Annotated in this window: 45 protein-coding genes and 2 pseudogenes (2 of these 47 running past the window's edge); 22 read left to right on the top strand and 25 right to left on the bottom strand. The window is 38.3% G+C overall.

Annotated elements, in window-relative coordinates; genetic code table 11:
• The 7 genes from A6E03_RS12665 to A6E03_RS12695 all read right to left on the bottom strand — a co-directional run.
• Positions 1–714 carry the 5' portion of a dicarboxylate/amino acid:cation symporter gene (locus A6E03_RS12665; RefSeq protein ID WP_141677276.1) on the bottom strand. Its footprint begins 537 nt before the window's first position, so only the first 714 of its 1,251 coding nucleotides appear in the window; its start codon is at positions 712–714; the stop codon falls past the left edge of the window.
• A 316-nt stretch (positions 715–1,030) separates the two neighbouring features.
• On the bottom strand, positions 1,031–1,837 hold the full coding sequence (gene trpA, locus A6E03_RS12670) for a tryptophan synthase subunit alpha (protein WP_065600983.1): 807 nt from the start codon (positions 1,835–1,837) through the stop codon (positions 1,031–1,033).
• Positions 1,837–3,027 carry a tryptophan synthase subunit beta gene (gene trpB, locus A6E03_RS12675; RefSeq protein WP_065591645.1) on the bottom strand — a complete coding sequence of 397 codons (1,191 nt, stop codon included), beginning with the start codon at positions 3,025–3,027 and terminating at the stop codon, positions 1,837–1,839. Before trpB ends, trpA begins: the two co-directional genes overlap by 1 nt.
• Positions 3,028–3,037: 10 nt before the next feature.
• Positions 3,038–4,450, bottom strand: a complete 1,413-nt coding sequence (trpCF, locus tag A6E03_RS12680; protein ID WP_065600984.1) for a bifunctional indole-3-glycerol-phosphate synthase TrpC/phosphoribosylanthranilate isomerase TrpF — start codon at positions 4,448–4,450, stop codon at positions 3,038–3,040.
• Positions 4,451–4,454: 4 nt separating this feature from the next.
• Positions 4,455–5,462 carry an anthranilate phosphoribosyltransferase gene (gene trpD, locus A6E03_RS12685; protein WP_065591647.1) on the bottom strand — a complete coding sequence of 336 codons (1,008 nt, stop codon included), beginning with the start codon at positions 5,460–5,462 and terminating at the stop codon, positions 4,455–4,457.
• 10 nt (positions 5,463–5,472) lie between these two features.
• Positions 5,473–6,081 carry an aminodeoxychorismate/anthranilate synthase component II gene (locus A6E03_RS12690; RefSeq protein ID WP_065600985.1) on the bottom strand — a complete coding sequence of 203 codons (609 nt, stop codon included), beginning with the start codon at positions 6,079–6,081 and terminating at the stop codon, positions 5,473–5,475.
• The gene (locus A6E03_RS12695; protein WP_083201861.1) at positions 6,081–7,667 is read right to left on the bottom strand and encodes an anthranilate synthase component 1; all 1,587 of its coding nucleotides are present in this window, start codon (positions 7,665–7,667) and stop codon (positions 6,081–6,083) included. The genes A6E03_RS12690 and A6E03_RS12695 overlap by 1 nt, the downstream gene beginning before the upstream one ends.
• A 404-nt stretch (positions 7,668–8,071) precedes the next feature.
• Here A6E03_RS12695 and A6E03_RS12700 point away from each other — a divergent pair, with 404 nt between their 5' ends.
• Together A6E03_RS12700 and A6E03_RS12705 are read left to right on the top strand one after the other, a co-directional pair.
• Complete coding sequence (locus tag A6E03_RS12700; protein ID WP_065591650.1) at positions 8,072–8,917, top strand: PHP domain-containing protein; 846 nt, start codon at positions 8,072–8,074, stop codon at positions 8,915–8,917.
• Between the two features lie 49 nt (positions 8,918–8,966).
• On the top strand, positions 8,967–9,587 hold the full coding sequence (locus tag A6E03_RS12705; protein WP_065591651.1) for an L-threonylcarbamoyladenylate synthase: 621 nt from the start codon (positions 8,967–8,969) through the stop codon (positions 9,585–9,587).
• A gap of 57 nt (positions 9,588–9,644) precedes the next feature.
• On the opposite strand, the gene A6E03_RS12710 is transcribed toward A6E03_RS12705, so the two are convergent.
• The 4 genes and pseudogenes from A6E03_RS12710 to A6E03_RS12725 all read right to left on the bottom strand — a co-directional run bounded on the left by A6E03_RS12710 (position 9,645) and on the right by A6E03_RS12725 (position 17,078).
• Positions 9,645–12,086 (bottom strand): hybrid sensor histidine kinase/response regulator, encoded by a 2,442-nt coding sequence (locus tag A6E03_RS12710; RefSeq protein ID WP_065600986.1) that lies wholly within the window; start codon positions 12,084–12,086, stop codon positions 9,645–9,647.
• Between the two features lie 11 nt (positions 12,087–12,097).
• A pseudogene (locus A6E03_RS12715) lies at positions 12,098–13,258 on the bottom strand (acyl-homoserine-lactone synthase); the annotation flags it as partial.
• Positions 13,259–13,427: 169 nt separating this feature from the next.
• Positions 13,428–15,884, bottom strand: a complete 2,457-nt coding sequence (locus tag A6E03_RS12720) for a response regulator (protein ID WP_065600988.1) — start codon at positions 15,882–15,884, stop codon at positions 13,428–13,430.
• A 9-nt stretch (positions 15,885–15,893) separates the two neighbouring features.
• Positions 15,894–17,078, bottom strand: a complete 1,185-nt coding sequence (locus tag A6E03_RS12725) for an acyl-homoserine-lactone synthase (protein WP_065600989.1) — start codon at positions 17,076–17,078, stop codon at positions 15,894–15,896.
• 286 nt (positions 17,079–17,364) lie between these two features.
• Between A6E03_RS12725 and rluB the strand changes: the two genes are divergently transcribed.
• Positions 17,365–18,435 (top strand): 23S rRNA pseudouridine(2605) synthase RluB, encoded by a 1,071-nt coding sequence (gene rluB, locus A6E03_RS12730; protein ID WP_065591656.1) that lies wholly within the window; start codon positions 17,365–17,367, stop codon positions 18,433–18,435.
• Positions 18,436–18,530: 95 nt separating this feature from the next.
• On the opposite strand, the gene A6E03_RS12735 is transcribed toward rluB, so the two are convergent.
• A complete protein-coding gene (locus A6E03_RS12735; RefSeq protein WP_065591657.1) occupies positions 18,531–19,271 on the bottom strand; it encodes a YciK family oxidoreductase in 741 nt (246 codons plus the stop codon).
• 162 nt (positions 19,272–19,433) lie between these two features.
• Between A6E03_RS12735 and sohB the strand changes: the two genes are divergently transcribed.
• Positions 19,434–20,495, top strand: coding sequence for a protease SohB (gene sohB, locus A6E03_RS12740; RefSeq protein ID WP_065600990.1), 1,062 nt, complete (start codon positions 19,434–19,436; stop codon positions 20,493–20,495).
• Between the two features lie 67 nt (positions 20,496–20,562).
• Here the strand turns inward: sohB and A6E03_RS12745 are convergent, their stop codons facing one another.
• Entirely contained in the window at positions 20,563–20,808 is a 246-nt protein-coding gene (locus tag A6E03_RS12745; RefSeq protein WP_065591659.1) for a YciN family protein, read from the bottom strand.
• Between the two features lie 398 nt (positions 20,809–21,206).
• Here A6E03_RS12745 and topA point away from each other — a divergent pair, with 398 nt between their 5' ends.
• From topA to A6E03_RS12765, 4 genes are all read left to right on the top strand, one after another.
• Positions 21,207–23,846 (top strand): type I DNA topoisomerase, encoded by a 2,640-nt coding sequence (gene topA / locus A6E03_RS12750; protein WP_065591660.1) that lies wholly within the window; start codon positions 21,207–21,209, stop codon positions 23,844–23,846.
• A gap of 199 nt (positions 23,847–24,045) precedes the next feature.
• Complete coding sequence (locus A6E03_RS12755; protein WP_065591823.1) at positions 24,046–25,464, top strand: DASS family sodium-coupled anion symporter; 1,419 nt, start codon at positions 24,046–24,048, stop codon at positions 25,462–25,464.
• 3 nt (positions 25,465–25,467) lie between these two features.
• The gene (locus A6E03_RS12760; RefSeq protein WP_065591661.1) at positions 25,468–26,808 is read left to right on the top strand and encodes a sensor histidine kinase; all 1,341 of its coding nucleotides are present in this window, start codon (positions 25,468–25,470) and stop codon (positions 26,806–26,808) included.
• The gene (locus tag A6E03_RS12765; protein WP_065591662.1) at positions 26,795–27,268 is read left to right on the top strand and encodes a response regulator; all 474 of its coding nucleotides are present in this window, start codon (positions 26,795–26,797) and stop codon (positions 27,266–27,268) included. Before A6E03_RS12760 ends, A6E03_RS12765 begins: the two co-directional genes overlap by 14 nt.
• 64 nt (positions 27,269–27,332) lie before the next feature.
• Here the strand turns inward: A6E03_RS12765 and A6E03_RS12770 are convergent, their stop codons facing one another.
• Positions 27,333–28,322 carry a 2-hydroxyacid dehydrogenase gene (locus A6E03_RS12770; RefSeq protein ID WP_065591663.1) on the bottom strand — a complete coding sequence of 330 codons (990 nt, stop codon included), beginning with the start codon at positions 28,320–28,322 and terminating at the stop codon, positions 27,333–27,335.
• Between the two features lie 250 nt (positions 28,323–28,572).
• Between A6E03_RS12770 and A6E03_RS12775 the strand changes: the two genes are divergently transcribed.
• The 3 genes from A6E03_RS12775 (at position 28,573) to A6E03_RS12785 (ending at position 35,853) form a co-directional block, all read left to right on the top strand.
• Complete coding sequence (locus tag A6E03_RS12775) at positions 28,573–30,276, top strand: phospho-sugar mutase (protein ID WP_065600991.1); 1,704 nt, start codon at positions 28,573–28,575, stop codon at positions 30,274–30,276.
• Positions 30,277–30,813: 537 nt separating this feature from the next.
• Entirely contained in the window at positions 30,814–33,258 is a 2,445-nt protein-coding gene (locus tag A6E03_RS12780; protein ID WP_065600992.1) for a GH92 family glycosyl hydrolase, read from the top strand.
• Positions 33,259–33,312: 54 nt separating this feature from the next.
• Positions 33,313–35,853: a GH92 family glycosyl hydrolase gene (locus A6E03_RS12785; RefSeq protein ID WP_065600993.1), complete on the top strand. Its 2,541-nt coding sequence runs from the start codon at positions 33,313–33,315 to the stop codon at positions 35,851–35,853.
• An 82-nt stretch (positions 35,854–35,935) separates the two neighbouring features.
• On the opposite strand, the gene dcuC is transcribed toward A6E03_RS12785, so the two are convergent.
• Together dcuC and A6E03_RS12795 are read right to left on the bottom strand one after the other, a co-directional pair.
• Positions 35,936–37,315, bottom strand: a complete 1,380-nt coding sequence (gene dcuC / locus A6E03_RS12790; protein ID WP_065600994.1) for a C4-dicarboxylate transporter DcuC — start codon at positions 37,313–37,315, stop codon at positions 35,936–35,938.
• Between the two features lie 252 nt (positions 37,316–37,567).
• Positions 37,568–38,203, bottom strand: a complete 636-nt coding sequence (locus A6E03_RS12795) for a LysE family translocator (protein ID WP_065600995.1) — start codon at positions 38,201–38,203, stop codon at positions 37,568–37,570.
• A 206-nt stretch (positions 38,204–38,409) separates the two neighbouring features.
• Between A6E03_RS12795 and A6E03_RS12800 the strand changes: the two genes are divergently transcribed.
• The 3 genes from A6E03_RS12800 to A6E03_RS12810 all read left to right on the top strand — a co-directional run bounded on the left by A6E03_RS12800 (position 38,410) and on the right by A6E03_RS12810 (position 40,347).
• Positions 38,410–39,243 (top strand): AraC family transcriptional regulator, encoded by an 834-nt coding sequence (locus A6E03_RS12800; RefSeq protein ID WP_176703480.1) that lies wholly within the window; start codon positions 38,410–38,412, stop codon positions 39,241–39,243.
• Between the two features lie 73 nt (positions 39,244–39,316).
• Positions 39,317–40,030: an AzlC family ABC transporter permease gene (locus A6E03_RS12805; RefSeq protein ID WP_065600997.1), complete on the top strand. Its 714-nt coding sequence runs from the start codon at positions 39,317–39,319 to the stop codon at positions 40,028–40,030.
• Entirely contained in the window at positions 40,027–40,347 is a 321-nt protein-coding gene (locus tag A6E03_RS12810; protein WP_065591670.1) for an AzlD domain-containing protein, read from the top strand. The genes A6E03_RS12805 and A6E03_RS12810 overlap by 4 nt, the downstream gene beginning before the upstream one ends.
• Before the next feature lie 20 nt (positions 40,348–40,367).
• On the opposite strand, the gene A6E03_RS12815 is transcribed toward A6E03_RS12810, so the two are convergent.
• Positions 40,368–40,982, bottom strand: a complete 615-nt coding sequence (locus A6E03_RS12815) for a fumarylacetoacetate hydrolase family protein (RefSeq protein ID WP_065591671.1) — start codon at positions 40,980–40,982, stop codon at positions 40,368–40,370.
• Positions 40,983–41,186: 204 nt separating this feature from the next.
• Between A6E03_RS12815 and A6E03_RS12820 the strand changes: the two genes are divergently transcribed.
• Positions 41,187–42,017: an AraC family transcriptional regulator gene (locus tag A6E03_RS12820; protein ID WP_065600998.1), complete on the top strand. Its 831-nt coding sequence runs from the start codon at positions 41,187–41,189 to the stop codon at positions 42,015–42,017.
• Between the two features lie 249 nt (positions 42,018–42,266).
• Here the strand turns inward: A6E03_RS12820 and A6E03_RS12825 are convergent, their stop codons facing one another.
• Both A6E03_RS12825 and A6E03_RS12830 read right to left on the bottom strand, forming a co-directional pair.
• A complete protein-coding gene (locus A6E03_RS12825; protein WP_065600999.1) occupies positions 42,267–43,076 on the bottom strand; it encodes a GNAT family N-acetyltransferase in 810 nt (269 codons plus the stop codon).
• A gap of 226 nt (positions 43,077–43,302) precedes the next feature.
• Positions 43,303–44,559 (bottom strand): adenylosuccinate synthetase, encoded by a 1,257-nt coding sequence (locus A6E03_RS12830; RefSeq protein WP_065591674.1) that lies wholly within the window; start codon positions 44,557–44,559, stop codon positions 43,303–43,305.
• A 135-nt stretch (positions 44,560–44,694) separates the two neighbouring features.
• Here A6E03_RS12830 and A6E03_RS12835 point away from each other — a divergent pair, with 135 nt between their 5' ends.
• From A6E03_RS12835 to A6E03_RS12845, 3 genes are all read left to right on the top strand, one after another.
• Positions 44,695–45,585 carry a LysR family transcriptional regulator gene (locus tag A6E03_RS12835; protein WP_065591675.1) on the top strand — a complete coding sequence of 297 codons (891 nt, stop codon included), beginning with the start codon at positions 44,695–44,697 and terminating at the stop codon, positions 45,583–45,585.
• A 275-nt stretch (positions 45,586–45,860) separates the two neighbouring features.
• Positions 45,861–47,255, top strand: a complete 1,395-nt coding sequence (locus A6E03_RS12840; RefSeq protein ID WP_017020592.1) for a glutamate decarboxylase — start codon at positions 45,861–45,863, stop codon at positions 47,253–47,255.
• A 99-nt stretch (positions 47,256–47,354) separates the two neighbouring features.
• Positions 47,355–49,232, top strand: coding sequence for an aspartate:alanine exchanger family transporter (locus A6E03_RS12845; RefSeq protein ID WP_065601000.1), 1,878 nt, complete (start codon positions 47,355–47,357; stop codon positions 49,230–49,232).
• Positions 49,233–49,281: 49 nt separating this feature from the next.
• Here the strand turns inward: A6E03_RS12845 and A6E03_RS12850 are convergent, their stop codons facing one another.
• Positions 49,282–49,485, bottom strand: a complete 204-nt coding sequence (locus A6E03_RS12850) for a hypothetical protein (RefSeq protein ID WP_060990697.1) — start codon at positions 49,483–49,485, stop codon at positions 49,282–49,284.
• 184 nt (positions 49,486–49,669) lie between these two features.
• Here A6E03_RS12850 and A6E03_RS12855 point away from each other — a divergent pair, with 184 nt between their 5' ends.
• Positions 49,670–51,589 (top strand): alpha/beta fold hydrolase, encoded by a 1,920-nt coding sequence (locus A6E03_RS12855; RefSeq protein WP_255310637.1) that lies wholly within the window; start codon positions 49,670–49,672, stop codon positions 51,587–51,589.
• A gap of 36 nt (positions 51,590–51,625) precedes the next feature.
• On the opposite strand, the pseudogene A6E03_RS20495 reads toward A6E03_RS12855, so the two are convergent.
• Positions 51,626–51,763, bottom strand: a pseudogene (locus tag A6E03_RS20495) (LysR family transcriptional regulator); the annotation flags it as partial.
• A gap of 40 nt (positions 51,764–51,803) precedes the next feature.
• Here A6E03_RS20495 and A6E03_RS12860 point away from each other — a divergent pair.
• Entirely contained in the window at positions 51,804–52,109 is a 306-nt protein-coding gene (locus tag A6E03_RS12860; RefSeq protein WP_065591680.1) for a monooxygenase, read from the top strand.
• 133 nt (positions 52,110–52,242) lie between these two features.
• Here the strand turns inward: A6E03_RS12860 and A6E03_RS12865 are convergent, their stop codons facing one another.
• From A6E03_RS12865 to A6E03_RS12875, 3 genes are all read right to left on the bottom strand, one after another.
• Positions 52,243–53,196: a DUF2860 domain-containing protein gene (locus tag A6E03_RS12865; RefSeq protein ID WP_065591681.1), complete on the bottom strand. Its 954-nt coding sequence runs from the start codon at positions 53,194–53,196 to the stop codon at positions 52,243–52,245.
• A 138-nt stretch (positions 53,197–53,334) separates the two neighbouring features.
• Positions 53,335–54,144, bottom strand: a complete 810-nt coding sequence (locus A6E03_RS12870; protein ID WP_255310638.1) for an AraC family transcriptional regulator — start codon at positions 54,142–54,144, stop codon at positions 53,335–53,337.
• A 13-nt stretch (positions 54,145–54,157) separates the two neighbouring features.
• A complete protein-coding gene (locus A6E03_RS12875) occupies positions 54,158–54,760 on the bottom strand; it encodes a LysE family translocator (protein WP_065591682.1) in 603 nt (200 codons plus the stop codon).
• Positions 54,761–54,910: 150 nt separating this feature from the next.
• On the opposite strand from A6E03_RS12875, the gene blaALI reads away from it, so the two are divergent.
• Entirely contained in the window at positions 54,911–55,651 is a 741-nt protein-coding gene (blaALI, locus tag A6E03_RS12880; RefSeq protein ID WP_172794759.1) for an ALI family subclass B1 metallo-beta-lactamase, read from the top strand.
• A gap of 65 nt (positions 55,652–55,716) precedes the next feature.
• On the opposite strand, the gene A6E03_RS12885 is transcribed toward blaALI, so the two are convergent.
• Complete coding sequence (locus A6E03_RS12885; protein WP_255310639.1) at positions 55,717–56,343, bottom strand: DUF1993 domain-containing protein; 627 nt, start codon at positions 56,341–56,343, stop codon at positions 55,717–55,719.
• Positions 56,344–56,841: 498 nt separating this feature from the next.
• Between A6E03_RS12885 and brnQ the strand changes: the two genes are divergently transcribed.
• Positions 56,842–57,671 carry the 5' portion of a branched-chain amino acid transport system II carrier protein gene (gene brnQ / locus A6E03_RS12890; protein ID WP_065601059.1) on the top strand. Its footprint extends 475 nt past the window's final position, so the window shows 830 of its 1,305 coding nt (coding positions 1–830); the start codon lies at positions 56,842–56,844; its stop codon lies beyond the right edge, outside the window.

Below are 57,671 nucleotides of genomic sequence, written 5' to 3' on the forward strand. Positions count from 1 at the left end.
AGCAATAAAACCAAAAATTAGAATAGCTGCGATATAAACAATGAATAATTTAAACACCACCATTAGTGCGCCAAACCCAAACGTACCCACAGCTTCTGCCATTAAACCAAAGACACCTATTGGAGCAATGATCATTACTTTGTTAATCATCCACACCATGACATCTACAATAGCATTTACTGCATTGAGCATTGGTTCGCGGCGTTTCTTTTCTAATTTAGAAAGACCAATACCAAAAAATAAGCAGAAAACGAGAATTTGCAAAATGTTTGCTTCATTTAGTGATTGAAAAACGTTGGTTGGGATCATGCCTGTGATGGTTGCCCAAAACGTTGGAAGCTCCCCTTTTGCTGCATAAGCAGAAGAGAACATGCCTTCAACACCGGAAACATCAATTCCCTTACCAGGTTCGAAAACCTCGCCCATAAATAGAGCTAATGCAACAGCCAGTGCAGAAGTGATTCCGAAATAACTTAATGTTGTAAAACCCACTTTACCTGCATTACTGCTATTACCTAGCCCAGCAGCACCAGAGATTAAAGCAACAGCAACCAATGGGATCACTAACATTTTTATTAGGTTAATGAAAATCGTACCTAATGGAGCAAACATAGCGGCAGATTGGCCCATTGTTGCACCAACCATGGTACCTACGATCATGGCTATAACGACTTGAACGCCAATATTGTTGAGAAGTCCTTTTTTCTGTAACAATTTATTTACCTCTATTCTATTTTTTAAACAAGGTGCAACTTGTACACCTTGTTAAAAATGTATTTATTAGTTAAATATCTTGGAGGGTGTTGTACACTTAAAATTTACATCTAGCAACACTGTTGCACAATGGGTTTAAAGTTATGCGGTTTTTGTAGGTTGTTTGTTTCTTTTTTGTGCGCATTTACATGTTTAATTACGACCGTGGCTTGCTCAGTCTAATTAATATTTAACGTATTAAAATTGCAAAGGACAATTGGAAGAAAAAAAAAGAGCCTACAGAAGGCTCTTTTGGGATGGGGTAAGATGTTAGATGTTATTTTTGTGTTGCAGCTTTCATCGATGAAGTAAACGTTGAAAGAGCCTCAAGTAAAGCGGCTGGATTATGTTGATGTTGCTCAATGATTTTTACGGTTGCAGAGCCTGAAATTGCCCCCGCAGCACCAGCTTTAATCGCTTCTTCTACCTGAGATGGTTCTGAAATACCAAAGCCTAAGATAGCAGGTGGTGCATCAAATTGGTTTAAGCGCTCTAATAGTTGAGCAACTGGCATGCCTGCTTTGGTTTCTGCACCGGTAACACCAGCACGAGAAAGAAGGTAAGTGTAGCCGCCGCCTAATTTAGCAACGGTTTCTAACGTTTCATTTGATGCAGATGGTGGAGCTATAAAGATAGGGTGAACATTATGCTTGAGTGCACTTGCTCTAAATTCTTCAGACTCATTGGTTGGTACATCTGCAATCAAAACAGAATCCACACCGGCTTGTTGGCATTTAGCGTAGAAAGTATCAATGCCATTTGCGAACACAAGGTTAGCGTAAACCAATAGACCAATTGGGGTATCAGGGTATTTAGCTCGGATCCTTGCGATTAAATCAAAACATACGACAGGCGTTGTTTTACTGTTTAATGCACGGATGTTTGCACCTTGAATTGTTGGACCATCCGCTAAGGGATCAGAAAATGGGAGCCCTAATTCAAGTGCATCTGCACCTGATTCAATTAAGGTTTCCATGATCTGGTAAGACAGCTCAGGATTTGGATCGCCAATGGTTACAAAAGGAACAAAGGCACCTTGGTTTTTGTCTGCTAATTTAGCAAAGAGGTCTTGATAACGATCCATTAGATTTCTCCCTTTTCTTTTAAAATGTCATGAACAGTGAAGATGTCTTTGTCACCACGGCCTGATAGGTTAACAACTAACAACTGTTCTTTTTCTGGCTCAGCATGCGCTAGTTGAAGTGCATAAGCCAGAGCGTGAGACGATTCTAATGCAGGAATAATACCTTCGCCTTTTGCTAAGATTTGGAATGCTTCTAGTGCTTCATCATCGGTCACTGACCCATATTCAGCACGGCCAATGGCATTCAAATGCGCGTGTTGTGGACCAACCGATGGGAAATCAAGCCCAGCAGAGACAGAGTAAGATTCTTCAATTTGACCATGTTCATCTTGCATCAATGGCGCTTTCATACCAAAGAAGATACCCGTTTTACCATGCTTAAGTGGCGCGCCATGTTGGTCGGTATCAATGCCTTTACCTGCTGGTTCGACACCAATCAATCTTACATTTTCTTCTTCAATGAAATCCGCAAACATACCAATGGCGTTTGAACCACCACCAACACAAGCAATAACCGCGTCAGGCAGACGGCCTTCACGAGCAAGGATCTGCATTTTTGTTTCTTCGCCAATCATACGTTGGAAATCACGAACAATGGTTGGGAATGGGTGAGGGCCAGCTGCTGTCCCTAATAGGTAATGCGCAGTTTCATAAGTTGCAGACCAGTCACGTAGTGCTTCATTACAGGCGTCTTTTAGCGTTGATGAACCTGAATGAACAGGGATCACTGTCGCCCCCATTAATTCCATGCGGAATACATTCGGGCTTTGACGTTCAATATCTTTAGCGCCCATGTAAACACGACATTTTAAGCCAAGTAGAGCACAAGCAAGAGCAGTCGCAACGCCGTGTTGGCCAGCCCCCGTTTCAGCGATGATCTCTTTTTTACCCATACGTAAAGCGAGCAGCGCTTGACCTAATACTTGGTTAGTTTTGTGAGCGCCACCGTGCAGTAAATCTTCACGCTTTAGGTACAGTTTAGTTTTAGTACCCTTGGTTAGGTTACGACAAAGCGTAAGTGCAGTAGGACGACCTGCGTATTCTTGCAGTAACGTCATAAACTCAGCGCGGAAATCTTCATCTGCTTGAGCATCAATAAAGGCTTGCTCAAGTTGGTCCAATGCAGGTACTAAAATTTGTGGAACGTATTGACCACCATATTCACCGAAGTAGGCATCTAATTTTGCCATGATATTTTCCTTAATAATCTCGTAATGCGCTAAATACGGCGCGTAATTTTTTGTGATCTTTTTTACCTGGTTCCGATTCGACACCAGAGTTGAAATCTAATCCGTAACAACCAAGTTGTGCTGCTTGTTTGGTATTTTCTAGTGATAAACCACCGGCGAGCATAATGTTGTTATGTGGTAGTTTATCCCAATCAAAACTAACGCCAGTCCCGCCGGTTTGAGTGCCTACTTTACAATCTACCAACACTTTATCAGCAAGACTTTGAGGAAGGGAAATGCTTTGTGCGTCATCTGACACAGAAATAACATTCCACACTTGGCAACCACTTGGTAGCTGTTGTTTTAGCTCGGCAATGTATTCTTCACTTTCAGAGCCATGCAATTGAACCACCGCAAGAGATAGTTCATTCGCTCGTTGTGCAACAGTAGACACTGTATCGTTTTGGAAAACGCCTACATAATTCAACGTGGTTGCTTGAGTGATGGCTTTTGCTGTCTCTAATGAAACAAAACGCGGTGATTTTTCAACAAAGATTAATCCACCATACACAGCACCAGAGTCATAAACTGCTTTTGCATCTTCTACAGACGTTAAGCCGCATACTTTGTTTTCACCTAGAATCACTTTTCGTGCTGCTAGTTCTAGGTTTTCTTCTGCCATTAATGAGCTGCCAATTAAAAAGCCTGTTGCGTGTTTTGCTAGATCTTTTACTTGCTGATGGTTATAGATACCAGACTCAGAAATAATGGTTGTGCCTTTTGGCAGTAGCGGTGCAAGCTCTTTAGTGCGGTTCAAATCAGTGGATAAATCACGTAGATTACGGTTGTTAATGCCGATCACTTGCGCTTCTAATGCGACCGCTCGGTGTAACTCTTCTTCATTACTGACTTCAGTGAGTACACCCATGCCAAATGAATGAGCAACTTCTGCAAGCTCTTTGTATTCTTCATCGTTAAGCACTGAAAGCATGAGTAGAATTGCATCTGCACCGTAATGGCGAGCTAAATAGACTTGGTATGCATCAATCATAAAATCTTTGCACAGAATAGGCTGATTAACTTGGTCACGAATAATGGGTAAGAAATCAAAACTGCCTTGGAAATACTTTTCGTCCGTTAACACAGAAATAGCACTGGCGTGTTTGTTGTAGACTGAAGCAATGTAGTTAAGATCAAAATCTTGTCGGATTAATCCTTTTGATGGCGATGCTTTTTTACATTCCAGAATAAACTCAGTTTTGCCTGTTTTTAACGCTTGGTAAAAACTGCGATCAGAGCTAGTTAGGCCATTCTTAAAGGTATCAAGAGGCTGTGTTTCTTTACGCTCATTTATCCAAATAGCTTTATCTTTGACAATTTTTACAAGCACTTCAGCCATTTGGGTATTTTCTACTGAGATGTGCTCAGACAATTGTTGTGTCATCTTTCTATCCTCGTGCAGCCAGTTGTTGAACTAGCTCAAATGCTTTACCTGAGTTCATCGCATCAATGGCTTTTTGTGCATTGGCTTTTAAATCTTCATGACCAAACAGACGCATTAATAGTGAAACATTAACTGCAATAGCGCCCAGCTGAGCGTCAGTACCCTTACCTGTCAGAATATCAGTAATAATCGCTCTGTTTTCTTCTGGCTCTCCGCCTTTAATTGATTCAAGCGGATGCGTGTCTAAACCAAAATCTTCAGGCGTTAATGTGTACTCTTTGATCTCGCCATCAATAATTTCTGCAACGGTGGTTGGGCCGTGAATGGCAACCTCATCTAAACCAGAACCAAAGACAACCGCTGCGCGTTTCATTCCCATATTCACCATGGTTTCTGCGATAGGGCGAACCAGAGACTCATCGTATACGCCCATTAATTCAATGTTTGGACGAGCAGGGTTGATTAAAGGACCAAGAATATTAAAGATGGTGCGTGTTTTCATGGTTTGACGAATTGGCATCGCGTGTCGAACACCACCGTGATAGTGAGGCGCAAATAAGAAAGCAACGCCTAAATCATCAACCGCTTTTCGTGTGTCTTCTGCTGACATGGCTAAATTAATACCAAATGAATCTAATAAGTCAGAAGATCCTGATTTACTTGATACACCACGGTTGCCGTGTTTTGCGATTTTTAATCCACAGGCTGCTGCCACAAAGGCTGCTGTGGTGGATATATTTATCGTATTTGAACCATCACCACCGGTACCAACAATGTCTGCGAAATCATAATCAGGGCGAGGAAATTCATTGGCATTATCAAGCAGTGCTTTAGCTGCGCCTGCAATTTCGTTAGGCGTTTCGCCTTTTATTTTCAAACAGGTTAGGGCTGCGGTAAGTAGAATAGGATCTAACTCACCTTTAATTATTGCATCAAAAAGGACTTGGCTTTCCGCTTCTGAAAGAGAAATTTGGTCGTATAATTTAGTAAAAATGGCTTCAATTTGAGTCATGCGAATATCCTTATTCTTTATTATCTGAACGGCTTGAATCTAAATTTAAAGCCCAGTTTAATGTATTAATTAGTAGCTCAGCGCCTTGCGTCGTTAAAATGGATTCAGGGTGAAATTGGAACCCACACACTTTGTCTTCTTCTTGGATCACCGCCATGACTAAATCATCAACGGTTGCGGTAATGGTTAATTTATCGGTTACCTTTGTTGCCACCAAAGAGTGGTAACGTGCAATAGAAAGTGGATTTGGTAACCCATCAAAAATAGCGTGTTGGTTATGGCTCATCATTGCAGATTTACCATGAACGATTTCACCAGCACCTGCAACTGTCCCATCATACGCTTCTACAATCGCTTGATGACCAAGACAAATCCCAATCATAGGTACTTTGCCTTTTAAGCGTTTAATGACTTCAGGCATACAGCCTGCCTCGGATGGCGCGCCTGGTCCTGGAGATAGTACAACTACCGGATTTTCTAGTTTATTTACCGCCTCTTCAAAAGCCACGGCTGACAAACTATTTCGATAAATAGTGACTGGGTAACCAAGGGAGCGAAATTGATCAACCAAGTTATAAGTAAAGGAGTCGAAATTATCGAGTAATACAATATGAGCCATTAGTTTTTCTCCTTAGTGCTTACTGGTTGAGCTAAGTGTGCTTTTTGAATTGCAGAGATCACTGCTTGGGCTTTACCACGAGTTTCATCGGCTTCCGCTTGTGGGTCAGAGTCATACACCACGCCAGCTCCGGCTTGAACTTGAGCGATACCGTCTTCAACATAGGCTGAACGAATAACAATACAAGTATCCATGTTGCCATCGCCTGTTAAATAACCAACAGCGCCACCATAAGTGCCTCGGCGTGTTTTTTCTACGTCACGAATGAGCTGCATAGCACGGATCTTTGGAGCGCCCGTTAATGTCCCCATATTCATACATGCTTGGTAAGCATGAAGGGCATCAAGATCCCCTCGAAGTTGACCAACAACACGAGAAACCAGATGCATAACATGGCTGTAGCGGTCGACTTTTAATAAATCAGCCACATAGCGAGTGCCTGCTTCTGAAATACGAGCCACATCATTACGAGCCAAATCAACTAGCATCATGTGTTCTGCGTTTTCTTTGGTATCACAACGCAGTTCTAATTCAATGCGGCTGTCTAAATCATGGTTGATAGAACCATCGTTGTTTTTACCACGTTGACGTGTTCCTGCGATTGGGTAAATCTCAACTTGGTTTGTTTCTTTGCCGTATTTCAATGCAGATTCAGGCGATGCACCAAACAGGGTGAAATCGCGATCTTGCAGATAAAACATATAAGGACTTGGGTTACCAATTTTCAGTTCACGATAAGCCGCTAATGGCGCGGGACAAGGAAGAGTGAATCGACGAGAAGGTACAACTTGGAAAATATCGCCTTTAATAACAAATTCTTTTAAATCTAATACGGTTTGACAGAAATCTTCATCTGACACACTTGGGATCGCGTCACAACGTTCTAGTGTTGGGGCCGCAGGAACCGTATGTGGCTCTGAGCAAAATTCTTTTATTTCTAGAAGTCGAGCAGAAACACTGGTTTTGATAGTCTCATCAGCATTAAACAGTGAGCCCTGAAGTACCGAAGACTCGGTTTGGTGATCGATGACCAAAAGTGATTCCGCCACATAAAACACATAGTCAGGACACTTATTGGTTGTTTCTGCATTACCAAGGTTCTCGAAATTCGCCACTAAATCATAGGCAAATAAACCGCCTAAAAATAATGCATTAGAGGGCAGCCCGGTTAAATCAAATTGATGCTGGATAATACGCAGTGCATCAAAAGAAGAAAGCTCACGTAAGCGACTGTCTTCATCCAGATCTTGTTTTATGTCAGGGAAGTATAGTGTTAGGTTTGTCGGAGATGATTGAGTAATGAGAGACGCTGGGAGAGAATGAGACAGCGAGAGTAATAAATGCTCTCCATTAAGAGTTAATGCTTCTAAAACCACTTCTTTATTAAAACAATGAATTCGTACTGCAGCATCAATGAGCATTAAGCTTTTTAAATTTTGTTTTGAATCTACTTCAGCGGATTCAAGCAATAAGCTCATTGCTTGATTTGCGCATAATGTTGAATACAGTTCCGTAGGATCAGAAACATATGGCACATCAAGACATAGTAACTCTAATTGACCATCTTTTGAGTATGATGACTGCATTACAGCCTCCCTGCTAATACGTTGAATTGGTGTTACATTTTTATTAGTTTTCATAGTCGCATATTTCACTTTTGTTGCCACTCTTTTCTTAAAACTTGTGAGGGCTGAATGACTGACTGTTTAGATTTTCATCTATTATTAGTTTTACTGATTGGTTGTGCTTAAGGCATAAAAAAACCCGCAAAAGGGCGGGTAAGGTTTTTATGTCGAAATTAATTAAGCATAAAAACACTACCCGAAGTAGTGCCACCAACGTTTAGTCATCACGCTAGTTTTTAAGAATGCTTGTTGTTTGCTAAGCTGTGACATAAAGTACCTACTATTAAAACCAATAATATATTGGTGAGAAAGTGTTTAACTGCGTACCAGTAAACTAGTACGCGAGGTGAAAGTCAAGAATAATTATGAAAATAGACCTACATAGTCACACAACTGCGTCAGATGGACGCATGTCACCTACTGAATTAGTAGAAAGAGCCGTAAGTTTTGATGTAAAAGTCTTAGCAATTACCGATCATGATACGGTCGCTGGCTTAGTGGAAGCACATCAAGCGATTAAAGAGAAAGCATTACCAGTGCATTTAATTGATGGTATTGAAATTTCTACATTATGGAGTAACAAGGATATTCATGTTGTAGGCCTTAATGTTGATGTTAATCATCCTGAATTAATTGCATTGATAGAGCAACAAGCAGAGCGTAGAGATTCTCGTGCAAGAAAAATGGCAGAGCGTCTTGAAAAAGCAGGTTACGCAGGGGCGCTAGAAGGTGCAGTAGCTTTGGCAAATGGCGGGTCATTAACACGAGCACATTTTGGCAAGTGGTTAGTCGATCAAGGTCATGCAAAAACGATGCAAGCAGTGTTTAAAAAGTTTTTAACACGCAATAACATAGGCTATGTCCCACCGGATTGGTGTTCTATTGAAGAGGCGGTTAACGTCATTCATAATGCAGGTGGAATCGCAGTATTAGCTCACCCAGGTAGGTATAATTTAACGGCAAAATGGATAAAACGTTTATTAGCGGCTTTTGCTGAAGCGAAAGGTGATGCAATGGAAGTTGCATTACCGCAACAAGGTGTGCAAGAACGTAGAGTGCTTGCAGATTATGCGACTCATTACGAGTTACAAGCCTCACAAGGTTCTGATTTTCATTATCCGTCACCTTGGACAGAGCTTGGAAGAAATTTATGGCTGCCTGAAGGGCCAATTCCTGTATGGCAAGAATGGAATTTACCTACCTTTGAGTAAGTTCTAGATTATAATTAATATAACAATGACCTGCTAAGCAGGAGGAATGATGAGCCAGTTTTTTTATGTACATCCTGAGAACCCACAAGCTCGCTTAATTAGTCAATCTGTTGCGATTATTCGTGATGGAGGGGTCGTTATCTACCCAACTGATTCAGGCTACGCGCTCGGTTGCCAGTTAGAAAATAAACAAGCACTAGAGCGAATTTGTCAGATCCGTCGTTTAGACGATAAACATAACTTTACTTTGTTGTGTCGTGATCTTTCTGAATTATCGATTTATGCCCGTGTAGATAACAGTGTTTTTCGCTTATTAAAAAATAATACACCAGGGGCGTACACGTTTATCTTTAAAGGGACAAAAGAGGTCCCTCGTCGTTTAATGAACCCAAAACGTAAGACGATAGGTATGCGTGTGCCAGATAACAAAATTGCCCTCGCTCTTTTGGAAGAGTTGGGTGAGCCATTAATGTCTACAACATTGATTTTACCAGGTAATGAAGTGGCGGAGTCTGATCCAGAAGCTATCCGTGATCAACTTGAACATGCCGTGGATTTGATTATGAATGGTGGGTATTTAGGTGAACAACCAACAACCGTTGTTGATTTTAGTGATGACGAGATAACTGTTTTACGTGTTGGTGCTGGTGATCCTACCCCGTTTCAATAATGTAACTCTAAAAGAAGCTTATACCGATTTAAAATAGCCAGCAGTGACTGGCTATTTTTATAACCACTGATCTAAGGATTCTAAAAGTTTTAGTTTAGAGATAGGCTTGGTTAAATATCCATCCATAATCGCGGTTATTTCCATTACTTCATCGTCACCTGATTCACCAGTTAAAGCGATAATAGGAATTGACGGATGAGTGTGTTTTATTTGTTTTGCCGCATCGATACCATTCATTACCGGCATTCTAGAATCCATAAAAATAAGATCTACATCGTTATTATTCATGACTTCAATCGCTTTAGCGCCATTTTCTGCTTGAAGAATGTGAATATTATTTCTACTTATAAATGTTTGAATTAACATTCGTTGTACTTTTTTGTCATCAACAATTAGCACGGTTTTATGTATTAAATTAATTTTCTCGACATCATTATCAAGACGAGTGATTGTTTCATTATTAACCGTATGGTTTAGCTCATCTTTGATCGTTGGGAAACTTAATACAAATTCAGTGAAATCCCCATGTTTTGAATAGCAAGAAATATGGCCATTAAAGGAATTCATTACTCTTAAACAATAAGAGAGGCCTAATCCACTTCCTCCGTCCTTATCATGAGTGAAAAAGTCATCAAAAATATTTGGTAATATATTAGGGTCTATGCCTGGACCGGTATCTCTAAATATTAGAGTATTGTAAGTATTCCCTTTATTTAATTTGATAGATATTGTGCAATCAGGATGGTCAAAGTAATGGATAGCATTGCGTATTAAATTAAAAAGAATAAATCCAAATAAAGTATCATTTACCTTGATAACAAAATCTTGTTCGAGATCTATCTTAATTCGTTTTCTGATACTATCAGATTCGAAAGCGTATTCATTTATGAACTGTTGTGTTAATGATGAAACTGAATAGTTATTTAAATGTTCATGACCAATATTTGAATTTCTTGCTTCGCTTAAAATAATATCAATAAGTTGGGCTCCACGCTGTATTGCTAGTTTCCCTTGTTTCAATTCAATATCAATGTCTTTTCCATTTGCATGACTGCCAATGCGTTCAAAATGATATTGTAATTGTGATAGAGGGTTTCTCATTTCGTGAGCAATTGAATTAGCAAGCGCTTGAGATTGTTTTACTTTTCTTTCGCTTTCAATATAACCCTGTACTTTTGTTAGTACCCATTGGATTGCTGTAATTTCTTCATTTGAAAAAGTTGAGCCATTACGTTTCTCTGGTGATAAAAATAGGTGGGAAATTAACTTGTTTTTACCAAAGATAGGTAGAATTAATGCTGTTTTTTTCGAATCCATCTCTTTTTGAACTGCATGTAAATCGGATTTGTTTAATTCAGGGGCATAATGAATTTGATAATCTAATTCATCTTTAACTAGCGCCGAATTTGATTGGTTCAAATGAGGTATGAATATATTGTAGTTAGCGTGTTTCCCTACCAATAATAACTCTTCTTGTGGAGTATCTAGTAACGAAGCTAATGTAGACATGGCCTCATTACTAGAGTATTTAAACTCATCCGCTATAGCGTATATTTTTTCTACGGGTGTTTTTTTATCTCGATAGATTAATAAGCTAGAAACTAATTTTGTTTTATTTAATGTTTTATCCCAAAATACACCAGTAATGATTATAGTTAATGATGAGATGTAAAGTAAGTTATTATCATTATGAGTATAAAGAATAATGACAGGAAACAAGTAAATCATCATGTTTGATGTATAGGAAGTTAACCAATAAGAAATATAACGAAAGCTGTATAAGCGATGGTAAAGTAAAGTATACCCCATAAGAACGGCTTCTGTAACTGAAAGCACAGGAGGGACCCAAGCAAAAGAAAAATCATGCCATATCATAGGTATAATTATTTGAGATATGATTGTTGAAGACATGAATATTAGGATGCCAATCAATAAATAGACGGATTTTACCTTATTGAGCTTTAGTTTACTTTTTCTTAACTTTAGAAAGTTAACAATAATTAAACTAATAAAAACAAATGCGTTAATAAAGAAAATTGATGCAAATGGTCCAAAGTGAATAGTGAAATTGCCTTTTTCTACAATGGTTACACCGGTAACTGTTAAATTAGGAGTTAAGTTTATAGACAGGGCGAAAATACTTTCGATATAAAACAACACCATCTGCCAAGGTTCTATTTTTTTATTTTTTCTAGTAGATGTAAGACGGCAAGAAAATAAAAAGGCAAATGCAAAGGCAAAATAAGAAGCTAAATTTGCGGTTATTGCCATAACAATAGCGATATCTTCACTAAAATAAAGCAATAAATTAGATTGGAAATAAAAGTTAGTTAAGATCCAAATTATAATAAAAAAAGTATAACCGATATAAGGATAGTAAATTTTAGGATCAACTTCCATTCGATCTTTAAATAAAGACCGAATGAAGAAGGCTACCCATAGTAAAATGAATGCAGAGATAAATAGCAATAAATTATCTTTAGGTAAGCCAATTAACATTTATATTAAACTCATTGTTGTTGTTGTTGTCTTCTTCTTTGAATGATTTTAACATTATAAAATTTAAAATCATATTGGTTGAAAACATTACTTGTATGCTTTGTGAAACAAATGCCCTTATATGTGATTAACCCCGATTTATTGATATCTTGCGAACTAGTAAAAAGGAAGGGTGAACAGTTACGATTAGTTTGGTTCATTGCTTGGTAAAAAAGTACCATTGCAGGTTGCTCTATAATGGAAAAAATGTAATGTCGGCCCGATTGGTAAAGAGCATTGGCTAACCCTTTTTGAGCTAAATACATATAGTAATTCATTTTTGAGCTCGGGCCATTAACGGTAAAACGGATCACACCACAAGCGTCTGCTTTGTTAGGGATAGATGCATATATGCTATCTTCAATGGCTATACTTGACATAGGGAAGTTATTATTAGGATGGCAACCTAGTTTTTCTTTAAAAACAGGAAAAATATTTCTTAAAGCATTGATTGAAATTTCATTTTTCCATTGGTTACTTTGGAAGAAGTCATCAAAAAAAAGCCAATTTTTTTTATCTTGATAAGGTTCAATTAATGCAGAAGAAATAATCGTAGGATAGGGACTGTTTTCATTAAATTGATACAAAATGAAATGCTCTCCTTTTGAAGAGAGATCTAAAATGTTTAACATTTCATACCATTTATGTTTTTTAATGAAGGTTGCGATATTAATGAGAACAATTGCATCAGAAAGAAAGAGAGGATGTTGGCTAAATTCTGTATGAAATAAGCGGTTATCAGTAGATATATCGGTAACTATTTCGTAGTGGTATTGCCCATTTATTAATGTTGATGATTGGTTTTTATGTGTTTGTAGTGAGCATAGCTTATCTGAATTGAGAGAGCGCTGAATGGTTCGGTATATTTCTAATTCAGTCCAACACGCTAGTAGACAACCAAACAATTGATGAGCTAATTTTTCAATTAAGAAATAATGTGAAGGGAGTGTTGTACTGGGTTGCTTTGCTATAATATCTAGCGCTTCTTTTGTTGAAAATAAATACGCAAGGTTACCTGTGTTTGGTTCATTCAATTTGGTTAAAATAGAGCGTTTTCTATTTTCAATAATATCTTGTAGAAGCGTAGGTTTGTCATTCTTTTGACAGTAGATATGTAGCATTTTTATAAAAGTATGACGGTGGTTTTTTTTGTGCTACTTGGCAGCTAGAAAATAATGAAAGTGATTTTGATAGTTGATTTAAGTTCTTCATGTTTTATTTCCTTAATAAAGAGTAAATACATACTGAGTAATATTCAGCCTCTCTATTATATGGAAAACTGCCCATATGTAATGAAATTTATTAAATTTTCCATAACCATTGATCTAAATTTTGCAGAAGATGCAATTTAGAAATAGGTTTCTTGAGATAGCTATCCATAACAATAGATATCTTTTCTATTTCATTCTGATCAGCTTCACCAGTTAAAGCTATTATAGGAATGAATGGATGGCTTTTTTTTATTATTTTGGCTGATTCTACCCCATTCATGATTGGCATGTGAGAATCCATAAAAATAAGATCTACATCATTATTATTCACCATATCGACTGCTTGAAAACCATTCTCTGCATGCAAAGTATTAATTCTATTATTAGATATGAAATTTTGAATTAACATCCGTTGTAATTTTTTGTCATCCACAATAAGAACTGTCTTGACAGTATTATTTATATTTTCATTATTGTCTTGTGTGTCTTGTGTGTCTTGATTTTTTGACGGTGGGAGAACACTATCAATAACATTTGGTTTTTTAGGAAAGCTCAAAACAAATTCAGTGAATTCATTTTCTTTAGAATAACATGAAATATTACCACCAAAAGAATGCATTACTCTTAGGCAATAAGATAAACCTAAACCACTGCCACCTTTTTTATTGTAAGTGAAAAATTCGTTAAAAATGTTTGGTAATATATTAGCGTTAATACCAGGGCCTGTGTCTCTAAAAACAAGCGTGTTGAATACATTACCTTTAAATAAATGTATAGATATTTCACTCTGATATTTATCAAAGTAGTGAATAGCATTACGCAATAAGTTGAAAATAATAAAACCAAAAAGAGTATCGTTAACATTTATGATAAAATCGTCTTGTAGATCTACTTTAATTTTATGTTTAATTGTGTCTGATTCAAAAATATATTCATCAATGAATTGAGTTGTTAATACTGAAATAGAATAGTTCTGGAATAAACTTTGATTAATTTTAGACCCTTTACTTTCACTTAGAATAATATCGATAAGCTGAGCTCCGCGTTGAATTGCTAACTGACCTTGCTGTAATTCATTATTGATATTCGCTTTACTTGAGTAAGTCTTTATACGCTCAAAGTGATACTGGAGTTGTGATAGAGGATTTCGCATTTCATGAGCTATAGAGTTAGCTAATGCTTGTGATTGATTTACTTTTTGTTCACTTTCTATATAGCCCTGAACTTTAGTTAAAACAAATTGAATAGCTGTAATTTCTTCATTTGAAAAAGTAGTACCATTGCGTTTTTTAGATGAAATAAGTAGGTGAGAGATAAGCTTGTTTTTTCCAAAAATAGGTAAAATTAGGGCTGTTTTTTTTGAATCCATTTCTTTTTGGACTTGATGCAGTTCTGATTGAACTTGCTCTGGAGCATAATGAATTTGATAATCGAGTTCATCTTTTACCAATGCTGAATTGGAACGATTTAGATGTGGAATGAAAATATTGTAATTGCTGTTGCCACCAACTAATAAAAGGTCTTCTGGTGGGGTATCGAGTAATGTAGCAAGTTTCTTGATAGCATCATGACTAGAGTACTTAAACTCTTCTGCTATCTCAAATATTTGTTCAACAGGTGTTTTTTTGTTTTTATATATCAATAGACTTGAAATAGATTTTGATTTTTTAAGAGTACGCTTCCATAGTAAACCAATAACAATCCCAGACCCTATCAATATCAAGTTAAAGGTTATGTTTGCATTATAAATCATAATAATAGGTATTAAATAAATAATTATATTTATGCTATATGATAATACCCAATAGAAGATATATTTTAGAGTATAAAGGCGATGGTATACTAAAGTGTAACCCATTAAAAAAGCTTCAGTTAATGATAATGTAGGAGCTAACCATGTGTAAGAAAAATCGGCCCAGATCAGAGGGAGAATTATCTGAGATACGATTGTTGATAGCATATAGATTAAAATGCCAAATAATAAGTACACTGATTTTTCTTTGTTTAATCTAATTGAGCTTCGTCTTAATTTGAAAAAATTAAATATAGTAAGAATGATAAAAAGAAAGGCGTTAAGGAAAAACAAAGGAGCTAAAGGGCCGAATTGAATAGTAAATACACTTGGAGCAATAATATCTACGCCACTAATGGTTTTATTTGGAATAATATTGAGTAAAAATGCTAGTAGAGTAGCAAAGATGGTTAGCCACAGTTGCCATGGAGAGAGTTTTTTTTCTGGGCGATTTGATGCAAGGTAGCAAGAAAATAAAAAAGCAAAGGCAAAAGCGAGATAGGCGGTCATATTGGCAATAATCGCCATATGTATAGCTATATTTTCATCAAACCTAATTAATAAAGAAGACTGGAAATAGGCATTGCTTAATATCCATAGAGCAATAAAAATAGCATATAAAACGTATGAAAAATAAATATTAGCACTAAACTTTGTCCGTTCCTTGTAATGAAAACGGACAAAGAAGCCAACCCAAAGCAAAACCATAGCACTGGTTAGTAACAATAAATAGACCTTAGGTAAAGCTGGATGCATTTATAAAACTCAACTGTTTCGTAATAGTTTTCTTAATTCAATAATCTTAACATTGTACGCTTTAAAGTTATATTGATTAAAAGCAATTACTGCATTATTGAGAAGCCAGAGACCTTTATACGTGATCACTCCATTTTTATTGATGTCTTGCGAACTAGTAAATAGATAGGGTGATAACAATGGCGAATCTATGTTCATCGATTGGTAAAACAAAACCATTGCGGGTTTTTCTATAATGGTAAAAACGATTTCGCGACCACTATTTTTTAAGGCATTGGCTAACCCTTTTTGTGCCAAATATAAATGATAATTAGCTTTTGATTTTTCGCCGCTGACGGTAAGTCTAATTGCCTCACATGCTTTATCTTTATTTAACATCGAATGTAAAAAGCAACTTTCCATGTAATTTGATGGCTTATTGATTAATGTGTTTATATCTAATGTGGTTTCCATTTTTGTTATGTTTTTTAAGTTAGATACTGAGTGCGCCTGGTAAATGGGAGGCCATTTTGAATTTTGAAAGAAATCGTTAAAAAATAACCATTCATTAGACATGGAAATGGAATTAATTAATGCAGAAGAGATAATTTTTGGATAAGTATGTTGTTCTCCAAATTGATACAAAATAAAATGCTCTCCTTTTGAGGATATATCAAGAAGGGTTAACATTTCATACCATTTGTGTTCTTTAATAAACGTTTCTATATTAATTAATACAATAGCATCAGAAAGAAGGAGTGGATGAGAACAAAACCCAGTGAAAAATAGGCGTTTATCTAAAGCAATATCAGGGATGATTTCATAGTGATAATGCTCGTTGATTATATGAGAATCATAAGTTTGAGGGATATCAGCTAGAGATAGGTTTTTATAAAGAGCGGAATGTTGAATTATCCGATATATCTCTAATTCAGTCCAGAATGACAATAAACATCCAAATATTTGTTGCGCTAATTGTTCAATAAAAAAGTAATGTGAAGGCAGGTTTGAACTAGGTTCTTTTCCTATGATTCTTTGTGCTATATCAGTTGAAAACACATCGGCTAAATTTCCGGTGTGTGCATGGTTTAATTGGCTTAATATGGTTTGTTTTCGGTCTTCTATAATTTCTTGTATTAGGTTGTGATTACCAGTCTCTTTACAATATAAATCGAAAGCTTCTATAAAATGGTCACCCTGTTTTTTTTTGTCCATCCTCCTTTTCTAGATTAATAGACAGTGTATTAAATAAACGGTTGAGATTTTGCATTTTGTTTTCCTTTTAGTGATAAAATTTCGTTGTATGTATCCTTTTTTCATCATACGTAAAATTGTTTGTTAGCATATTTTTTTGCTTAATTTTTTACCATTCGTCACAACCTTATTGTATAATCACCGGCTATAGAGTTTTAAAGTGATTGAGAATGATAGAGGACTCCATCTAGATTCTTGATTCATAAAGTTAATTGACGCCTGTGAAGGCGACATAATAAGGTAAAAAATGAGCGAAAAATTACAGAAAGTATTAGCACGAGCTGGTTTAGGTTCTCGTCGTGAACTAGAAACGATGATTCAGTCTAATCGTGTTAGTGTTGATGGTCAGATTGCAAAGTTAGGTGATCGCCTAGAAAATGTTGATGCGAGAATTCGTATTGACGGCCATGTTGTATCGGTAAAAGAATCAGCTGAAGTTATCTGTCGTGTTCTTGCTTACCATAAACCAGAAGGTGAATTGTGTACTCGTCACGATCCTGAAGGTCGTCGTACTGTTTTTGACCGTTTACCAAAAATTAAAGATTCTCGCTGGGTTTCTGTTGGTCGTCTAGATGCAAACACCGCGGGTTTATTATTGTTTACTACTGATGGTGAGCTAGCAAACCGTCTAATGCACCCAAGCCGTAAAGTTGAACGTGAATATATGTGTCGTATATTCGGTGACATTAATGACAAAATGGTTAAAAACCTTGTTTCAGGTGTAAAACTGGAAGATGGTGAAGCTCGTTTTGAAGACGTGATGTATGCTGGCGGCGAAGGTATGAATCATACTTTCTACGTTGTAATCAATGAAGGTCGTAACCGCGAAGTTCGTCGTTTATGGGATTCTCAAGGCGTAACAGTAAGCCGTCTTAAACGTGTTCGTTACGGTGATATTTTCCTAGAGAAAGCATTGCCACGCGGCGGTTGGATGGAACTTGAGCTTAAAGAAGTAAACTACTTACGTGAAATGGTTGAATTACCACACGAAAAAGAAAGTTTATTAGATGTAGATAAAGAATCACGTAAGCGTGCTAAATCTAAATCTCAAAAAATTCGTCGTGCTGTTAAGCGTCATGATGAGCGTACAACTGATGATCGAGCTCCAGCTCCAGCAGGCCGTCGTGGTCGTAATAACAAAAAACCAGTAGGTAGCTCACTGCCATCAGCGAAGCGTAATACTACAGGTGATGCTAAGCCAGCGAGTAATAAACCGAGTGGAAAAGGTAAAAAGCCTTCTGCTAATGGTGTAAAACCGATCAGAACTAAGTTCTCTCCAAATGGTAAAGCACCAAAATCAGCACCAAGACAACGTTAAGTTCAATAGCTGATCCTAAGTAAGAAAATAGACAAATTAAAAAGGGTTGAAGCCGCATGGCTTCAACCCTTTTTTTATTCTTCGGATATTATCGTTTATTTTGGTTGAGCATCGATGCATTGGCCATTAACGTCAGCACTTTCAGGGGCCATTAGGTAAACATATAAAGGCATTAAATCTTTCGGTGTTTTTAGTAAGCTGATGTCTTCTGCAGGGAAGGCTTGTGCGCGCATACGAGTATGAGTGCCACCTGGATTAATCGCATTAACTTTAACGTGAGTCCCTTCCATTTCATGAGCTAATGTTTGCATCATACCTTCTGTTGCAAACTTAGAAATAGCATAAGCACCCCAAAAAGCACGACCTTTATGACCAACGGTTGATGTAGTGAAAATGATGCGAGAATCATCAGATTTCTGTAAAACGGGTAATAAGGCTTGAGTCATTAAGAATTGTGCTTTGACATTGATTTGCATGACTTCATCAAAAATAGCTTCTTCAAATTGTTCAAAGGGGCTGAGAATTCCTAAAAGGCCAGCGTTATGTAATAACCCATCAAGTTTACCAAATTGACTTTGAATTGTTTCTGCCATATCAACATAGTGCTGCTTTGTTGCCCCTTTTAGATCCAGTGGAATAATCGCTGGAGTAGGGTAGCCTGCGGTTTCAATTTCATCATAAACGGCTTCTAATTTAGCGACAGTTCTACCTAATAAAATAACTGTCGCACCCTGTTCTGCATAACTTAATGCCGCTTGTTTACCAATGCCGTCACCAGCACCTGTAACTAGAATAATTTTGTTGTTTAATGCGTCAGCTGAAACCTTATAGTCCACTCTGTAATCCTTGTATTTCAACGTTCACCATAAAATGATACTGCTTATTTCGCAGTATATTGATGTAAAAACACGCGCTTAGTGCGAATTTTTATCATAAGGTGAATTAACTTAGGGTTAAGTTAGGTACAATACACGAAACATACTTAAGAGGGTATTACATTGGAATTTTTGTTTGATTACGGTCTCTTTTTAGCAAAGATCGCAACAGTGGTTGTTTCTATTATCGCCATTTTGGTTATTGCTAAAGCGGTTGGTGGGAAATCAGCGGGTGCAAAAGGTGAGTTAGAAATATCTAATTTAACTGAGCAGTATAAAGATACGGTGGCTGAATTGGAGCATCATTTATTTGATGATTCAGAATTAAAAGCACGAGCAAAAGCTGAGAAAAAAGCACATAAAGAAGCCGATAAAGCAAAACAGAAAGAAGTTAAGAAAGCGGCTAAATCTGGTGAGTTAGAACTGAAACGCGACGCTCGTTTATTTGTTTTAGATTTTAAAGGCAGTATTGACGCAAAAGAAGTCGCCGGTCTTCGTGAAGAAGTTTCTGCAATTTTAGCTATCGCCGTTGAAGGAGATGAAGTTCTTCTTCGCCTTGAAAGTGGCGGCGGCATGGTTCACGGCTATGGCCTTGCTTCGTCACAATTAGATCGCCTACGAGATGCCAATATTAAGCTAACGGTTTCAGTTGATAAGGTAGCGGCTTCAGGTGGTTATATGATGGCGTGTATTGGCGAGAAAATCATAGCAGCACCGTTTGCAATTGTCGGCTCTATTGGCGTTGTAGCGCAAGTACCAAACTTCAGTAAGCTTTTGAAAAAGAATGATATTGAATTTGAACAACTGACGGCTGGTGAATATAAACGTACGTTAACCATGTTTGGTGAAAACAGCGATAAAGCACGCGAAAAATTCCAATTAGAATTGGAAGAAACTCACGTATTATTTAAAGATTTTATCCATGAACACCGTGCAGAATTAGACCTTGAAAAAGTGGCTACTGGTGAGCATTGGTTTGGCAAGCAAGCGCTAGAATTAGGCTTGATTGATGCAATACAAACATCAGACGATTATGTAACTCAAGCATGTAAACATCGTGAAGTATTAGCGATTCATTACGTACAAAAGAAAAAATTGAGTGATAAAATTGCAGGTGTTGCAGGACAGTCAGCTGAAAATGTATTTATGCGTTTAATCAGTAAAGGGCAGCGTCCAATTGTTTAATTGATGCGTCTTTCAATAACTAAAAGGCTGATTAATTCAGCCTTTTTTTGTTTGTAATTAGCGAAAATTACTTAACACTAAACTCTTTTGATAATTGATGAGCAAGGTGTTTAAACATATTAAATACCGCCGTTGTTTTCTCGGTAGGCAAGCCTTCTTCAGATAAAAAGTATTCCCCTTTAAAGACTAATACTTCATCTTTTTCTTCTACACTTGTTGTACGCATGCCTTCCGCATAGTTCTCATGATCTTGAATGATTTGATTGGCGATTAACAGTAAATCAGCCTCTGAAATGGATTTTTTATCGCTCATACAGCACTCATTTTTTACTCTATAAAAGAGGGATTTTAAGCATAAAGAATTAAAAATACAATTGATGTAAATCATGATGACTAAAATAAAAACTCAAGAAAAAATAGAGGTTTTATTGTGAGAAAGCGCAAGTTATGGAACTAACTTTTTGAGCTATTAAATTATAAATGTTAATAGATCCGACCAAAATTATCAGGGTTGAAAATGTATTTAGTCGAAATTACATCTATTTAACAATTGCCCAAAGTGCGACCATTTAGAAGCAATTGCAAAAAAAGAGGTTGACGTGATGCGATACACCCTCAATAGTAATATAGAGATAAAAGTTCAATTTATAGCTGCGGATATCATTTTTTCGACAGTTTTGTATTTCAGCACGAGGACGTCAGTGAGACATTATGGGTAAATCTCTAGTTATCGTGGAGTCACCAGCCAAAGCAAAAACAATTAATAAATACCTTGGCAAAGACTTCATCGTAAAATCCAGTGTAGGTCACGTACGTGATTTGCCTATGGGTTCGACAAGCACCGGAAAAAAAGCGACTGCTGCGTCAACCAAAGGTATGAGTGTTGAAGATAAAGCACGCATTAAACAAGAAAGAGACAAAAAAAACCTAATCAATAAAATGGGGATTGACCCATATAATGATTGGGCAGCTAACTACCAAATCTTACCGGGTAAGGAAAAAGTAGTAGCAGAATTACAAAAACTGGCTGAAAACGCAGATACCATCTATCTCGCAACCGATTTAGACCGTGAAGGGGAAGCTATTGCGTGGCACCTTCGCGAGATCATCGGTGGTGATGATTCACGCTATAAACGAGTCGTTTTTAACGAAATTACAAAAAATGCAATTCAGCAAGCGTTTGAAACTCCGGGCGAACTAAGTATGCCGGGTGTGAATGCACAACAAGCGCGTCGTTTCTTAGACCGTGTGGTTGGCTTCATGGCTTCTCCGCTGTTGTGGAAAAAAGTGGCACGTGGTTTGTCTGCTGGTCGTGTTCAATCCGTTGCTGTTAAAGTTTTGGTTGAGCGTGAGCGTGAAATCAATGCATTTATCCCTGAAGAGTTCTGGGATATCCATGCAAATACGTTAACTGCGGGTAAAGAAAACTTTCGTCTGCAAGTTGCACAACGTAATGGTTCGGTATTTAAACCATTAAATGAAGTTGATACGTTAGCAGCCGTGAGCATTCTTGAAAAAGCAGAATACGAAGTATGTAAGCGTGAAGACCGCCCAACAAAAAGTAAGCCATCTGCACCATTTATTACATCAACACTGCAACAAGCGGCGAGTACTCGCTTAGGTTACGGTGTGAAAAAGACCATGATGCTAGCTCAGCGCCTCTATGAGGGTGGTTACATCACTTACATGCGTACTGACTCAACAAACTTGAGTAAAGAAGCTGTAGAGACGTTACGTGAGTTTATTGGTTCGGAGTATGGTGATAGTTATTTACCAGCCGCTCCAATTATTTACGGAAGCAAAGAAGGTGCACAAGAGGCTCACGAAGCGATTCGTCCTTCAAGCGTTGAAGTGAAAGTTGACGACCTGCAAGGTATGGAAGCGGACGCTCATAAGCTGTACAACCTAATTTGGAATCAATTTGTGGCTTGTCAAATGACACCAGCACAATACGATTCAACCACATTGAGCGTAAAAGCCGATGAATTCACCCTAAAAGCGAAAGGTCGTATCCTTAAGTTTGATGGTTGGACTCGTGTACAACGTCCAATGGGTAAAAATGAAGATCAATTACTTCCAGCAGTTCAACTTGGCGATAAGCTAAAATTAGAGCAGCTTGATCCAAAGCAACACTTTACTAAGCCACCAGCACGTTTCACAGAAGCGGCATTGGTTAAAGAACTTGAGAAGAAAGGCATTGGTCGCCCATCGACTTATGCATCCATCATCTCAACGATTCAAGATCGTGGTTATGTTCGTGTTGAAAGTCGTCGTTTCTATGCTGAGAAAATGGGTGAGATCGTAACTGATCGTCTAAATCAATCGTTTGATGATTTGATGGATTATGATTTTACTGCTCGTATGGAAGGCAATTTGGATAAGATTGCTGAAGGCAGCAAAGATTGGAAAGAAGTGCTAAATGCGTTCTTCCAAGACTTCACTGACGATATCGCAAAAGCTGAGCTTGATGAATCAGAAGGCGGCATGTCACCAAATAATATCGTAGAAACTGATATTAAATGTCCGACGTGTGAGCGTAATATGGGTATTCGTACTGCATCAACTGGGGTATTCCTTGGTTGTTCAGGTTACGCATTACCGCCAAAAGAGCGCTGTAAGAAAACGATTAACTTAGGTAATGAAGAGGGCATTATTAATGTTCTTGAAGAAGACGTAGAAACGGCCGCATTACGCGCCAAAAAACGTTGCCCTAAGTGTGAAACAGCAATGGACCCTTACCTAATCGATCAAGATCGTAAACTGCACGTTTGTGGTAATAACCCGAACTGTGATGGTTACATTGTTGAGAAAGGTGAGTTCCAACTTAAAGGCTATGATGGACCCATTGTTGAGTGTGACAAATGTGGTTCTGATATGGAGCTTAAGAACGGTCGCTTTGGTAAATACATGGATTGTACGAGTGAGACGTGTAAAAACACACGTAAGATCCTAAGAAATGGCGATGTAGCGCCACCAAAAGAAGATCCAGTACACCTTCCTGAATTGGAATGTGAAAAATCTGACGCGTACTTTGTATTACGTGATGGTGCATCTGGTTTATTCTTAGCAGCAAGCACGTTCCCTAAATCGCGTGAAACACGAGCGCCATTAGTGGAAGAGTTAGTTCGCTTTAAAGATCGTTTGTCACCTAAGTTTTTATACTTAACAGAAGCACCAACACACGATCCAGATGGAAAACCAGCGGTAATTCGTTTTAGTCGTAAGACTAAAGAAAATTACGTTCGTACAGAAACTGATGGAAAGCCATCAGGTTGGACTGGTTTATATCTTGATGGGAAATGGACTGTTACTGATAAGCGTAAAAAGCCAAAAGCTGAGAAAGAGTCTTAATAATTAAGGCATTACAATCAGAACACAATAGATAAGAGCTGCAGAAATGTGGCTCTTTTTTTATGATACTACCGTCACAAAAATTCATATTTATTATTATTTTGAAATAATGATTGATCTGACACGTTATACCGAATAATTGATTAAGGAGATACTTACGTTTATCACCATTTATTGTACTATGGAAGTCGGTAGCGTTATGCGTCAATACATGAAGTATTTAATCCCAACAATTATCCCACTCATCATTCTTTTGATGCCTCTGTCTGCGTTTCCTTTTGAAGGCATGACGATCATTCAACAACGTGTTATTGCTATTTTTCTATTAGCTGCACTATGTTGGGTATTTGAGCCTATCCCTATTTATGCGACATCGGTTGTTATCATTGTTTTAGAGTTACTAATGGTGTCCGACAAAGGTTTCTTCTTATTTAAGATGAATCAGGATTCTGCCCATTTTGGAGAACTACTTAACTACAGCGACATTATGGCGACGTTTGCCAGCCCAATCATTATGCTGTTCTTAGGTGGTTTTTTCTTGGCAATGGCAGCAACAAAATATCGGTTGGACGTTAACTTAGCGAGAGTATTATTGAAGCCATTCGGTACGGATCCCAAATTCGTAATGCTTGGTTTAATGCTAATCACGGGCATTTTCTCTATGTTTATGTCCAATACAGCAACTACCGCGATGATGTTATCTATCTTAACGCCTGTCATTGCGGTATTTGGACCTAAAGATCCAGGTCGAGTTGCATTTGCCCTATGTATTCCTATTGCGGCAAACATTGGTGGTATTGGTACTCCTATCGGAACCCCACCTAATGCCATTGCGCTGAAATACTTAGTGGGTGATAACCTAATTACTTTCGGTGAGTGGATGGTGTTCGGTGTACCGTTTGTTATTGTGATGATGGCACTGGCTTGGTTCTTAATTGTTTACTTATATCCAGCAAAACAGACATCAATGAACTTAGACATTAAAGGTAAGTTCTTAAAAACACCAAAAGCGATCACGGTTTATATTACGTTTGCAGGTACGATCTTATTGTGGTTAATGGGATCAAGTCATGGCATGAACTCATATACCGTCGCTCTTATTCCTGTTGCTGTTTTCTCTATTACAGGGATTATTAACAAAGAAGATCTTAAGAAAATATCATGGGATGTTTTATGGTTAGTGTCCGGTGGTATTGCGCTTGGCCTTGCTTTAGATAAGACAGGTCTTGCGAAACTAGTAGTACATAGCATTCCATTTGATGCTTACTCTCCTTATGTGGTTTTATTTGGCGCCGCCTTCTTATGTTTGATCATGGCGAACTTCATGTCACATACAGCCACTGCCAACTTATTGATGCCGATCATGGCAGCGCTAGGTACTTCGATGACGTCATTGACCCCACTGGGTGGTGAGCTAACCTTAATATTGATTGTTACGTTTGCTGCATCTTTAGGTATGTCATTACCAATCAGTACACCACCGAATGCATTAGCACACGCAACAGGAAATGTAGAGAGTAGCCAAATGGCGAAAACCGGTGTGATTTTAGGCGTTATAGGGGTATTGCTCAGCTTTGTAATGGTATGGATCCTTCATACTGTCGGCCATATTGGATAGCTTATGAATAGCGACAAATTACAGCGTTTAATTGATGCCTATTTTAGCCAACCAGAGCGGAGAGTTGTAATTCCTGCGGGTGAAACCGTGTTGGTTCAAGGTGAAAATAATGAACGGCTCTATTATGTTTGTTCTGGCGAGTTAGAAGGTTTCTATCAAGAAGAAGAAAATGCACATTCAGTAAAGGTATTTAGTGCGTCGAAAGGCGCATTTATAGGCGTACACAGTTTATTTTCAGAAACATTTATTGCTTCTTCAACGGTGATCAGTAAAACAGACAGTGAACTAGGTTGGATAGATACCAATACGGTTGCGATTGACGCTGAATGCTATGGACCATTAAGTGCGCAGTTTACCCCTGTGATTGTAAATGAGTTATCTCGAAGACAACGACGAGCGACAACAGAAGCGATAGAAAAAGAAAACGCGTTACAAAAATTATATACCGCAGAACAAATGACAACACTAGGTCAGCTTGCAGCAGGGATAGCTCATGAGCTTAATAATGCTGTTGGGGTACTAAACAGTAAAACAAATCGTCTACAGACGATCATCTTAGAGTTACTGGAAGAGATCCACCCAGAAGCGAGTAGTTTTGTTGATCAAGGACTTATGTATGGACAAAATATCAGTTCATCAGAAGTGCGAAGGCGTGGAAGAGAATTAGAAACGACCTATGGTATGGAAAGGGATATGGCGAGAGAACTTGCTCGTGCTGTACCTGAGGGTGAGCTTTCTCATTATTGGCTAAAAAGTCCAGAGCAGGCGATACGTTATTGGAATATAGGCCGTGACTTGCATGACATGAAATTGGCAGCAAGACATTCGATTGGTATTGTTCGCTCTGTAAAGCAATTAGGCAGAACAGATATAGATACAGATGAACTATTGGATGTAAATGACAGCATTAATAAAGCGTTAATCTTACTTCAAAGTGATTTGCGCAGGGTATCGGTACATTTAAGCCCAGCAGCAATGCCAATGGTTAAAGCATCAGCAACAGAGTTGGTTCAAATTTGGGCCAATATAATTAAAAATGCCAGTGATGCGATGGAAAAGGTTCAAGAGCCTGAGATAGAAATATCGACCAGAGTATCAAATCGTTTTGTTTTAGTGACTATTGCAAATAATGGCCCTGAAATAGACGAAGCAACAAGACGCAAAATATTTCAACCAAACTTTACGACCAAAAAAGGCGGGCTTTCTTTTGGTTTAGGGCTTGGTTTAGCCATCGTAAAACGGATTATTACTGGATACGGTGGTTCTATTGCAGTAAAAAGCAATCAAGAAAAAACTATTTTTAGAATTAAATTGCCAGTGGAGGACGGTCATGGAAAAGCTTAATCTGATTTGTGTAGACGATCAAAGGGAAGTGCTGAGTGCCGTTTTACAAGATCTTGCGCCACTAAAAACATGGATAAACATTGAAGAATGTGAATCGGCAGGCGAAGCCCTAGATTTAATGGATGAGCTCGATAGTGAAGGCGGGTATATTGCACTCGTATTATCTGATCATGTTATGCCTGGTAAGAGTGGGGTAGAGTTATTGACTGAGGTTTCTCATGACTACCGTTTTTTACGAACCAAAAAGGTACTATTAACAGGACAGGCAACTCATCAAGACACGATTACGGCAATTAATAGAGCTCGTATTGAAAGTTATATTGAAAAGCCATGGAATGCAGATGAATTAAGAGCATTAGTTACTCGTTTAGTGACTGAGTTTGTATTTGATAAGGGACTTGAATATACCGATTACCAAGAGCATCTTGATCAGCAGGTGGTACTGAATCGATTACGATAGTGTATTCTGATGTTAAACGAAGATGCCCTCATATTCAGCGAGTATGAGGGCATTATTTTTAAGCTTAAATTAGCTCGTTACCAGAAATATTGCCGTTGATAAAGGCGTCAATACTTCCTAATGTGGTGGCAGCAATATTCTCTAACGCTTCGTCTGTTAAGAAAGCTTGATGCCCAGTGAAGAGTACGTTGTGACACGCGGATAAGCGGCGAAATACATCATCGGTAATAATGTCATTTGATTTATCTTGGAAGAACAATTCTTTCTCATGATCATAAACATCTAATCCAAGAGCGCCAATCTTACCTGCTTTTAAAGCTTCAATAGCATTCGCTGAATTTAATAATCCACCACGGCTAGTGTTGATTATCATCACACCATCTTTCATTTTTTCAAATGAATCAGTATCTAATAAGTGTTTATTTTCTGATGTTAATGGGCAGTGCAATGTGATCACATCTGAGTGGGTAAAAATATCATCTAACGTTGTGTATTTAACCCCTAAATCAATCGCAACTTGGCTTGGGTATGGGTCATAACAAAGGATTTCCATGCCTAATCCTTTCAGAATACGCATCGTTGCCAGGCCAATTTTTCCAGAGCCAATCACGCCTGCCGTCTTACCAAAAAAGTTAAATCCAGTTAAGCCTTCTAGAGAGAAGTTAGCATCACGCGTGCGTTGATACGCTTTATGAAAACGACGATTCAAACACATCATCAGTCCAACGGCATGTTCAGCGATTGCTTCTGGTGAATAAGCAGGGACACGAACCACTTGTAACCCTAGTTCTTTTGCAGCGTTTAAGTCAACACGATCAAAACCGGCACAGCGCATTGCAATCAGCTTTGTCCCTTGCTCTGCAAGTTGCTTTAAAACGGGAGCAGATAAATCATCATTAACAAAAGCACAAACAACATCGGAACCATTCGCGATTGGTGCCGTACTTTCTGTAAGTTGAAAGTTGAAATATTGGCACTCAAATTGAAATTTATTATTGATACGGCTAAAAGAGGATTCATCATAAGATTTGGTACTGAACATGGCGATTTTCATATAATATCCTTACAAATAAATAGGTTATATTAATATTGATCTATTATTACTTTATCACTTATAGCGTTAAAAATAAGAGAAAAAATCATCGAATTAATAGTTTAGTTTTATGTGGTTAATAGTATTTACGTATAAGAACTATAATTTGGTCATAGTTAGCTATTTTTTCCTGAGTTTAGCGATTGTGTTCATTTAATTGATAATGAATATCATTTAGACTTAAGACATATTCAGTAATGAGGTTTTTATTATGATGCAGCAAATCAATAATTGGTTAAGCAGAGATCCTGAAGAAAAAACAAGAGAAGAACTTCAGTCGCTCGTTGATATTAATGATATCGAAGAATTAAATGATCGTTTTTCTTCTCGCCTCCAATTTGGTACGGCTGGGCTACGAGGCATGGTTGGTGCAGGGCCAAATAGAATGAACAGGTTAGTAATTCAAGAGACAGCGACAGGGCTAGGTCATTATTTAATTGAACACATAATTGATGCAGGCCAAAGAGGTGTAGTCATTGGTTATGATGGTCGTACCGACTCTCTGCAGTTTGCTCATGATACCGCGAGTGTTCTAACTGCACTTGGCATTAACGTCTTTTTAACAACCAAAGTTGCAGCAACTCCGATTGTCGCTTATGGCATAAAGAAATTTAATGCAGCAGGGGCTGTCGTTGTTACTGCCAGTCACAATCCTCCTGAATATAATGGTTTTAAAGTATATTGGGAAAATGGGGCACAGATTATTCCACCGCATGATTCTGGTATTGCTCATCAAATAGATATTGCAGCCACCAAGTCAATTCCATGGATGTCACTTAGTGATGCTGAAGCCAAAGGGTTATTAGTATGGCTAGATGATAAATACTATCAAAGCTACCGTAATACAATGAACAATAACCCATTGCTTTCAAATCACACTGATCCATCAGCGATCTCAATCGCCTATACCGCGATGCATGGTGTTGGTGCTGACATGGCTGAAACCTTATTACATGATGCAGGATTTATCCATGTTGCTAGTGTGGCAGAGCAAAGAGAGCCGGATGGTACTTTTCCTACCGTAAATTTCCCTAACCCTGAAGAAAAAGGGGCAATGGATATGGTTATTGCGTTAGCCGATTCGGTTAATGCAGAGTTAGCGTGTGCGAATGATCCTGATGCTGACCGATTTGCTCTTGCCGCCAGAAAAGCGGATGGTAATTATCAAATGCTCACCGGTGATCAAGTGGGCATTTTATTTGGTCATTATCTATTAAATCATACAGACGCAAGCAAACAACTTGTGGGAAACACGATTGTCTCGTCACGTTTATTAAAGAAAATTGCTGAGGCAAAAGGCGCAGAGTATTTCCAAACATTAACGGGCTTTAAATGGTTAACCAACGTAGCCATGCAAAAACAGAATGAAGAAAAACAATTTCTTTTCGCTTATGAAGAAGCGCTTGGTTACACCGTTGGTAGTGAAGTGTGGGATAAAGATGGTTTATCAGCGTTAGTTGCTTTTGCTCAGTTAGCAGCAGAGCTTTCAACTCAAGGCAAGAGTGTTTGGGATGAACTAGAGTTGATTTATCGCACTCATGGTTTATATGTCAATGCACAACAAAGCATTGCATTAGCCCCTAATTCACCACCAATTGGCGATAAATTAAGAGCAAATCCGCCAACTCAGATTGCTGGTGTAAATATTTGTGCAACGGAAGACTTGAAAGCCTCATTACGTTATTTATCTAATGGCTCTACAGAATCCATCGATCTACCGGCGAGTGATGTGTTGATTTATCACCTAGAAGATGAGTCTCGTATTATCGTTCGTCCATCAGGAACTGAGCCAAAACTGAAATGTTATTATGAGATGGTGACAGAAATAAATCCAATAGATGATTATGTTGCAGCACAAGAAAAAGCAAATGCAGCAATGGAGTCTCTAATTAAAGAACATCAGAAAAGCTTGTAATACAGTAACAACGTTTAGCTAATTATGTTAATGGCCTCAATATTAAATTGAGGCCATTTTATATGAAGAGGAATAATATTTAATAAAAAATAGATTTAATCTATGAACTAAAATCACACTTTTTATATGCGTAAATTAAATATTTGTTATTAAATATCTATTGCTGTGACTTATATATCTATTTCATTTGTTGTTTAGATCAATATTACGCAACATATCACAAATTACTTTTTATGATTCAATAATCCAGTAAATGGTTTAAATGTCAACTTACTGAAGATGTAATAAATACTTATTATTCTTGTGGTTATCAACTGGTGTATTAAATAAAAACGAATGCTTTCATAGCAAGGCGATACTTATTTTTATTTAAATAAACCATAGAAATGTGATTATTAAGCATATTGGGTACATCTAAATAGATTGTGCAGATTTGAACATGAAGGCGTGTTTTATATTCTGACCTAATTGCTAAATATCAATAAAAAACAAAGATTAATATATCTATGTTTTCCATTATTAGTAATAAGGAACAATATGAAATATCAACTTTCTTTCTTAGCATTTGCTGTCGCTTTTGGACTGACTGGTTGTGGTGATGAAACAGTTAATCATATATCAACCTCTAATCCTGATGTTCCAGCAATCACTGCCCCTGCTATATCAGGCTTTGCTAAATATATAAACCCATTTATTGGCACTGGCGCGGATGGACACACTTTCCCTGGCGCTGTATATCCTTCTGGTATGGTTCAATTATCGCCTGATACAGAAATGGACGGTTGGGGTTCTGCAGCTGGTTATTTTGATCATGGTAAATTAGTTGATATTCCTGTGTATGGATTTTCTCATACTCATTTATCAGGAACGGGTATTACGGATTTAGGTGATATTCTTATTCTGCCATTTATAAATAAATCGAATGCCACTTACAATACGTTTGATAAGAAAAATGAAATCGCTCAAGCAGGCTATTATGCAGTAGAACTGAATAATGGTGAAATTAAAGCCGAGTTAACAACATCTCCTCGTGTTGGTTATCATCGCTATACCTTTAAAAAAGGATCGACACCTTATATTAAGCTTGATCTTGACCATACCTTAAATAAGTCGTGGGGTAATCGTACCACGATTGGTGATATTGAAATTGTAGATGAATATACAATTAGAGGTAAACGCAGTTCTGATGGTTGGGCGAATAATCAGCATATATATTTTTATGCCAAGTTTAGTCAACCAATTATAAAAGCAACAGCCATGATTGACGATGTTGAAACGGATATAGCACTTAATAATGAGGGAGCGATTGAGGCTGTTCATACCATTGCGTATTTAGAATTTGCAGAATCAAACAAACCCGTTGAAATGAAAGTAGCACTATCACCAGTGAGTGCCGAAGGGGCTGAAGGAAATTTAAATGCTGAAGTTCCGCATTGGGATTTTTCTAAAGTACGCAATACCTCTTTGAATGCTTGGAACCAAGAGCTTAATAAAATTAAAATTGAAGGCGGCACCGAAGAGCAGCGTGAAATCTTTTATACTTCCCTATATCACGCCTCAATCGCCCCTATGATTTTCCAAGATGTTGATGGTAAATATCGTGCAATGCGAACTCAAGATATTAAAGATGCAGGGGATACACCTAATTATTCTATCTATTCAATGTGGGATACATTCCGTGCATTCCATCCACTGCAGACCATCATTAATCCACAGCGAGCAGAAGAATACGCGAATGACTTAATTCGTAAATATGAAGATGGTGGCATTCTTCCTAAATGGGAGCTTCATGGTCATTACACTGGGACGATGATTGGTTTTCCTGCGATTTCTATTATTGCAGACGCAATGGTAAAAGGCCTTAATATTGATCCTGAAAAAGCAAAAGAAGCCGCAGAATTTACAGCCCGTTACCAGGAGAAGCAACAATTTATTGATGCTGGTTGGACAGAAGATCAGAACTTAGGTGCAGCTAATGTAGTGCAAGTTAAAGTGTATGAAGAAAATGGGTTTGTGCATCATGGTTACTGGAACTCAGCATCTTATACGTTAGAGTTTGCTTATGGTGATTGGGCAATGTCTGAAATTGCACGAATGAGTGGGGATACTGCACTTCAAAATAAGTTCATAGTTCGTGCTGGTAATTGGAAAAATCATTGGGATGCTGAAACTGGATTCTTACGCCCGAAAAATCATCCGGACAGCACTCGTCCGGAAAAACCAGCGTCAGAGTTCAATCATCCGATTGCAAACTGTGAGACTGTTGAGGAGGTGAAAACCTGTGAATTTGAACCGTTTGATCCTTACTACGTAGACGAATTCGCCTTTACTGAAGGTAATGCATGGCAATGGAAGTTCCAGCCGATGCATGACTTTGAAGGGCTAAAAGAGGCTATCTATCAAGCAGATGTAGCAAAAGGGAAAGAGACCTCACCAGAGAAAGCGTTCCGTGAAGATTTAGATGAGTTATTTACGGCAAGTTCTTCTAATACTGGTGAAGAGTTACCAGATTTAACGGGGTATGTTGGTCAATATATGCATGGTAATGAACCATCACACCATATTCCTTACTTATACAACATGACTGATGAGCCTTGGAAAGCTCAAGAGTACTTAGACCGTATCATGAGTGAAATGTACTCAGCTACGCCAACTGGCATTGTTGGTAATGAAGATGTTGGTCAAATGTCTTCTTGGTACATCATGTCGGCGATGGGGTTCTACCAAGTGACTCCAGCAGACCCAACTTACAGCATTGGTCGTCCACTGTTTGATAAGACTACATTAGCGGTGGAAGGTGGTGAGTTTACTATTACCGCAGATAACAACAGTCCGCATAATAAATTTGTTAAATCGGTCACGATTAACGGCCAACCACTGACAGATTTTTCATTCGAACACAGTGATATTAAAGCTGGTGGCAACTTACATTTTGTAATGACTGGCGACAAAAACCAAGCAATGAAAGCGGATCTAAATTAACTCAATTAGGCACTGTTTATTCAGTGCCTATTACTTTAAAGAATAAGGATTTTCATGAAATTTAAACGATCTTTTTTAGCATTCGCTGTTGCTTTTGGTCTTATTGGTTGCACAGAAGAAACCGTAAATAATATTTATACAGAGAATAATGATTCTGATAGTTCGGTAACGACGCCATTTCCCGAACTTGAAGGCAATGTTGCTTACATTAATCCTTTTATTGGTACAGGATTTAATGGGCATACTTTCCCAGGGGCAGTGGTACCAGAAGGGATGGTACAACTCTCTCCAGATACAGAATTAATTGGGTGGCACTCGGCTTCAGGGTATCACTATGATAAAGATACCTTATTTGGTTTTTCTCATACTCACATTAGTGGCGCAGGAATGGGAGGGCTTGGTGATATTCAATTCCTTCCATTTACAGAAGATAATGAAAAATACATCGACCAATCAGATGATTACCGTAAGGCAAAATTTGTTAAGTTAGATAAGACAACAGAGATAGCAGAGGCTGGGTATTATTCTGTTGAAATCGCCGATAATGGCATAAAAGCAGAGCTTACCGCTTCAGAGCGAGTCGGCTTCCATCGCTACACCTACCCAAAAGGTAAACCAATGAAGCTTAAGATAGATTTAAACTCTATCTTAAATTCTGATTGGGGCTCAACGTCTCTACGTAATCAATTGCAGGTAAGTGACGACGGCTACACGATTACGGGTGAAAAAGATTCGGCGAACTTTTCTGGTTGGGCGAAGAATCAAAAAGTGTTTTTCCATGCCACTTTCGATAAGAAAATTAAAGCCGTTTATCTATTATCTGGTGGCGTTAAAGTAAATGGTTTGATTGCAGAACACCGCTCTGAGCTGATTTACAACGATGAAGGCGTTGCGATTAAGCGCACGAAAGCCGATGTAACTGCTTATATAGAATTTGAATCTGGTGATAGCCAAGAGTTAAATGCACAGGTGGCTATTTCTGGCGTGAGTGCTGATGGCGCGAAGGGAAATCATGATGCAGAAGCATATACTGATGGTAAATTAACGTCATTTAATATTGCTCGAGGTAATGCGGTTAAAAAATGGAGTAAGGCGCTAAACTTCTTTATTAAAGGTGGTACTGAAGAAGAAAAAGAGATTTTTTATACTGCGTTATACCATACTAAAATTGCGCCAATCGTACATCAGGATGTAGGTAATAGCTTCCGAGGGATGGGGGTTGGATCTATGCGTAATGGTGAAGATGAATACCGCATTGCTTATGGAACAGCCACCGACGATAAGCCTAATTTTACGGTATATTCTTTATGGGATACCTTCCGTGCGTTGCATCCTCTAAAAACGATCACAGAGCCGACTCGAGCGGTTCAATATGCAAAGAACCTAGTTCAAAAGCAAATGGAAAGTGGGTTGTTGCCTAAATGGGAGCACATGGGAGACGAAACAGGAACCATGGTGGGTTATCCCGCGGTTGCTGTTATCGCTGATGCCATGACTAAGTATCCAGACGAATTCTCGCAAGAAGAGAAGGTTCAAGCTCTGAATGCGGCTATCGCTTCATCAACATATAAGCCTGAAGACTTTTCTGAGTGGGATAAACAAGTTCTTGATAAAACATTAACCACACACGTTAAATACATTGAAGATCCCGCATTTGGCTTTGCTCCTGCCATTCAAAGAGATGCAGAAGGTAATGCCGTTAACCCTGATTATACAATTGAATCAGTTTCTTATGGGTTAGAGAATGCTTACTATGATTGGTGTATTTCTCAAATAGCCACATTGGCCGGAGACGATAAAAATGCAGAAATATATTTAGCTAGAGCTGATTTGTTTAAAAAGTATTTTGATAATAATCCAGAACAATATGCCGAAGAGGGAGTCACCGGATTTATGCGTCCGATCATGGCTACAGGTGAGTTTATGACACCTTTTGACCCATTTGGTACCGCTCATGAAACGGGGAATTATACCGAAGGGAATGCATGGCAATGGACGTGGTTTGCTCCTCACGATATCAATGGTCTTAAAGACATTATGGGTGGAGAACGCGCCTTTTTAACGAATCTAGAGGCGACATTCAACGCTAAACTATCTGGTGATGAAACCGCAGATATGTCAGGATTAATTGGACAAGTCGCTTTTGGTAATGAGCCTTCTCATCATATTCCGTACTTATACAATTGGACTGCCGAGCCTTGGAAAACTCAAGAAGTGGTAGATCATATTCTTGATGAAATGTATCACGCGACACCAGAGGGAATTGTAGGTAATGAAGATGTTGGCTCAATGTCAGCATGGTATGTTATGTCTGCAATGGGTTTTTACCAAGTAAATGGTGCAGATCCTACTTATACTGTAGGTCGTCCATTATTTGATGAGATCCGCCTTCCGGTTAAAGATGGTTTCTTTACGGTGAGAGCGGCCAATAACTCCGATGATAATATGTACATTAAATCAGTCACGATTAACGGAAAGCAACTTGAAAGCGGTTTATTCTTTGAGCATAAAGAATTTAAAGCGGGCGGTGATTTAAGTTTTGTGATGACAGGAAATAAAGAGGAAGCGATGAAACCTCAAGTGAAGAGTATTTAATTGTAGGTCATCACAAAACGTCTAATTATTTATATATAAAAACGGTGGGCTAGTAGCTCACCGTTTTTTATATGTAAATTAGCTATGCGTACTGAATTACAGCTAAAATTAAGACTACTACCATACTGCTTAACATTGGAACAGAAGTACGTTTAATAACATCAATCGGAGTGATGTTAGCCATACCAGATACCGTTATAATAACGCCAGCAACTGGAGATATAGTTCGGCCAATACCTGCTGCAAATAGAATTGGAACTAATGGAAGTAAAGGATTAACACCAAAATTAGTCGCGATTTGAGGAACAATCGGGATAAATGCCATTACTGGAGCATTGCCTGAACCTGTAATGAAAGCCGTAAGTAGAATAAAACCAGAAAATACAATCACAATGCCACTTGGCCCAAGATCAAATGATTTTGCAGTATCGATCAACGCGGTAATCGCGCCAATATTTGTTAAGCCAGCTGAGAAAAATTCAGCGGCTATCATTAACGTTAATACACTCGCAAAAATCATTCCAGTGCCCTTCAACCATGCTTCAAAATTATCAAAAGCACGTTGAATTGAACGGAATCGGATCGCTTCAATAATGACACAGATAGATATTGTGGACATCATAGCGATTGGAATCGTCATGGTAATTGATTCCATCACCATGCTTGAGAAACCAAATAAGAACACAAATGGAAGCACTGGAAGTAGTGCGTAGAAACCAGGAACGGTATCATTTTGATCGTGTTTTTCTTCTAGTGTTTTTAAGTATTTACCGCGATCTTGTGCAGGATCATAACCTTCTTTTTTATCACAGTAACGTTGCCAAAGGATATTCACAAAAGGAATGGTAAGCAGTAGCAATGCTTGGAAAATAGTTTGATGATTAACAACAAAATCCATGATTTCAACGTTAATTGCGTTCGCACCGATCACTGCGTTTATTTGACCTGGGCCATATTCCCATGCGGTAGGAATAACGATAGTTGCCACGGCCGTTTTTGCACTGACACCGGCATTACGAAGTACAGGGTACAGCGTTCCCATTAATAATAAGGATAATGAGGTTGCCCCAGTAATAAAGACATACATGATTGATACAAAAACCAGTACTAGCGCTAATAATACATAAGGACTTTTGACTGCCATTACTGGGCGAGAAGTCGATTTAACTAATGCTTGAGATGCACCTATGTGGTTTAGATACGTTGATACACCAGCAATTGAAACGAGCGTTAAACCAACTTTACCTAAACGGCCGTTTGTAATTTCTGTAAAACGTTGCCATAAATCAAAAAACATAGTGCCTTGTGTTTTTCCATCGGCAAGAATGGGACTAATATCAGCAAATTGTGCAAAGGCAAGTAAGAAGAGGCCAGCTGTTATTAATGTTGCTTGAGGATTGAATTTTTTCAACATTGAATAGGCAACAAGCCCAACAATGATAAGTGTAAATATATATGACATAAATAAATATCTCTAGATTAATAAGTTGATAGAGATTGCCAAAATATATGGGATATTTATTTGAATTGGAGAGTAAAAATGGAATTATATAATACTTAAGTGGTATATATGTAGCGTAGATCGCTAATTTTAATATAATTGCTCGATATATATAAACAAAAAAATCACATTGTTTGTTGATAAAGATGGGGATTTATTTACATTTTAAATTCAGAGTAAATTAGCCAGTATGGAAATACTGGCATTGATAATTTAAACAAAAACAAAAGAGCTCAACATCCACAGTGCAAGAATGATAAAAATCCCGCCCATGAATTTATGTTGATACGTTCTGAATTTCACGTTATTGATTAGCGACTTTCCAAGTGTTCCCACTAACGCTACCAAGATTAAGTTAAACAATAAACCAAGAACGTTAAGCAATAAGCCAAGTACCAACATTTGCTCGCCAGAGGTTGCTGCAATATTGGTAGAAACAAATTGCGGTAAAAACATAACAAAGAAGACTAACGCTTTAGGGTTTAGCAGATTACTGACTAAAGCACGTTGATAAAACGTGGTTGCCATTGTCGAGCCTTGTTGTAATTCTGGTGCTTCATCTGCTTCTGCTCGAATACAATCCCAACCCATTTTTAATAAGTAGGCACCACCAACGAGATGTAATGCTTTTAAGGCAATAGGGCTCATCGCAATCAATGCAGATACGCCTAAAGCAGCAAGCAAGGTTAAAATAATACCCGAGGTCGCATTACCTAAGCTGGCAAATAAACCGACTTTACGGCCGTAACTCATGCTTGAACTAGCAATCAACAGCATATCAGGACCAGGCAGTAGCAGTAGGGCGATAACAGCAGTTAAGTAAACAGGAAGAATAGTAATATCAATCATTATTTTATTTTGAATTATAAATCAGGAGGCGGATTTTATAGTAGTGAAGAGGTAAGATCCATGATTAAAAAGTCGCCTAGTGATATAAAATCGGCATATTAAAAAATATAGACATTATTGTTAATAAGAATAAAAATAATAATGCGCAATTTTGTACAAAAGAAATGAGAGGGCTTACTATATACTTTAGTAAATAGGGATGAATGATGGCTAATGAGAAAGTAAAAAAGGAAATAGCACACTACCAAGTAGCAGAAGAGCTTGGAGGGCTTGAAATATTAAATGCTGATTATGAAAAGCAGACTTTCTCACGTCACAGTCATGAAGGATATACGATTGGTGTCATTGAACGTGGTGCTCAACACTTTTATCGTAGTGGTGGCAATCATACCGCCCCTCAAGACAGCATCATTTTAATTAATGCCGACGATATTCACAGTGGCCATTCGGCAACGGATGGAGGGTGGGGGTATAAGGCGATGTATCCGTTGCCTGAGCAATTAGAAAGTTTAAGCAGGGAATTGAGTTGTGGGCAAGTTGGAGCCCCTTATTTTGCGGAGCCTGTGGTTTATGATCCAGAACTAGCTAACCAGTTGAGGCTAGTGTTCACCATGTTGGATCAATCGGATAATCGTTTATTAAGAGAAACCTTAGTTTATGGCGTTTTAGTTAAACTCATGTGTAAGCATAGCAAAACACGTTATACAGATGGAGCTATCTCTAAAGTTCAAAAACCATTGTATTTAATAAAAGAATTTTTAGACGACTTCCCTCAAGCGGATGTTTCTCTTGAAGATCTATCACGACTTAGTAATTTGAGTGCTTATCACCTAGTTAGATCGTTTCAAAAGGCGTTTGGTCTTCCTCCACACAGTTATCAAATTCAGTCTCGTTTACGAATGGCACGTAAACTTCTTAAGCAAGGGCATTCGTTGTCTGATACTGCACAAGAAACGGGATTTCATGATCAGAGCCATTTACACCGTCATTTTAAAAAAGCGATGGGGATAACTCCAGGGCAATACCTCAAACTATTTTAAGCAAGTTTGTACAATCTTAGATAAAGGAATACAGCTCTAATATAGGCTGATTTGATTTAATAAAGAGTCGTTTATGGATATAAATACTGCCGTACAGCCTTGTTCAAATTCTCGTCTTTTTTGGCAAGGAACATTAGCGATGATCCCACTTAGCATCGCAGTATTACCATGGGGGTTATTAGCCGGTTCATTTGCTATTGATGTAGGTCTTACTCCTTTTGAAGGTCAAGCTATGTCAGCAATTTTGTTTGCAGGTTCGGCTCAGTTAGTCGCCATGGGAATGATTAAAGCAGGCGCAGGGTTAACAACCATGTTGCTGACAACTTTTTTTATTACCTCGCGTCATTTTTTATATAGCGTCTCGATGAGAGATAAAATTAGCCCTTTACCGCTTCGATGGCGTTTATCTCTTGGCTTTTTATTAACCGATGAATTGTTTGCTGTATGTGGGCACCAATCAGAAAAACAATTTAATCGTTGGTACGCACTAGGTGCAGGATTCAGTTTCTATTTCTTTTGGAATGCAGCAACCTTAGCCGGAATTGTTGCGGGTAGTTATATTCCCTCATTGAATGAACTTGGATTAGAGTTTGCGGTGGCGGCGACCTTTATTGCCATTGTTGTACCTACCATCAAAAATAGCCCAGTACTGGTCTCTGTTATTAGTGCCTTAATCTTGTCTGTCACACTGACGTATTTTTCCGTTGAAGGCAGTTTAATGATAGCGAGTATTGGCGGTATGGTAGCAGGGTATTTAACAGAGATATTAAGAGGGAAAAGAGGATGATTTTCATATCAATTTTAGCAATGACGGCGTTAGTGTTTTTAAGTCGCTACTTGTTTTTAGAACCCAAATTACCCCTTAGATTAAACGCTCAAACTCAGAGGTTATTAAGCTATTCAAGTCCTTCTGTTTTAACCGCGATTTGGGCTCCAATTGTATTTATGCCTGACAATGAATTATCGCTTTCTGGGTCAAACCCATATTTGTGGGCGGCATTAACTGCAGCTCTGATTGCATGGAAAACAAAGAATGTACTACTGACAACGATTATCAGCATGATCGTATTCTTAGTGCTTAACTTATGGGTATTTTCAGCATAAGGCCAAAGAGTGGGAGGCTATTATCTTGCTACCCACTCAGCTTCAATCAATGTCTTTCCATCTAGCTTTAAGCGGCTAAGAAATATATCCCCCATATGAATTTCACCAACGCCTTGAGGTGTACCAGTCATGATGACATCGCCATCATACAATTGGGTATAGGATTTTAAATCAGCAAGGATAGTTTCTGGAGAGTAAATCATCTGGCTAACTTGGCCACATTGAACTCTCATACTGTTAATGAATAGCTCAATTTGAAGTTGATTACTGTCGATACCATCAAGTGGGATGAAACGGCTAAATACCGCTGAGCCATCAAAGGCTTTTGCTCGCTCCCAAGGAAGTCCTTTGCTTTTTAGCTCAGACTGTAAATCTCGTTTGGTTAAATCAAAACCAATTGCAACGGCAGATAGCTGTTCTTCTTCAATCAAAAAACAGATCTCAACTTCATAATGTAAACGTTCTTGATGGAAAGAAGATAGGGTTGAAGTGATGCATGAATTTGGTTTATTAAACACCACCATTTGCTCAGGGATCGTATTATTTAATTCATTAATATGGGCAACGTAATTCCGGCCAATACATAATAATTTAGATGGAGTAATTAACTTTTCTCCCAAACGAACCGAATGCATTTCCTATCCTTAGGTTTAATAATAAAGGGTAGAGTTTACCTGAACTCCTCTTTTTTCAATCGAACTCTGTTGAGTTTTTAGTCAAAAATCAGATCTCTAGCTCAACTACGAATAGGATCATATAGATAATTATGGTGTTCTGTTGTGCTGTTAATGAGATAAGTCAGTTAGAATGGTTATTATTTTCTCTTTACGGTATTAATGATGATCAAGTGGATTCACCCCCCTAAAAATTCGGATGTGGCTAAACTGATCGATTGTTATTGGTTTTTAGAAAGACCTGAAGAGACAGACAGTAACCCATTTCCCAAATTAAACCCTGAGCCAGCAGGGCATTTGATCATTGCTATTCCTGAGCAGCCTTATCATTATGATATTGAATCTGATCGATTAAAGGGAAAAGGGTCACATTGGTTATACCCATACAGCAAGACATTACAGATGGATCACTCGCATGGTTTTGCGATCATCGGGGTTAAATTTCATGTTGGTGCGTTGTATTTATTAAATCAAGAACCACAACAATCAGTAGCAGATACTATTGTGTCAGCAGATTTGAACGTATTATTCGGTACTGAAGAGATAAATGAAATAGATCTGATTAAGCTAGCCAAACAAGATCCTCAGAGGCTTTGTACTAAGTTAGATGAGATATTGTTACCGGGGTTATCTAAAGTAGAAGAAGATAAACATTATAAACTGACAACAAAAGCACTACCTTTATTAGCGAAAACGCCCATTGCTCAATTAGGGGAGTTATTGCATTGCTCACAAAGAACGTTAGAGCGAAGTTTTTTACGAGTGACAGGGTTTACTTTAAAACAATGTCAGTCAATGAATCGATTGGAAGCGTTAATTACGTATCTGTATCAGCGAGAAGAAACCGACATTGATTGGTTAACGGTTGCGTACGAATTCGGCTTTAGCGATCAACCACACTTAATCCGTTATTTGAAAAGTACTTTGGGAGTTACCCCCGGGGAGTACGCAAAGCAACGAGATCTTACGATTGATATTTACGGTGGAATTGAATAGCCAATAATACCATTCTGGATAAGTAGTTGTTCAGATAATTGCGTAGGAAAAATCGATTAGAGCAAGGCATAAATTACAGTAACTAGTGGATCTAATTACAAAATTTATAACGCAGATATAATCAATTTTAACAAGCAAGAATGATCAAATACTTATGTAGATTGGTATAAGCATTTAAGAAGAATATAAAGCGAATGACTCAAAGAATAAGTCACTAGCTTTAGTATTTAAGTTGATATGTTGATGAGTTTAAAAATCAAACTGAACAATGCGATGTGAAGAAGTAAGGCCAGCACGAGTAATGGCTTTCTGTGAGGCAATATTCGTTTTCTCAGTTGAACACATGGCGATTAACCCTTTGCCGTTTGCTAAAGCAATCAAGTAAGTGAGTACTTGAGTCGCAATGCCTTGGCCACGTTCAGATTCAGCAACAACCATTCCCAAATCAGCATACTCTGTTTGATGTTCGTCAAACAAACGACATTCACCAGCAGCCAGTAACTCATTATTCTTCCAGTAACCAAACAACTCTTGGCGACTAATTAGGTTTGCATAATACCCAGTAACCCATTCCTCAGGCGCACCTATGTTTGCTTTTGCAAATTCAACAAATTCGGCTAGCTGTTCAGCGGTTGCTGCTGCCATTGGTAAGTCAGTCTTTTTCTTTACTGCTTTTTCGATTTGTTGATACATCAGCGTATTTACCTGATTTTTCGCTGCATGATCAAGACATAATGATAAATAATGCGTTTCTGCAGTACTAGAGAAAGCGCCAATTGCAGCACCCATAAGCTCGTTTTCTTTATTGAGAATAGAAGTAAAAATATCATCAGAAAGAGCCTGATTTGGTTGGTTTACGTAAAACTGAAGCAGGTAACCATCGCTATTTATACAACAAAACCCAATCAACTCTGCATCTTTATAAAAACCAAAATGATCTGCCATTGGTACAAATCCGCATAACCACATACCATCTAGTGGCGCTGTAGCTTGCTTAATGTGCTCTTTTTTTAGTGTGCTTAATTCTTCTAGTTGTTCAATTTTTACGATAGTGATCATTGCTTCTACCTGTATAGATAAAGACTAAATGACGCATCAGGCCATCATTTATCTGTTTATTATTTTGAATTATTTCTTGGTAGGGATTGTAGGCAAAAGTAAAAAAGGAAGATTGAATAAAAGCGACAGTTTGATCAAAAAGCCGCACTCCCTAAAATTATCACAAAATAGGGGAGTGCGGCTTTGAATTCTTTATTTGGAAATGTACGTGGTTTAGATGACTCGATTAACGAAGGATCATTTGCTCACGTTCAGGACCAACAGAAACCATGCTAACAGGTACACCCATTAGTTCTTCAATACGCAGTACATACGCTTGAGCTGCTTTTGGTAGACTTTCAAAAGTACGACAACCTGTGATGTCTTCTTGCCATGCTTCCATACTTTCGTAAACAGGGCTTAGAGCCGATGTTTGAGGCCAGATTGGATTTTCAGTGTGCTCACCAGCATAAGACGTACAAATTTTAAGATCCGCCATACCACTTAAACAGTCAATTTTTGTTAATGCGATTTCTGTTGCTGCTTGTAGTTCAACACCGTTGCGTGTTGCTACTGCATCAAAGTAACCCATATCACGTGGACGACCTGTTACTGCGCCATATTCATTAGCTGCTTCACGGAAGTTATCTTGCTCTTCCATTGCGGTTACTAATGTACCAGTACCTACAGATGAACTGAATGATTTAGCCACTGCAATAATACGCTCAGGACGTAACGCAGGTAAACCACTACCGATACCAGCATAAGCTGCTGTTACGTTTGAAGAGGTAGTCCATGGGTATTCACCGTAAACTAAGTCACGACCCGCGCCTAACTGTGCTTCAAACAATAAGTTGGCATCGTTTTTTTGCATTACTTTTAGAGGCTCAGTCACGTTACAGATGAATTTACGCCAAGGTGCAGTGACTTCTAAAAGCCATTCTGTCATTTCTTCAGCTGTTTGGCTGAAATCACATGTTGGGTATAGTGCTTTAAGTTGTGGCATTTTCCAATCAAGCATGAATTGAATACGCTCAAGCAATACTTCAGGCTGCATTAACCAACCCACAAGGATGCCTTTTTTCATTACACGGTCACCGTACGCAGGTGCAATACCTTGACGAGTTGAACCGTAAGCGCCATCGCCTAAACGTAATTCTTCAAGTGTATCTTCAAGCGCATGAAGAGGAAGGCAAAGCGTAGCACGGTCAGAAATGTGCATTTTTACTTCAATGCCAGCGGCTTTAACTTCTGCGATTTCTTCGCTTAATGCCGCAGGGCTAATTACCATGCCAGGGCCAAGAACCGCTGTACAGTCTGGGTTAAAAATACCGCTTGGAAGTTGGTGTAGCTTAAAGGTACCGAAGTCATTTACCACAGTATGACCGGCGTTATTACCGCCCTGAAAACGAATACTTGCAGACGCATCCGCAGCAAGAAAATCAACGATGCGGCCTTTACCTTCATCGCCCCAATTAGCACCTACAACAACAATAGACGGCATAACACAAACTCCTTAATGATTAAGACGCTATGCTAATCCCAATATGGCAATATGAGAAATTAATTATAATTATCGACTTGATAAGAAATCCATATATCATATTGAGTGAAATGTATTCAAAAAGAGAGTATAGGCATGCTTGATCTACATTGGCTTAAAACATTTGTAACGTTAGCCGAATTAAAACATTTTGGTAAAACCGCAACGGTATTACACATGACGCAGCCTAACGTTAGCTTACACATCAAGCAGTTAGAGAGTGCGACAAGAGTAAAGCTCATTGAGAGGAATCCCTTTCATTTAACTGAAGCTGGGGTTCGGCTACTTGAAACCAGTCAAAATACATTAATGGCACTGCAAGTTTGCCAAGCTGATCTTAATGCGATTAATGATTTAAGCCGCGGAACATTAACCATTGCCGCCAGCGATATTATTTCCCGCTTATTATTGATCGGACCATTTCAATTATTTAAGCAAGAGTTCCCGGGTATCGATTTTTCCCTGCTTAATACCACTTCTTCACAAGCGTCAGAATTAGTGAAAAGTGCCGAAGCCGATCTTGGATTTGTTATTGCACAAAAAGAAAGTCAACCGCTTCATTTTACTGAACTTCAACAAATCAAATGGTGTGCATTGGGTAATCATCTTGAAAAGTGGCAACAAGCTAATTTTGATCCTACTATTGTTTTAGACAGTGAACCTACGCTGATATTACTAGGACATGATACTCGAACTCGTGACTTACTGGATTTAGCATTGCCATCCTTGAACTTACCGAAGTACCGAGTCATGGAAGTGGGTAGTGTCGATGCTCAGATTGATTGGGCAGAGGCTGGATTCGGTGTTGCCATCGTTCCTGAATTTTCTATTCACCCAAAGCGAAATCTTAAAACGACAGTAACGCCATTACCGAAATTTCCAACAACCAGCTTAGGTTATATTGTTAGACAGAATCAGATTTTATCTAAAGCAATTAAACAGTTACTTAAATGGGTGGATGAAGAAATTATTCGCTCTCAAAAATAGACGAGTTTTATATTCTAACTTTTATTACAAGAGTCTTTCTCTATCAGGGTTTGACGTGATATTCGTGCTACTAAATAGTAATTTAGTGGCATCTATGCTTTAAAAAATGAACTGGAAGTGCATTGACATAATCCATTAAAGGGACTAAAAGTGTAACTAAATATTAATGAGTAAGTAATTGACTGTGTTATTAATTACTTACTCATTAAGGCCGAATCCAATCAATTCGACAGTTTATATTTTATTGTTTGTTTAATTCAATGGAGCTAAAACGTATGCCTCTTCATTCTAAAGATACAGTCAGAGACGATCTTCTTGATGATGTTTATTCATCAACTGACCTTTCCCTATCTATGCCAAAATACAAAATGCCTGAGCACGAACATGATCCTCGTCATGCTTATCAAGTTGTTCATGATGAGCTAATGATGGATGGGAATTCTCGACAGAATTTAGCGACCTTTTGCCAAACTTGGGTTGAAGATGAAGTCCACAAACTAATGGACGAATGCATCGATAAAAACATGATCGATAAGGATGAATATCCTCAAACCGCAGAGCTTGAAGCGCGTTGTGTGCATATGTTAGCCGATTTATGGAACTCTCCAGATGCAGAAAATACGTTAGGCTGTTCTACTACGGGGTCAAGTGAAGCCGCAATGCTTGGCGGAATGGCGCTAAAATGGGCTTGGCGTGAAAAAATGAAAAAACTTGGCAAACCAACAGACAAACCAAATATGATCTGTGGTCCTGTTCAAGTGTGCTGGCATAAATTTGCTCGTTATTGGGATATTGAATTACGTGAGATCCCAATGGAAGGCGATCGTCTAATTATGACGCCTGAAGAAGTGATTAAACGTTGTGATGAAAATACCATCGGTGTAGTTCCAACGCTGGGTGTGACATTTACTTGTCAGTATGAACCCGTAAAAGCCGTGCATGAAGCGTTAGATAAACTACAAGAAGATACTGGTTTAGATATTCCAATGCACATTGATGCGGCGAGTGGCGGTTTCTTAGCCCCATTCTGTGATCCTGAGTTAGAGTGGGATTTCCGTTTACCTCGTGTGAAATCAATCAATGCATCAGGCCATAAATTTGGTTTGAGTCCATTAGGTGTGGGTTGGGTTATTTGGCGTGATGCGTCTGCATTGCACGAAGATCTTATTTTCAACGTGAATTACTTAGGTGGCAACATGCCTACTTTCGCGTTGAACTTCTCGCGCCCTGGCGGCCAAATTGTAGCGCAATACTATAATTTTTTACGTTTAGGTAAAGAAGGGTACCGTAAGATCCACCAAGCGTGTTACGACACGGCGGTGTATCTTTCTGCTGAAATAGAAAAAATGGGCATGTTTGACATTATTTATGATGGCAAAGGTGGTATCCCTGCAATGAGTTGGTCGCTAAAAGAAGGCGTGAACCCTGGGTTTAACTTGTTTGATCTGTCGGATCGAATTCGTTCTCGTGGTTGGCAAATTGCGGCGTATGCAATGCCACCAAAACGTGAAGACTTAGTGATCATGCGTATTTTGGTTCGTCATGGCTTTAGCCGAGATCAAGCCGATCTACTGGTTGCCGATTTAAAACATTGCATCGAGTTTTTCGATAAGCACCCAATCTCTCATGGCAGTGATGAAGTTGAATCTTCAGGCTTTAATCACGGTTAATGTTTCTTGGGCCGTTTTTACGGCCCATTTTCGTTCTAATGGGCTTCTATAAATATTAATAGAAGCCTGCTTCATCTTTATTCTATATGGGAAATAATTATGAATATGGATCAATTGAACCATGCCTTTCATTGGATGAAGTCTCAACGCCGGACTTTATTACTTACTCTGTCACTTTTTTTATTCTCTAGTCGCCTTATGGCTGCCGAGTCCGTTGAAGCGTTAGCACAACATGAAGCCTCTGGATTATTTGGGTTTTTGTTTACGTATATCGCTCATAATCCTTTTGTGTTTCTTTTCTTAAGCATTGCCATTGGTTATCCGTTAGGAAAAGTAACAATTAAAGGCATCAACTTAGGTTCAACGGCGGGTACTCTGGTTGTTGGTGTTGGTATCGCGTTAACCGCTTTCTCTGTTTATGGTTTACATATTGATGCGCCGGGTTTGGTGTCTGATATCTTCTTAATGATGTTCATGTACGCTATTGGTATGAAAGTAGGACCACAGTTTTTCTCTGGATTGGCACGAGGAGGAATAGATTTTGTTGTTATTGGTCTTATCGTTGTGTTCAGTAATTTCATTATTGTTTTCTTTGGCGCTAAATTATTGGATTTAGCACCGGGTTATGCCGCCGGGATTATTTCTGGGAGTTACACTGTAACAGCTGTGATGGGTGTCGCCCAATCTGCCATTAATTCAGGGGCAGTGAAAGCACCTTCAGGAATGACGCTTGATCAAATCAGTGCCAACATTGCAGCTGGTTATGCCATTAGTTATATTCTGTCTAGCGTCTTCATTATTCTGCTTATTAAATACTTACCTGCGATGTTTGGTATTGATCCGGTAAAAGCAGGTAAAGATGCTGAAGCTGATTTTGGTGCAGGTGGTGATACAGAAGCGTTACCGAGTACTAATGGGTTTTCAAACTTAGGTATTCTTCCTTTAGATATTCGAGCGTACAGAGTTGATCACCAAGAATTAGTTGGTCAAGGTGTTGAAGCGTTATTCCATCGTTATCCTCATGCTGCGATTCTTAAAGTCGTTCGTGGTAATGAGGTGTTTGACGCATCAGAAAATCCACAACTTCAACTTGGGGATGTTATTGGGATCCGAGGTGATTATCACGTTTTAATCGAAGGAGGAGAATCTACCGTTGGTGTCGAAGTTGATGAGCCAAGAGCGCGTAATGTTGATATCGAAGTTGCCGATATTCATTTAGGTAAATCAGCCTACACTGGTAAAACCATCGAAGAAATGAGTAAAGAAGTTGGTTTTGGTATCTACATGAAAGCGGTATTTAGACAAGGACATCAACTTCCTATGCTACCTCAAACCGTGGTTGAAGTAGGGGATGTTATCCGTGTTGCGGGTTCTGATTGGTGTGTTAAACAAGCAGCGAAAAAACTGAACAGCAATCCGATTGTTGAGAGCACGCTGACAGAAACATTTTACCTAGCGCTTTCATTATTGATTGGTTATGTGTGTGGCCACTTGAGTGTGACTTTAGGTGGGATCCCATTTGCATTAGGAACATCAGCAGGTTGTATGTTGACGGGGATTGTATTTTCATTCTTACGTACTCGTAATCCAGCGTTTGGTGGGCCAATGAGTGAAGGAGCTCGTAGCTTCTTACAAGATATTGGTTTGAGCTTGTTTGTTGCGGTATTAGCAGCGACGGTAGGGCCAAAAATCTTGGCGTCATTCCAAGGTATCGTGGTAATTAAAATTGCAGGTTTAGGTTTAGTCGCGGCCTTACTTCCACCATTATTGGCTTGGATTTATGGTTTATATTTCCGCAAGATGAATCCTGCAATCCTAGCGGGTGCATGTGCCGGTGGACGTAATAGTACCCCAGCAATGAAAGGTGCTCAGGATGAGTGCCAAAGCGATATGCCTGCGGTAGGTTATCCAGTTCCTTATGCACTAACATCGATGATAGTGCTAGTTCTAGGTTATCTAACGATGGTGCTGTACTAAGCTCTCGTCTATAACAAAAAAGCCATTATGATCAAGATCAGAATGGCTTTTATATTGTTCTTTTTTTCTTTTTCTTGGGTCTTTTTTTATCGAGTATTTTAGTCAGTAATTCCCTTTGCGGATCGGAAAGTGGGAATCTGTCCATTAACTGGTTTTGAACACTTAAAAGTAACGTCTTTTCCCATGGTTTAAATACATCAAACTCAAGTAATATCGCATCATTTATTCTGATGAAAAATTCATAGTCGTTCATAGGACTCCTTATTATCAAAAGAACCATAACATAGATGGTTCTTAAATATCGAGTTATGAAGGAGGTTTCTTTATCCACGAGAGGAATAACCTCATTATTTATAGAAAGCCCATTTATTTCCCCGAGTTTTATAGCGATATGCCATAATAGAAGGACATAATTACTCTATCGGAAATGGTCAAATATGATGGGTGAACATTATTCGATTAGTAAAAATAACGTTGATGTTTTTCGTTTTTCTAAAAGAGACGTCGATAAAATTGCGTTAGTTACGGAAGGCGGTGGTCAAAGAGGCGTGTTTACCGCGGGAGTATTAGATAGCTTCTTACAAGCGAATTTTAACCCGTTTGATTTATTGATTGGAACCTCCGCTGGATCACTGAATTTAGCGTCTTATATCTGTGGTCATAAAGGACACGCTTATCGAATTATCGATCAAGTCACTCGCAGTCCAGATTTTTTCAAGTTATCCCGTTTTTTATTGACTGGCGAAGGGATGGATTTAGATTGGTTAATTGATAAAACAGAATCTGATATTCCACTCAATTGGAAGGTTGGGGAGGAACACCTCAATACCAAACAAGTGCTTGCCGTTGCAGCCCACGCAACCAATTTTGAAACCAAGTACTTCGACCTTTCTACCACTAATTGGAAAGACATTCTACGAGCTTCTTGTGCTATTCCTGCGCTACATAAACAGCCCGTCATTATGGATGATAATCGTTGGCTTGATGGTGGCTTAACTACCCCGATCCCAGTGCAAGCCGCGTATGATAGAGGTTTTCGTCATATTGTTGTTATTCGTACCGTACCTGTTGATTTTAAAGAAAACCATGATTGGCTGATTTCTCTCGCCAAGATGACAAAAAATAATACCTTAGATAATATGGCTGCCATGCTTGTTACTCACGAAGAAAGCTATCGTAAGACTCAAGCATTTTTAGCGAACCCACCAGATGATGTCATCATTTATGAAATTTCACCGAATCGAAGCCTTCAATCTAAGGTACTTGGTAGTACGAAAACACAATTAGATGCGGATTATCAGCACGGTAAAGAGGTGGGTAAATTATTTCTTGAGACGATTGCTCCAAAGTTGAATTTAGCGCATTTATCACAAGAACGTTTTTTAGTAAAAACACGTGAAGATCGTTTTACGGATCAAGTAAAGCAACAAGAATATAATGATCAAATTGACGCCATTTGGAATAATAAAAAATGTGGCGAAGTTTTAGGTGTCGAGCGTATTCCATTAAAATGGATCAATGTGAATCCTAACGATAAAAAGCAAACATTAGTGATTGTGAATGGTCGTAATGAAAGTTATTGGAAATATAAAGAAGCGATTCTTGAGCTAAGTCAGTATTTTAATATCTATACGTATGATCATCGTGGTCAAGGCGAATCGGGTCGAATGACACAAGATCATGAATTAGGTCATGTGGATGATTTTCATGATTATGTGATGGATCTTTATATTTTTATGGAGAGGATCGTGCGGCCAAATTTAGAGGGCGAATGCTTTATGCTTTCTCATTCGATGGGAGCTGCGGTAATGACTCAATATTTATCAATGTTCGATCATCCAGTGAAGGCATCGGCTGCGACTTCTCCTATGTTTGGTGTATACATTTCTGGTAGGGCGCATGGCTTTAAAAAACAAACGTTAAATTTACTTGATGCGTTAGCAAATAAGCCAAATTATGCCTTAGGCCAAAGTCATTTTAAAAAGCTTCAATACAAAGATAATGTATTAACCCACAGTAAAGCGAGATATCAACTATTTCTTGATTTGTTTCTAGATAAACCACACTTAAGGCTAGGCGGGCCAAGTACTCATTGGATTGTAGAATCTATTAAAGCGGGTAAAAAATGCATCGCGAATGCGCATAAAGTAAAAATCCCTATTCTGATCTTGCAGGCAGGGGACGATTTAGTGGTGAGCAATGTTGCACAAGCTGAATTCCATGAGAAATGTCATACAAGCCATTTAGAACCCATTGCAGGTGCTTATCATGACATGTTAATTGAGAAAGACACGTACCGAGATATTGCGATCAATAAACTACTGGATTTTTATACCAGTGATTATCGTTACTATTGATAATAAAACGTCTTTTAACATCGATGTTAGAAGGCATTATTCTCTTGTTTGAACGGATTTCATGAGTAATTGATAAAGGCATTTTGCCGCAGGGCCTGTTTTTGCTCCTTTTGGCAGAGTGAGGTGTAAGGGAACTTGATAACTGGCCGCTCCTTCTATATTCAAAATTATCAACGGTTATGCGTTGGTTTGATTTTGGCCAACCCACATAAAGATGAGTAAATTACTGCAAGTAGATTTTGATTTTACCGGTCCATTTGGTAATGAAATGACACAAATGATGACAGGCTTAGCGGAATCAATTAACCAAGAACCGGGTGTTATTTGGAAGATTTGGACGACAAGTGAGCAATCTCAACTTGGTGGTGGCATTTATTTATTTGAAGACGAAGCCTCTGCTCAAGCCTATTTAGCAATGCATACGGCACGTTTAACTAACATGGGTATCACTAATATTCGAGGCTATATCTTTGATATTAATGAATCGCTATCAATGATTAATAATGGCCCAATCGCATAATTTAATTGGATATATAGAGTAATGACTAACAAAACTTTCTTAACTGTGCATGGCGCAATTTAGAAAAATATAGTCATTCATAAAAAAAGCCCTGCTGAATAATCTCAGCAGGGCTTTTATGTTATTCCTGACATTAGAATTTGTAGTTTAAACCTACAGTAACAATGTATTCTGATTCATCATAAAAGGTAATGTTTGAATCGGTGGAGTTATAACCCGCAAAAGAGATGAATGACCAATCTTGCCAATCCATAAACTTAGTATATTCATAAGCGGCAAATAAGCTTAACTTATTGTCTTTACGAATTTTATTATAAATAGGATTGTCTGCGCCGAAGTTTTGTTGGTTGTAGCCAGCGGTTAATACTAACTGGTGTCTTTGCATTAATTTGAAAAAACTCAGTTCAGCACCGTATTGATCGTAAGAGCTTGCTTTTCCGTCCGCAGAGGAAGATTGGTAAATAACAGAAGGTAGGACGAAAGAAGTGCGACTTAATGGTAAACGATATTGACCTTTTAAGTAGATCGTATCAGCGTCCCTTTTCAGTATATCGTCGACATCATCGTTCTCGATGTCTTTGGTGGCATAAGCGGTATCAATCGTAAAATTTGATCCCGCAATATTCTCGACTTTAAAACGAAATGCATTACCTGATGCGTCTGTTTCTTTACGAGCTGAACCGACCAAATATGGGTCAGCCCATGTCTTGCTCGACATAATGGTTGGCAGAATAGAAACATCAATCGCCATTCTTGATTCAAATTGATATTTATAACCGACTTCGAGAACAACAGTACCTGTGGCTACATCTTGACGAGTTGTACCTACGTATACTTGCTGATTTAACTCTTGACCAAACGTATAGGCAATATTACCAAGAGGAAAGGCCATAAAACCGTCGTCGCTAGAGCCTTTTTGATCCACAGAGCTAATGGTGTCATCAGCTTCAGTATTAAAGTTGGAGGTTGAAGAGGCAAACCCTGTTGTTAGTGCAATTTCACCACTAATGCCTTTTTCGTCCGCTAATTTTGCTAGCGTAGGCATACTTATTACGCAAGAAGTAAGAAATAAATAGCGTAAATTCATTCGTTGTCGTCCTTTGGTTACTACAGTGTTAATAACTACATTGAAACAGTTATAGTAGAAGTTATCAATGATGACGAACTATAAGTTGAAATTATATTTCCTTATATAAAACAACTCCCCCAACGAATCACTTTTTATTTATCTATTTTTCTTATATTGCCTCGGTGTAGCTGCAACGATACTTTTAAAATGTCGATGAAAATGGCTTTGGTCGGTAAATCCAAGATCTGTAGCGATAGAAACAATATCGTTTCCTTTTTTTAATAAGATTTTTGCTTTGTTTATCTTCATCATCATTTGATATGCATGAGGGGTTATTCCATATTGCTTTTTAAATGAATGGATAAGATAAAAATGGCTCAGGCCTGACTCTCTGGCTATTTCGGAGATTGAAATATTGTTATCGACATTATCTGAAATGTATTGGTAGGCGAGGTGAGTCGCTTGTTTTGGGATAATATTGATGAACGGTGCTTTAAGATCATTGAGAATAAGGTTTGAGAAAAAAGTGATCGCCGATTCTTCGACTAATAGGGGAGATTCATTTTCAATCAGAACTTGGCTCAATGATTGAAAGTCTTGGTACAAAGTAGAGCATCGGCTGTGTTTTTGTTTAAATAGTTGAAATTCACTTTTTTCCGTGCCGGAAATACTGTTTTGTAAATCAGTTAACCAATCCGGTTGAACAAACAGCATTTTATAGCTCCAGTTGGTGCCGGTCTTTGGGTTGCAAGAGTGCACCGCTTCAGGATTAATGATTACCGTAGAGCCAACGCTTATTTCCTGTTTTAAATTTTGATTTATGTATTCACTAACACCACTATCTACAACACCAATTGAAAACTCTGGGTGAGAATGCTTTTTATAGCAGGCGTTTGAATTGTCGGAATAACGTAATTCAAATGGTAGAACGGATGATCGTAAAAAATGCGTTTGAGAGTTAGCCAATATAACGTCCATGTTATTTTGATAGAAAGAATACATACACGACTGTCAGTGCAAGCAAAGCCCCCATGATTCGGTTAAATATTTTATAATGAATTGGGTGCTCAAGGTATTTGCCAATGGTGAGACCTAATAAAGCCCACGTCGATATACAGCAGTAACATACGATAAAAAATATCATACTAAATGCCCCGAGGTCTTCGAGTGGAATCACACCATTACTAGAAAATACGGTCACACCAGATAAAGACACAATCCAAGCTTTTGGATTTAACCATTGGCATAACAGGCCTTGGAGCATCGTTGGTGCGTCGTTTTTTTTTGTTTTATTTTGTTCTGTCTTTTTGCTCGTAGCTACTTTATAGGCGAGATAAAGTAAAAAGGCACTACCAAGGTAATTTAAAACAAGTGTTGCTGTGTGAGAGTCATCAAAGGCTTGTATCACCCCTAATCCTAATATAATAAGAATAGACACAAAACCGACGGTTGCACCAAAGATATGGGGAATAGTTCTTTTATATCCATGATTCGCGCCGGTAATGGTGGCTAGAATGTTGACTGGTCCCGGAGACAATGATGTAACTAATGCGAACATTGCCATGGCTAAAAATAGGGTCATGCGTGTGCCTTTTTTTGGGGTTTATGCCAAATAGAATAAGCGAACAGAGTATGTTAGTTATTGTACAAAATTGTTTTTTTACATTTATCTAACACTTCCAAAAGGAATTATGTTGTATCTTTGTGGCACACTAAAAAAGGAATGGAATTCATGTTTAAAATTACGTTAGCGCTATTAAGTGCTGTTATTGGCTTTAATGCTTCTGCCGCAGATGAGTCAGTAAAACCACTTCAATTTGAAGAAATTACGAATAATGTTTTTTTGGTTAAATCATACCGTGAATTTAAAAATTTACAGAATCCAGATAAGCCTATTTTAATGGACGCTAACTCATTGGTCTATGTTGATGGGAAGGATGTGTATTTAATTGATACACCATGGAATGCATCGAACATGCCTCAACTGATGACGTGGATTGAAAACAGAGGCTTAACGCTAAAGAAAACCGTATTTTCTCATTTTCATGAAGATCAAACGGGTGGTTTAGAATATCTACAAGAGCATAATTTTGATACCTATGCGTCTGCATTAACCAACACATTTTTGAAAGGTGATAATAAGAAAGCCACTAATCATCAATTTTCAGATGATAATTTTGTGCTATTAGAAAATAAGATTGAAGTTTTCTATCCCGGAGCGGGTCACACGAAAGATAATGCAGTTGTATGGTTACCTAAAGAGCAAGTATTGCTTGGCGGCTGTTTAATGCGAGCGAATGAAGTTAATACGATTGGATGGACTGGTGATGCTGATAAGAAAGAGTGGGCAAACTCGGCTCAGAAAGTATTAACAAAATACCCTGAAGCTCGATTTGTCGTTCCTGGACATGGTAACGTTGGTAAGGGAACCAGTATTATTAGCCACACTGTCGATATTGCTGAAAGTTTGTAAGTCGCCATAGAACATAAAAGCCCTGTTTAGTGCTCACTAAACAGGGCTTTTTTATGAAGTAATATTTATTCTGAAGGACTAAGAGATAACGCACCAATAAAATCTATTTTACTTAACGGAACCCCTTCTTTTCGTAATAGGTTATATAGCGTTGTTTGATGAAAATAGAGATTAGGTGTTGAGAATGACGTAATAAAATTATCAGCAGTGAAGGTCATTGGTCGTTCTGGATAGTGAAAAATAACGGTTTCACCTGAGCGTGAATTCACTTCATTTTCTGTAATTTCACTCAACTCTTTTTGTGTATTTTGAAGTAATTTAATTAAGCCATGAAAATCAATTTCACCTAAAGGTGATGGAATATAAAAGTTACTGCTTAATACGGCTTTTGTTGCTTGAAGTGTATGCTGACAAATGGCATTTATTTGGAATGAAAGTGGGAGCATGTCATCAACTAATTGAAGATCAACGATGTCATTTGTATTTCGATTTTGTGACTCAAAATGCGCTTTTGCTTTAGTCATTAAATGAATGGCAACATTTAATGAATTAGAAAAAGGGGTAAGAGTGATATCAGAAAGCATTGTCATGAGAGTTCCTTTATTAATGACGAAAGTGAGTTCAATGTAGGTAAATAATAACGAATTTGCAAATGCATTAGTAAATAGAGTCTTAACCATCACTCTGCTCATAATGCTCTTGCTTCCTTAAGTTATGAAAAAGTTTCGCTTATGCGTGATCAATTGGCGATACGCTACTTGCTATGCTTGATGAGGAATAAAAACACATTCTAGATTGGGTGGCAGAAAGAATAGAATTTTCCAACACTTAAAGTGAATCAAACTAAGCAAAATAATAATAGTGATATTTTTAACTATTATGGTGTTTACAATGTAGTTTATTACTTATATATTGAATTGGTTACCACGATAAACGACTAGGATACATTCATGCTTTCTTCTACAGCCCTACAATTTGCTGCTTTGTGCCAAATAGTGCTCGGTGCTGTGTCGCGTGTAACATCATCTATTATTGCTGTCATTCTAGTGATTATTAACTAGGCTGGCGGCACTTCCGTCAGCCAGGCTGATGGGAGACTGCTTTATTCTCTTCTTGTTTTTCTCAGCCAATCTGACGGTCCACAATAAAAGCTACTAGGGTTAATCCCAATAGCAATAAGGACTATGACATTGAAAAAACAAAATTTACTTGCTATCGGTTTAATGACTTTCGCCATGTTTCTTGGCGCAGGCAATATTATCTTTCCGCCTTTTTTAGGTCTTGAAGCGGGGACTCAATTTCTCCCTGCAATGCTTGGTTTTTTACTTACTGCTGTTGGACTCCCTGCGTTAACATTAATTGTTTTAGGGCGATTAAGTGACAGTGGTCAATTAACTCAAGCGTTACCGAAACCATTAGCCATTGCTTTTTGGGTATTGCTTTTTATTGCCATTGGTCCTGCGTTTGGAATGCCACGAGCAGTAACCGTTGCGTATGAAATGGGAATCAAGCCTTTCTTTTCTGGTGATCATTTAATGCTTTTCTCCGCTCTCTTTGTTGGTGCAACATTATTGTTGGCTTTCCAAAGAGGTAAGTTGGTTGATTACATTGGAAAGGTTATGACACCACTGCTTGTTCTAATGCTTGCTGCGTTAGCATTAGCTGCCATTATTACGCCATTAGGTGTCCTTGGTGATCCGAGTGCCAGTTATCAGAATAAAGCCATCACAAGTGGTTTGATTCAAGGTTACATGACGATGGATGCGATTGCGGCTGTTGGATTTGGTTGGGTAATTATTAAAGCCATTCGTGATAAAGGCTGTGAGTCAGCGCAAGATGTTTTTCAAGCCACACTTAAAGTCACGTTAATTTATGCACTACTAATGTCTGCGTGCTACTTAGCAATGGCCTATGTTGGTGCAACATCAACCTCTATTGCTGAAGGCGCAACTAATGGTGGAGAGCTATTAACGCGTTATGTTGCTGCGATATTTGGACCTTTAGGGCAATACTTATTGGC

Source organism: Aliivibrio sp. 1S128, from assembly GCF_001691065.1.
Classification (GTDB): Bacteria; Pseudomonadota; Gammaproteobacteria; order Enterobacterales; family Vibrionaceae; genus Aliivibrio.

Bases quoted from the DNA above. Each gene is read 5' to 3' on its own strand.
- trpA (WP_065600983.1), bottom strand. From the start codon at position 1,837: ATGGATCGTTATCAAGACCTCTTTGCTAAATTAGCAGACAAAAACCAA.
- trpB (WP_065591645.1), bottom strand. From the start codon at position 3,027: ATGGCAAAATTAGATGCCTACTTCGGTGAATATGGTGGTCAATACGTT.
- trpCF (WP_065600984.1), bottom strand. From the start codon at position 4,450: ATGACACAACAATTGTCTGAGCACATCTCAGTAGAAAATACCCAAATG.
- trpD (WP_065591647.1), bottom strand. From the start codon at position 5,462: ATGACTCAAATTGAAGCCATTTTTACTAAATTATACGACCAAATTTCT.
- A6E03_RS12690 (WP_065600985.1), bottom strand. From the start codon at position 6,081: ATGGCTCATATTGTATTACTCGATAATTTCGACTCCTTTACTTATAAC.
- A6E03_RS12695 (WP_083201861.1), bottom strand. From the start codon at position 7,667: ATGCAGTCATCATACTCAAAAGATGGTCAATTAGAGTTACTATGTCTT.
- A6E03_RS12700 (WP_065591650.1), top strand. From the start codon at position 8,072: ATGAAAATAGACCTACATAGTCACACAACTGCGTCAGATGGACGCATG.
- A6E03_RS12705 (WP_065591651.1), top strand. From the start codon at position 8,967: ATGAGCCAGTTTTTTTATGTACATCCTGAGAACCCACAAGCTCGCTTA.
- A6E03_RS12710 (WP_065600986.1), bottom strand. From the start codon at position 12,086: ATGTTAATTGGCTTACCTAAAGATAATTTATTGCTATTTATCTCTGCA.
- A6E03_RS12720 (WP_065600988.1), bottom strand. From the start codon at position 15,884: ATGCATCCAGCTTTACCTAAGGTCTATTTATTGTTACTAACCAGTGCT.
- A6E03_RS12725 (WP_065600989.1), bottom strand. From the start codon at position 17,078: ATGGACAAAAAAAAACAGGGTGACCATTTTATAGAAGCTTTCGATTTA.
- rluB (WP_065591656.1), top strand. From the start codon at position 17,365: ATGAGCGAAAAATTACAGAAAGTATTAGCACGAGCTGGTTTAGGTTCT.
- A6E03_RS12745 (WP_065591659.1), bottom strand. From the start codon at position 20,808: ATGAGCGATAAAAAATCCATTTCAGAGGCTGATTTACTGTTAATCGCC.
- topA (WP_065591660.1), top strand. From the start codon at position 21,207: ATGGGTAAATCTCTAGTTATCGTGGAGTCACCAGCCAAAGCAAAAACA.
- A6E03_RS12755 (WP_065591823.1), top strand. From the start codon at position 24,046: ATGCGTCAATACATGAAGTATTTAATCCCAACAATTATCCCACTCATC.
- A6E03_RS12760 (WP_065591661.1), top strand. From the start codon at position 25,468: ATGAATAGCGACAAATTACAGCGTTTAATTGATGCCTATTTTAGCCAA.
- A6E03_RS12765 (WP_065591662.1), top strand. From the start codon at position 26,795: ATGGAAAAGCTTAATCTGATTTGTGTAGACGATCAAAGGGAAGTGCTG.
- A6E03_RS12770 (WP_065591663.1), bottom strand. From the start codon at position 28,322: ATGAAAATCGCCATGTTCAGTACCAAATCTTATGATGAATCCTCTTTT.
- A6E03_RS12775 (WP_065600991.1), top strand. From the start codon at position 28,573: ATGATGCAGCAAATCAATAATTGGTTAAGCAGAGATCCTGAAGAAAAA.
- A6E03_RS12780 (WP_065600992.1), top strand. From the start codon at position 30,814: ATGAAATATCAACTTTCTTTCTTAGCATTTGCTGTCGCTTTTGGACTG.
- A6E03_RS12785 (WP_065600993.1), top strand. From the start codon at position 33,313: ATGAAATTTAAACGATCTTTTTTAGCATTCGCTGTTGCTTTTGGTCTT.
- dcuC (WP_065600994.1), bottom strand. From the start codon at position 37,315: ATGTCATATATATTTACACTTATCATTGTTGGGCTTGTTGCCTATTCA.
- A6E03_RS12795 (WP_065600995.1), bottom strand. From the start codon at position 38,203: ATGATTGATATTACTATTCTTCCTGTTTACTTAACTGCTGTTATCGCC.
- A6E03_RS12800 (WP_176703480.1), top strand. From the start codon at position 38,410: ATGGCTAATGAGAAAGTAAAAAAGGAAATAGCACACTACCAAGTAGCA.
- A6E03_RS12805 (WP_065600997.1), top strand. From the start codon at position 39,317: ATGGATATAAATACTGCCGTACAGCCTTGTTCAAATTCTCGTCTTTTT.
- A6E03_RS12810 (WP_065591670.1), top strand. From the start codon at position 40,027: ATGATTTTCATATCAATTTTAGCAATGACGGCGTTAGTGTTTTTAAGT.
- A6E03_RS12815 (WP_065591671.1), bottom strand. From the start codon at position 40,982: ATGCATTCGGTTCGTTTGGGAGAAAAGTTAATTACTCCATCTAAATTA.
- A6E03_RS12820 (WP_065600998.1), top strand. From the start codon at position 41,187: ATGATCAAGTGGATTCACCCCCCTAAAAATTCGGATGTGGCTAAACTG.
- A6E03_RS12825 (WP_065600999.1), bottom strand. From the start codon at position 43,076: ATGATCACTATCGTAAAAATTGAACAACTAGAAGAATTAAGCACACTA.
- A6E03_RS12830 (WP_065591674.1), bottom strand. From the start codon at position 44,559: ATGCCGTCTATTGTTGTTGTAGGTGCTAATTGGGGCGATGAAGGTAAA.
- A6E03_RS12835 (WP_065591675.1), top strand. From the start codon at position 44,695: ATGCTTGATCTACATTGGCTTAAAACATTTGTAACGTTAGCCGAATTA.
- A6E03_RS12840 (WP_017020592.1), top strand. From the start codon at position 45,861: ATGCCTCTTCATTCTAAAGATACAGTCAGAGACGATCTTCTTGATGAT.
- A6E03_RS12845 (WP_065601000.1), top strand. From the start codon at position 47,355: ATGAATATGGATCAATTGAACCATGCCTTTCATTGGATGAAGTCTCAA.
- A6E03_RS12850 (WP_060990697.1), bottom strand. From the start codon at position 49,485: ATGAACGACTATGAATTTTTCATCAGAATAAATGATGCGATATTACTT.
- A6E03_RS12855 (WP_255310637.1), top strand. From the start codon at position 49,670: ATGATGGGTGAACATTATTCGATTAGTAAAAATAACGTTGATGTTTTT.
- A6E03_RS12860 (WP_065591680.1), top strand. From the start codon at position 51,804: ATGAGTAAATTACTGCAAGTAGATTTTGATTTTACCGGTCCATTTGGT.
- A6E03_RS12865 (WP_065591681.1), bottom strand. From the start codon at position 53,196: ATGAATTTACGCTATTTATTTCTTACTTCTTGCGTAATAAGTATGCCT.
- A6E03_RS12875 (WP_065591682.1), bottom strand. From the start codon at position 54,760: ATGACCCTATTTTTAGCCATGGCAATGTTCGCATTAGTTACATCATTG.
- blaALI (WP_172794759.1), top strand. From the start codon at position 54,911: ATGTTTAAAATTACGTTAGCGCTATTAAGTGCTGTTATTGGCTTTAAT.
- A6E03_RS12885 (WP_255310639.1), bottom strand. From the start codon at position 56,343: ATGAGCAGAGTGATGGTTAAGACTCTATTTACTAATGCATTTGCAAAT.